Origin of the sequence: Cupriavidus sp. WS (assembly GCF_000395345.1) — a bacterium.
GTDB lineage: Bacteria > Pseudomonadota > Gammaproteobacteria > Burkholderiales > Burkholderiaceae > Cupriavidus > Cupriavidus basilensis_B.
The window spans coordinates 1-57,671 of record NZ_AQPL01000012.1 but is presented as its reverse complement, the minus strand read 5'-3'; the positions used below and the strand labels follow the sequence as shown (position 1 = coordinate 57,671).

The following is a 57,671-nucleotide window of genomic DNA, read 5'->3' as shown; positions in this document are numbered from 1 at the left end:
TTCGCCGCTGGCCCGGATGAGTCTGACCGTGGCACGCGACACGCTGGAACGTGCGCCGCTGCCGGGCGATGTGTTCCTGCTGAACTGGCCGCGTTTGGGCGTAGACCAGATGGTGGTGCGTGTTACCGGCATCGATACCGGCACCTTGGGCGCGGCCGAGTGGCGCATCGAAGCGATGGAAGATGTGTTCGGGATGAGCAACACCGTGTTGTCGCCCCCGCCGCCGCACGTCGAAGATCCGACCATCGAACCTTTGCCCCCCGCCTTGGTGCTGTCCGTCGAGGTGCCGTATTGGGAACTGGCCCGGCGCTTGTCGCGCGCAGATCTGGCCTACCTGACCGACACCGACACCTATCTCGGTGCGCTGGCCGCCGCCGGTGGCACCGGGCAGTTGAACTGGCAACTGGCCACCGGCGCATCCGGCGGCGACCTCGCAACCGTCGTGGGTGAGGACTACGCACCACTGCTGACGCTCGATGCAGCCTTGCCTGCCAGCGAGGTCGATGCCATCGGTATGCCAGTGACGGCTATCAGCCAGCCGGAAAGACTGGCCGTGGGCGACTACGCCTATCTCGTGGATGCCAGTGGGTCGATTGCAGAGGTAGTTGCCGTCCTGGCCTTCGATGCCGCAGACGCGACCATCGATCTCGCACGCGGCATGCTCGACACCACGCCCCAAGCACATGCGTCGGGGACTCGACTGATCGGTGTTGGTGAATGGCTGGCATCGGAAGGTGCCGAACGCGCCCCGGGCGAGTCGGTGTTCGTGGGTGCGATTCCTCGCACATCGACCGATCAGGGAGATCCTGTGCTGGCCGCCAATGGGCAGCCGATGGTGCTGACCGGTCGGCAGGCTTTGCCGTATCCACCCGGTCGTATCCGCCTCAATGGCCAGACCGAGCCTGTCGTGGTGGCCGGTGACCTCACCGTCGCGTGGGTCCATCGCGACCGCACGCAGCAGACCGCCTATCTCGTGCAGCAAGACGAGGGCGACATCGGGCCGGAATTGGGCGTGAGCTACACGCTGCGTATCCGCAATCGCAACAGCGTGCTGGCGCACACCGAAACGGGACTGCTCGGCACCACCTTTACCTGGACGGCAACCGTGGCCGCGCTGGATGCCGGTGCGCTGGGCGACCGCATCACGGTGGAGATCAGCGCCGAGCGCGATGGTTTGAGCAGCTGGCAGCCGCAGGTGCGGGTCATGGATCGCGCGGGCTACGGCCTGCGTTGGGGACAGTATTGGGGAGGTGTGTGATGAAGGCGCGCATTGATGTTCATCTGCTCACCCTGAACGAACCTGCCGAATGGCGGGAGGCCTGCATCGCCAGTCTTGAAGGTGCGCCGATCCAGTTGCACGTTCTGCCCGGCATTCCAGGCCGTATCGGTGAGGCACGCGCGGTAGGCTATGCACAAGGCACGTTGCCGCTGTTGTCCTTTGTCGATCCCGACGATCTGTACGAAGCCAGTGCCTTCACACAACTGGCCGACGCGCTGGATGCTTGCCCGCAGGCCGTGATGGCCTACACCGACGAAGCGCTGACCGACGAAAACGGCCATGACATCGCCGTGCGTCGTCTGGCCTACAGCCGCTGGCAGCACGCGAACAGCGCCAGCCATGTGCACGGCCTGATCGTGATGCGTCGATCTGCCGTAGAAGCCGTGCTCAAAGAAACCACCGACCTCAACAACTTCGCCGACTGGCTGCTGACCCTGCTCGTAGCCAAGCGGGGCGGCGTGCTGTACCTACCCATCGTTGGCAGGCACTGGCGACAGCACCCGCATCAAAGCCACCGCACCGGCGACCCGGACGCTGTCCGGCGAATACGTCAAACCATCGGCCAAGCATTGAATCTCTGGAGATAAACCATGTCATTAACCGACCCAAACCTGGGACTCAATTACGGCTGGACGCTCGGCGAAAGTGGCTGGGACACCGGCATGGACACCAACCTCAAGCGCCTCGGCGCGGTGGTCGGCCTGTCCGTGAAAGACCGCGACCTGACCACGCCACCTGCCAGCCCCGCCAACGGCGACCGCTACATCGTGCCTGCTGCTGCCACGGGTGTGTGGGCAGGCAAAACGAACCAGATCGCCGTGCGCATTGCCGATGCCTGGGAGTACCACGTTCCCAAGATTGGCTGGCTTTGCTACATCGAGGACGAGGCCAAGCTCTCAGCCTACAAGTCCACCGGCTGGAGCGCTGGCATCGCCATCTGAATTCCCTTCTTCGTACCCACCAGAAACCCGCCCATGTGTTCACGCACTGGGCGGGTTTCGCCTTTCTGGAGACTGCTATGACCGAACCCGAACAACAACAGCCTGCGCTCGTCGAGAACATGCTGCTCTTGCGACGCGAGGACTTCGACGAACTGCTCGACCGCGCCGCTGAACGCGGAGCCGAACGTGTCCTGACCCATCTCGGCCTGGAAAACGGCCACGCAGCGCGCGACATTCGTGAACTGCGCGATCTGCTGGAGGCTTGGCGTGACGCCCGCCGCACGGCTTGGCAGACCACCGTCAAGGTCATCACCACCGGCATCCTGGCCGCGCTGCTGGTCGGTGCCGCCATCAAGCTCAAACTGATGGGAGGCCCGCAATGATCGAGACCTTGCTCGGTGGTCTCCTCGGTGGGGCCTTCCGTCTCGCACCTGAAATCCTCAAGTGGCTCGACCGCAAGGGGGAGCGCGGCCATGAACTGGCGATGCAGGACAAGGCGCTGGAGTTCGAGAAGCTGCGTGGCGCGCAGCGAATGTCGGAAATCGGCGCGGGAGCCGATGCCGCGTGGAACGTCGGAGCCATCGAAACACTGCGAGAAGCCGTTCGCACGCAGGGCGAAAAAACCGGCGTGCGCTGGGCCGATGCCCTGTCTTGCAGCGTTCGCCCGGTCATCACCTACTGGTTTATGGCCTTGTACTGCGCCGCCAAGACGGCCGCATTCGCGGCTGCAGTGACTGCAGGTGCTGGCTGGGGCACGGCCATCCTGCATGCCTGGACGGAGGCCGATCAGGCGCTGTGGGCCGGGGTGCTGAACTTCTGGTTCCTCGGGCGCGTGTTTGACCGGGTGCGGCCGTGACCGAGGTACCGAAGGCGGCCATCGAACTGGCTAAGCGCTTCGAGGGGTTTGAGCGCAGGGTGAAGCGCGGAATCGAGATCACTGCCGTTCCATACATCTGCCCCGCAGGCTTTTGGACGATTGGGTACGGCCATCTCTGCGATTCCAAGCACCCACCGATTACGGAGACGGAAGCAGAGGTCTATCTGGCGCGCGATCTCCAATCGGCACTCGCTGCCACGCTGCGCTACTGCCCGGTGCTGGCCACCGAGCCCGAGGGGCGGCTCGCGGCAATTGTGGACTTCACGTTCAACCTTGGCGCCGGACGGTTGCAGACGTCGACACTGCGACGGCGCATCAACCAGCGGGACTGGGCTGCCGCCGCAACGGAGCTGCGACGCTGGGTCTATGGCGGCGGGAAAGTGTTGCCGGGACTCGTTACGCGGCGAGAGGCTGAGGCCGCTTGGCTGCTACGCAACGTGTGATTTCAAACCGCGCAGAAGATCTTGGCTTCGCTGCCGAACAGCGCGTTCATGTCATCCATGCCAACACGGAGTATCAACCATGAGTAACCGATTCAAGCACGCCGTCATTGACGACGTCACCTCACGCAACATTGACGCCAGCCTACAAGACAACCTGCTTGACCTGTTTGAGTCGGCCATGAAGTCGGTGGCCACGACACTGGTGCGTGAGGCCAAATTCGACACCACCGACTTCGCCACCGCCAAGGGGCGCGACTGCGAGGGGTTCACGCTGCTGGTGAGCCGCACGCGCGCCGACTCGCGCGACGGCTGGTTCGGGGCGTTTCAGCGTGGCGATGAACGCCTCGACGTGATCGGCCATCTGGAATAAACCGTCAGTCCTCCGTCGCGGGAACATCCCAGTCCGCCGGACGCGCCTCGCCGGTCTGGTAGAACTGTTTCACCAGCTTCACGTACTCCAAAAAGTCCCTGTTCTCCGTGGCCAGCCGATTGGCCATGTCCCAATCGATCTCGTCGCGCTCACGCGCCGGAATCAGCACCTGACTGTCGGCAGGGTTGTCGACGTCCAGCTTGATGAAGCCAATGCCGTGGGCCGCGAAGAGCATCCGCAGTTCCTTCAGTGTGTCGGTGCCGCCGATTTCCGCAGCAACCAGATAACCGAAGTTGGCCCAGGACGAGTTCGATACGGCCTGAAAAAAGCACTCGCGCACGTTCGAACGATTGATCAGCAGCTTGACCTCGAACGACCACAACTTGGTGCGCTTGTCGGAATACTGGTTGACGCAGTCGCGAACCTCCTGATGCCAGTCCGCGCCCAAATCCTCCATGCCGACCACGTCCGGGTACAGCCAGCGATTGCCATTGGGCCCGCGCTTGTTGGATGAACGCTTCTCGTCGATGCGTTTGGAGAAGACGCCGAACTCCTCCCACAGGTATTGCGACAACAATGGGTACAGCGCGTGTTCGTCAATCTTTAACGCATTGGCATCTGCAGCCGCCGACGTACCTTCGCTTTCCACCGCCGCCACTTCGGCGCTGTCCGAGCGCTCCGAGTAGTAGTACTTGCGCGGCCGTCCCTCTGTCGTTTTCAGCTCTGGGTGCTTCGTTTGCATGCGCGGGCGCTGCGAACTGATTTCTGCGACGAGCTGCTGCACCAGATCCGCATCAGACTTGATGTAGTCCCCACGGCTGTTGGCCCGCTTTTCCTGGCACTCATCCGGATAGGTGGCAAATACCCATTCGGCAATTTGCCGAGCAGTGAATTTTTCCTCGGGGCGTTCCTTCAGGTAGCCGATGACGGCCTTTGCGAGATTTAATGCCATTTCAATACCCCCTCAGAGCCTGAACAACTTCTTGACCTCATTCTCAGCCGTTACCGGCATCTGGTCTTTCTCGCATTGCCTGACCTTGGCCACAATAGTTTTTGCACGCGTGATTTCATTATTGACTCGTTGCGAGTAAGACGAGTCGGTGCTCAGATTGTCGATTACCGAAAACAGGTAGTCCTTTTGATTCGACTGGAACCAAAAGCCTTGACCACAAATCCACTTCTCCATCGCAAATGAATCGAATGGAAATCCGCTGGCCGCATTCCAATATTTCATCAGACGAATAGTTGGCTTGATCAAAGAGTTGTTGTCCTTGTTCTTTGCTTCAAGAGTGGCGTTGAAGTCGTTCGGATTCGTGGTCATCCAACCGCCTGACCCGTTGGGAATCTGAAGCTCGCCGAGCCACGTTTTTGTCGCGGGCACCAGATCGAACTTGATGTGGTTCAACTCGAGAACAATGGTCGGGCTGGACTGATAGATTTCCGATGAGCCGTACCGTTTTTCGACAAAAGTCTTCAACCTATTCAGGTAAGTCTGCGGCGTGGCGCTGCCATCGCTGAAGACCACCATGTAATCAATATCGGACTGTTCGTCCATTGAGCGCGGCAGGATCGTGCCTCGCGTTGAAGAGCCGAATCGGAAATGCTGCGCAATTACGCCGCTGTCAAAGTGCAGCGCCATCCGCGATTGAAGTGTTGTGATCGAAGTCGTGATCGACGACTGCTCAGTTGTGGAGAGCACGGCACTGCTGGCCGTGTCCGTCAGAAAACTCAATACCGACATCCTGTCATTTCTCCTTGTCCACTTTGTGGGTGGCTTCGCCTTCTTCTATGCCTTTGCGTGCAGCCACAAATGCGTGCCGTGGAATGCTCGGGCTCTTCTGGTTCAGCTCATTGCGTGCAGAGGAAAGAGCCTTCAATCGCTCAGGAAGCTCTCCCAGCCGATCACTCTCAAGCAATTCGATCTCGCGAAAAAAGCGGGCTTCATTCCGAAGAGCCAAAAACTGTCCGGCAGCTGCCCGGTGCATTGCAGCGCGCTCATTGGGCTTGAGAAAGGTCATCAACCCCGTCAGTAGCGACGCCAGCAAGGTAAAGGCACTGGCCCACTCAGGTTGGCTTTTGACCAACGCGGCACCTGCAATCGCACCAAGAGCGGTTGCTGGCACACCGAGCCAGTAGTTGCGCCGAACCCATGTGTCTTCGGCATTGAAATGCCCCTTGCTCGAATACAGGGCGTCTTCTTCCAGTCGCTCGGCCTCTCTGCAAAGCGCAGAAATTTTGGCTTGATCCTCTGGAGATATTCCGGTCATCGCGTCCTCCCGCACCCATTCGTCCTCATGCCGATGCCCCAGACTGCGGCGGCACCTTCGGCGGAACCGCGCCAGGCTGATAGGTCGCATCGAACACCGTATCCGTCAGCCAGCGCTTGAAGTTGGGGTTGTCGCTGAACTGCTTGAACAGCTCGGTGTGGTCGGACAGCAGCTCCAGCACCACGCGGTTGAGCGCCTTATCGTGCTCCAACTTGGCGTTCTGCTTGTCGGAGTTCGCCTGCGCATTCTGGTAAGCCTTGTCCTGCGCCACTCGCGCCGGGATCTCCTCGGCGATGACCTTGCGGATCTTGTCCTCGTCCTTCCACTCGATATTGCCGAATAGGTCGTTGAAGGTCTTGATGATTGCGGAGAGTTTGTCGATGTCTGCCTCGCCCTTGCCACCACCGCCGCCCGGCGGCACTGGATCGACCGTGGCGTCGGCGTCGGCCATTGCCATCTTCAACGCCGCCTTGGCCTCCACCCGGTAGCTATCCATGTCGATGGTCTCCAGGACACCCTTGGAGAGGTCTTCCTCCTTGGGCGCGGGCAGCTTCGGGATGAGGAAGTTCAGGAAAATCGACAGCTTCTCCCACGTCGGATGGCCATAGCTCAGGATCGCGGCAAGAAAGCCGTAACTGCGAACAAAAGCCTTGGCTTTGCCCTTGAACTTGACCTGATCGTCCTCGCCGAGCTTGTCGGTGTATTCGGCCACGCACGCATCGAGGATGGGGTCGAGTTTGTCCCGGTCTGCGCCGCTCAAGTACAGCGCCACCAAGTCTTCCACCTGCTGCCAGCTGTACACCTGCTGCCCGTCGAGTTCGGCCTTCAGGTCGTGCAGCTTGTTGGCATCGGTTTCGCCGGTCTGGATGGTGGCGCGGTAGTAATCCTGGAATGCCGCCTTCACCGCCTCGGCGTTGTCGGCAAAGTCGAGCACGAAAGTATCGTGCTTTTGCGGGTGCGCGCGGTTCAGGCGTGACAGGGTCTGCACCGCCAACACACCCGCCAGCGGCTTGTCTACGTACATCGTGTGCAGCAAGGGCTCATCGAAGCCGGTGACGAACTTGTTGGCAACGATCAGGAAGCGATATGGGTCTTGCTTGAGATTGGCCGGAATGTCCTTGCTCGGAAACCCGTTCAGATCGGCCTCGGTCTTCTTCTGGCCGCCAATCTCGAAATCACCCGAGTACGCCACGATGGCCTTGTACGGGCTCTTGATCTGCGTGAGGTAGTCCGACACCTCGCGCCAGTAGTCGATGGCGCGCGCGATGCCGTTGCACACGATCATCGCCCGCGCCTTGCCGCCGATCTTCTGCTTGCCCGCCACCTGTGCGATGAAGTGATCGACCATGATCTCGGCCTTGCGGCGGATGGCCTTGTCGTGCGATTCGACGTAGTGGCGGATCTTCTTCAGCGCCTTCACCTTGTCGAATTCCGGATCGTCCGCCACCGTCTTGGCCACTTGGTAGAAGCTGTCGTAGGTGGTGTAGTTCTCCACCACGTCGAGGATGAACTTCTCCTGGATGGCCTGCTTGGTGGTGTAGGTCAGCTCCTCCGGCGAGCGGAACTGCACCTTGTCGCCGACCAGGGTTTTCTCACCGAACAACTCCAGCGTCTTATTCTTGGGTGTCGCAGTAAACGCGAAGTAGCTGGCGTTGACCAGCAGCTTGCGCGAGGCGATGCGCTTCTCGATTTCCGCGTTGACCGCATCCTGTGTGCTGTCCTCCTCGAACTCCTCCTCGGCAACCTTGCCACCGAGGGCTTCGTGCATCCGCGCCGTGGTCTTGCCGCCTTGGCTGGAATGCGCTTCGTCGATCAACAGCGCGAAGCTCTTGCCGGATAGGTCGCCCAGCTCATCGAGGATGAACGGGAATTTCTGCACCGTGGTGACGATGATCTTCTTGCCACGGCGCAGGTACTCACGCAGCTCTTGCGCGTTGTCGGAGTGGCCGAAGATCGCCGCCACGTGGTCGTACCCCTTGATGGTGCGGGCAATCTGCGTGTCCAGCGCGCGCCGGTCGGTGATGACGATGATGGAATCGAACTGCGCCGTCATCGGGTCATCCTTGCGGCGCAGCTCCACCAATTGGTGCGCCAGCCAGGCAATTGTGTTGCTCTTGCCGCTGCCTGCCGAATGCTGGATCAGATAGCGCTTACCCACTCCGTCGGTATGGGCACGGCGCAGCAGCGCACGCACAGTGCGCAACTGGTGGAAGCGCGGAAAGATCTGCTTGCGCTTCTTGCGTTTCTTGCCGCTGGCGTCTGCTTCTTCCTCCTCCACCACCTGCGCGTAACTCTCGATGATGTTGGCCAGCGACTCGCGGGTCAGCACCTGCTTCCAGAGATAGTCGGTCTTCAGGCCATCCGGGTTGGGTGGATTGCCCGCGCCGCTGTTCCAGCCCTGGTTGAACGGAAGGAACCACGATGCCTTGCCTTTGAGTTCGGTGCAAAACGCGGCCTCCGCGTCATCGACCGCGATGTGCGCGACGCAACGGCCCAACTGGAACAGCAGTTCCTGCGGGCTGCGCGTGGTCTGGTACTGGACTATGGCGTCGGCCAAGGTCTGTTTGGTCAGCGAGTTTTTCAACTCGCAGGTCAGCACCGGCAGACCATTGATGAAGATCGCCAAGTCCAGTTCGTTGCCGGAATCGTTGCTGTAGCGCACCTGCCGGGTGACGCTGAAGATGTTCTTGCCGAAGGCATCCGCCGCGGCGGCATTGCCCGGCGTGGGCAGCAGCTTGTAGAGATCGACGTGTACTGGCCCGTGGCTTACGCCCTTGCGCAGTACATCCACCACGCCGCGCTTGGTGATCTCCCCTTGCAGGCGGTGCAGGAACTGGGTGCGTTTGATGCCGTCCACCCCCAGCTCCAGTGTCTCCACTGCCTTGGGCTGCGTGGTCTGCAAGAAGGCCAGCAACTGCGCCACATCCAGCGCCACGTCGCGGTTGTAGTCGGTGGGCTTACCCTGCACGTAGCCGTTGTGGGTGGCGGCAAAGTCCGTTGGAGCCAGCGCATGGCTGTACTCGGGCTGCGGCACTCCGGTCAGTCCGCGCACCACGCGCGCCTCGAACCAACGCTCGCTGGTGTCAGTCTTCGCCATCGCCTTCCTCCTCTTCGGTCACATCCTCTTGGTCATCGCCCAGCGCAGCAAGCGCCGCGTCGTCTACCACATCGTCCGGGCCGGGCTGCCAGCCGCGCACGTCCACTTGCCCCGTGACCACATCGGCAATCAGGCGGTCGCGGTATTCCCGGATTAGTTTGATTTCGTCTTCCGTGCGGGTGATGGCGTCGTCCAGCGGCGCACTCTCTGTCTTGATGTGCGCAACGATGGCCTGCTGTTCCTCCACGGTCGGTGGCAGCGCCACCGGGAAGCGCCCCAACACAGTTTCTGCGATGGCGGGATACGCGATGCCGATAGAGTTCGCCGCCACCCGGTTCACAAAGGCACTGCTCTGGATGACGTATCCGAGGTATTCGGGCTCCACACTCTTGCCGGGCGTGAGCACCGCAAACCCGGTGGATGCGATCAGGTCATCGGCGTCCTCACTGACATACCAGATGGCCTTCAGGTACGTCCGTACAGTCGAGATGATAGTGTCGCCTCGGCGTAGAACACGACGCGCTCGGGATGGGGCGGCCTCGAAACGGATGCGTTCAAGTTCCTTCGCCAGGCGCCCGGTTTGCACCGAGCCGATGTCCACGTAGCGGAACTCAAAATCTGGACTGGTCTTCTCGCCCAGCGTGCGGGCATTCAGCCTCACCCAACGTTTAAGCGGCTTCACTTCCCAATGTTCCGGCACATCGCCCAGCCATTCGATGCCGGAAGGCTTCAGCGCGACTGCAGTGTCGAGGCCGTGCGTGACGACGTGGTCGATGATGCGTAGCTTCTGTTCGGTCAGCAGCTTGATGAGTTCGCGCTTAGCCTTGATGAAGCGGGCGATGTGCGCATCCTGCGCGCGCAGGTAAGCGACGATCTGGCCTTGCTCCTCCGGTGGCGGCAATAGTGCCGTCACGTTGTAGAAATCATCTGTGTAGAGCCGCCAGAACCCCTCGACGATGCCCTTTGTTCGCCGCCGAAACTCTCCAACGTACATCGGCGTCTTGAAAAGCGATTCGCAATATCGGACAGATGCATCGCCTTTTGGCCTGAGCACGGTGTAGTCCGGGCTGACGACACCCGCTTGTTTCGCTCGCGCGAAAACACCGAGATGCGCCTTCAGGCGATTGAGCACCAAATCGTGTTCTGCCACGAGCTTCCCGCCCGCGTAATTCTCCGACTGGAGGCTCTTACGGCCTAGATCCTTGCTCGGTACAAGGCCGTGAACCTGACTCATGGAGAGGTGAGTTTCCTCACCATGCTTCGAACGCTGATCTACTTCTCTGAACAAGAAACGATTACGGCGAGTCTGCCAATGCGCGGGAATCTCCCCGACCCACGGCAAACCGGATTCTTTGTATTGCGCGTGCCGAGGAAGTTGCTGCATCACGCGCCCCCCACGATCCGGTTCAACAAGCCCTCGCTCTGTTGCTCCAGTGCGAGGATGTCGGCGCGGATTTCCTTTAGTGTGCGCAGCGGCGCTGGCTTGTAGAAATAGCGGGAGAACGAAATCTCATAGCCGATCTGGGTCTTATCCGTGGCGATCCAGGCGTCCGGCGCGTGCGGCAGTACTTCGCGGGCGAAGAAGGTGTCGATGCCGCCCAGTTCCTTCAACGGCACCTGCTCGGTGTCGCGCAGCTCGCTGTCGGGCTCGTACTCGACCATGAAGCGATCATTGCCCACGGTCTCCAGGTACGCGCCATCGAAGCCGGGCTCGAAATGCTCGCCCGCCTTGAGCTTGCTGCGCTTGGCGATGACCGGCGGCGCGGCTTCGTCGCGCCAGCTCACCGCCTTGTAGATGGCCTTCTTCTCCGGTGCGCCGAGCTTGTCGCCCTGCGCCTTCAGCGCAGCGTCGAAGCGGGAGCGGAACTCATTGTGGTCGTCGTAAACGGCGCTGCCGAGTGTCCTCTGCGCCCGTCGCGCCACCTCCATCAGCCCCTTGTCACGCTGCCACGTCGATGCGTCAAGCAACTTCTTGCGGCGCTTGGCGGGAACAGCTTTGCGGGCGACGGGGGCATCACTGTCATCGCCGCTGTCTTCACCGTCGTCGTCTTCGTTCTCGTCCTCGCCTTTCAGCCACGCCTCGATCGCCGGCTTGCGCTTGGCAAACTCGCTGTACAGCGCCTCGCCGTGGGTGGCGTAGATCTCGGCGCGCAGTGCCTCATCGCCGGAGGCAAAACGCAGGGGCTCGATGCGCTCGTCAGAGAGCTGGCTCTTTAGGCGCAGCGGGCGCTCGACAGTGATCTTCCAGTAACCGAAGTCCTGAGTGTCGAACCATTTGGACTGGGCGGTTTCCTGTGCCTCGCCGAGGTAGAGGTCGAGGATTCGCTGGATGTCTCCGTCCGAGAGTTCGCAGTTCTTCTTGCCGAGGTTGCGGCGTAGCGGCTGGAACCAACCACTGGCGTCGATCAACTGCACCTTGCCACGGCGCGCTTCGGCCTTCTTGTTTGCCAGCACCCAGATGTAGGTGGCGATGCCGGTGTTGTAGAAGATGTTGAGCGGCAGGGCGATGATGGCTTCGAGCCAGTCGTTTTCAATTACCCAGCGTCGGATGTTGCTCTCGCCCTGGCCCGCGTCGCCGGTGAATAGCGCCGAGCCGTTATGCACCAGCGCAATGCGGCTGCCCAGCGGCGTGTTGTGCTTCATCTTTTGCAGCTTGTTCACCTGGAACATGAGCTGCCCGTCGCTTGAGCGGGTAATGAGCTTGAACTCGTTGTTGCCCGCGTGGCTGACGATGAAGCGAGGGTCGTTGAATTCCTTCTTGCCGCCCATGCGCTCCAGATCGGTCTTCCAACTCTTGCCGTAGGGCGGGTTGGAGATCATGAAGTCGAATTCTCGGCTGCGGAATTGGTCGGCGGACAAGGTGGATTTGTCCGCGCCACCGACGATGTTCTCGGCTTCCGCTCCTTCGCCCTTCAAGAGCAGGTCGGCCTTGCAGATGGCGTAGGTTTCGTCGCTGATCTCCTGCCCGAACAGGTGGATCGACACTTCCTTGTCGTGCTGCTCGGCCAGTTCGTGTAGCGCTTCCTCGGCCACGGTGAGCATTCCGCCGGTGCCGCAGGAGCCGTCGTATAGCGAATAGGTGCTGGACTCGATCCGGTCGGCCACCGGCAGGAACAGCAGTTTGGCCATGAGCTGCACCACGTCGCGCGGCGTGAAGTGCTCGCCTGCCTCTTCGTTGTTGTCTTCGTTGAAGCGGCGGATCAGCTCCTCGAACACCGTGCCCATGCCGTGGTTGTCCAGCGCAGGCAGCTTGATGCGGCCGTCGGCATCCTTCACCGGCAGCGGCGCGAGATTGACCTCGGGGTCGAGGAAGTCGTCGATCAAGTAGCCAAGGACGTGCGAATCCACCAGCTTCTGGATCTGGTTACGGAAGTTGAACTTGGTGAGGATTTCCTGCACGTTGGGCGAGAAGCCGTCCAGGTACGCAATGAAGTCATCGCGCAGCCGCTGCCCCGCCGCGCTGGCCTTCAGCTTGGACAGAGTGAACTCCGAGACGTTGTAGAAGGCTTGGCCTGCTGCCATGCGCAGCGCGCCGTCTTGCTCGGCTACTTTGTGGGTGTCGAGGAACTTCTTGCGCTCCAGCACCGCGTCCTTGGTAGCTTCGAGCACTGCGTCGAGCCGTCGCAGCACCGTGAAGGGCAGTATCACGTCGCGGTACTTGCCTCGCACGTAGACATCGCGCAGGCGGTCGTCGGCGATGTTCCAGATGAAGTCGGAAATCCACTTGATCTGGCTTTGGTCTTGTTGTTGTTTCTTCTGCATCGATACGTTCCTCAACTCGCCGCCGTGCCTGTGGAGACGGCGAGATTCCAATGGTCTTTGAGGACGCCCACGAGGCGTTGCTGGCGCTCTGCCAGAAGCGTGGGTGTCCACTCGTTTTCTGATCTGACTTCCTGCGTCAGCACGAAGGGCGACGCCTTGCCCTTGCCCCTGAAGTAGGCGTCCTTCTTCTTGGCAAAGTCGTAGTTGCTGGCAGACGAGTTTTTGTTCCTATCCAGCGGAACCAGATTGGCCAAACGGTGCGTCCAGCCATCGCGCTCGTCTTCATCCGGGAACCACTTGATCCAGTCCGAACCGTCGGGCGGTGTTTGCGGCAGGACGTGCTCCAGCGACACGGCATCTTGAAGCTGCACGCCGGGGGCGCGCACCAAGGACTCAAGGCGCAAGACCAGCGCCATCCGTCCCTTGGGCAGATCGTCGTACACGTCTCCATCAAGTGCCGCGACGAACTTGCGCTTTTGCGCGTCTGTTAGGGTCAGGGTGGTGAGCGCGACCAGATCCCCCTTGAAGGACTCCGGCTCGATTTCCTTGGTGAGCGCAGCGTAGGTTTCGATGCGCTCGTTGATGCCCACCTTGGTGACCAGCAGGAAGTAGGTCAGGCGTTCCAGCGACTGGAAAAATTCGGCAAGTCGCTTGGGTTGCTGCCGGAAGCGCTTGAAATAGACCAGTGCCGGGGGCACCCAGTCCTTGAAGTCCACGCGGTTGAGCCAAGACAGGTGATCGTTGATCGTCTCGGCGTGCTCTGTGGCTTCAAAATCGGCGTCGCGCACGAAGTCCCACACTTCGGCGTAGGGTTTGATGACCTTGTCGACGAGGTCGATAGGGGTCTTGTACTCGGTGACGTGCTCCTGGAACTCCTTGACCAGGATGTACTTCTGCTTCTTCTTGGCGTAGATGCTGCGGATGTGGCCAAATAGGTCACCGAAGGCGTCGCGGCCTAGCGAGCTTTCGATCCGGCTCCACTCTTTTGCGTAAGCGCGGCTTTTGACTTCGCCTGCCGTGGTGCGGATCAGGCCCAGCACCTGCGCCTTGATGATGTCGATAGGCGCGAGGTCAAGCCCCCGGTTGTTGAGTACGGAGAAGATGCGGTACGCGGCTTCGAGGTCGGGCGTGGAGATGACAACCAGCGAGCAGTCGTTGGCGAGGAACTGCCACAGAGCAATCAGTTCGGCAGGAGGAAGCGCCTTGGCCTTTTCGAGCAACAGCATGGCGTTTTCGCGGTAACGCAGACGGCTGTCTTTCAGCTTGTCGGTACTGGCGACCAACTGTGCGATGCCACCCGGCTCCTGGATATTGGTGCGGAAGAAGTCGGCATCTTCCTCGCGGGCGGTCAGGCGGTACTCGTTTTTCTCACCAAGACTGACCTTGCCCTTTTTGTAGAGGAAGTCTGTGATGTCGTCTGCCGCATCCGGCATCACTGTACGCAGCACGGCAAAAAGCATCGTGAGCGTGGACAAGCGCTGCTGGCCATCGACAACCGACGACTTCGGCTCCCGGTCGTTTTTGATCAGAACGATGCTGCCGAGGAAGTATTGGCTGCTGGCTCCGGAGACACGTGCATCCTGCATCGCCGAATACAGGTCATCGAACAGCTCTGTGGCCTGCTCGGTTGTCCAGGCGTAGGGGCGCTGGTAGTCCGGAATCTCGAACTGGTAGCTGCCTTCGAAGATCTCCCGGATCAGTTTGTCGTGGGCTTCAAGTGTCTTGGCCATTCTTGCGCTTTCGCTCTCTTTTATTTCAACTGGCTATTCGAACAGCCGTTTCTGCTTGACGATGTAGCCCGCAGGTTTCTTCTGTTTTTCTAATACGCCTTCTTCAACCAGACGCTGCAACCATGCCTTGGCCTGCGCGTTGGAGACGTCCAGCGCTGCGGCCACTTCGGCGTCCTTCATCGGCGTGGTCAAGAGCTGCTGGATCAATGCCCGAACAGCTGAAAAGAGCAACTCGGCCGGGACTATTTCTGGCAGCGGCTTCTCAGAGGTTTCGCCTGCTGGCACTTCCGCGTTCGAGACGGCTAGTGGCGGATCTTCGGACACCAATGCGGACGACCTCGTATCTGAATCAACCTCGGCAGGTACAGAAGGTTCTTCCTCGACCTTGGACACAGGCACGGTATCGCGCACATCGGGTGCCACTGCCGTGGCGTCCACTGCAGGTGTTCCGTCAAACAGCGACAAGCCAACCTGTGAAGAGGTGGCTGTTGACGGAGTAGGCACGTTGAACACTTCTTCGAAAGAATCGGCATCTCGCGGATTTGGCCAGGGCAGCGCACCTTTGCTTCTCAGGGCGTCTAGTCCGGCGGACGATTCGCCTGTTGATCGAACAAAGACAGGAACGAACTTGAGTTTGTCGAGTTGTTCTACCGCACCAGCCCAAGTCCCCCCTTTATTAACATCAGAACTCACCACGAGTGAGGCGTCGGCCAATGCATAAATCAGCTTGTTCCGCTGCATGGCATTTCCGACGTTGAACCCAGCGCTCGGGTCGTAGGGGGATATCAGCACCAACTGACCTTCCAGCAGCAAGTTGCGGTGCTCGCGGTTCATGGTGGTCTTTTCCAGACTGTCTGCCAGAACCCCGCAGACCTTGCCGCCAGCTTCGAGCGCTCCACGCATGGCAGCCTGATCGATACCCTTAGCACCGCCAGAAACGAGTGTGCTACCTGCACGAGCAGCCAGTCGCCCGATTGACATGGTGTAGTCAATCAATGCGTCGTCCACGTGACGCGACCCAACCACGGCGAGGCCACCTGTCTCCAACAACGCCATGTCGCCACAGCCGTAGAGCACAGCTGGGGCATCTTCACGAAGACGAGCCTTCAGGCGACGCGGATACTCGGCATCGGCCCGGCTGACCACCCAGATGGCGCGTGCTTGCCAGCGTTCGATCACTTGGCTCAGCAGAAATCCGCGTCCCAACAATTTCAGTAGTCGGCTCTCGTCAATCACCGGTTGGCACGCACGCAGGATCTCAGTCGCGTCCGGCGAGACGAGATCAGCTGGTTGACGCTGGATTTCGCGCAAATGACGTGCGAGACGTTTGTATTCACCTGGCGACAGGAGATCGGATGATGTCGTGCTACGCCCAGCAATGAGGGGCGCAGTCAGCAGCAGGATTGCCTGGGTGTTGGGTGAAAGAACTGGCGTCATTCGTCGTGCCCCGTCTGTGAAAGGGCCATCGGCCAAACTGCGCCACTGCCGCTCTTGCGGAGGAGCCACGCCGACACTGTTAGCGTCCAGCGTGAGTCCACCATGTCATCAATCAAGAGGACTGGGCCGGGAGGAATAGGTTGGCCGTTAAGTGCAAGCGAGCCATCGATATTGCGCGCCTGCTGTGTACTGTTTGCCATTGTTTTCTGTTCAGGTCTTGCGTCGGTTTTCGCGATGACCATATGAAACGGTAGATCCAGCGCAGCAGCCAAGCGCTGTGCGAAATTCGGTACTAAGTCTGGATGCCGGAGCGAAGGAACACATGTCACCCAGGTGGGGGCTGGTTGCGGATTCCACTCAGTGATCATCTTTATGCAGGCAGCCACAAGATCATCGGAAAAACGGCTGTCGTGGTATTTGCCCTGCCGAACCAAGCCGCCCCAACCAGCATCGCCCCAGACGCAGAGTGCTTTGCCGGGCTCGGCTTGATGAGCAGGTGCTATGAAACCCTTCACCCCGTACTGAGGCATCCCACCATCAGGCCACTTCTTGCGCGGCTCGATAGGCAGGCTGGTTCGACGAAGAAATGCGATGGCAGCTTTGATCAGTTCGGTATCCACCGTTGTAGGCAGTGGAGGCAAGGCCGGGGCGGTGACAGCGCTTGGATCACCGTCGAGCGCACCAATCAAAAAGCCCATGTGTTCACCAAACGGCAGACTGACGTAGTCCTGCATTTGTTGGTGCTCGTCTCGCCGAAGTGCCGTGAGACGCTCTGCACGATCCCAAAATGCTTCGCTCAGGGTTGCTGCCGTGAGTTGCCACTTGCTGCCTTGCTTGGCGATGGGAGCCGGTGCTTCCAGAGAGAGCAATGCAATCGTCTTCTCGATGCGCCCCTTGCTCAGATTGACGCGGGTCAGTAGCTCGGGCACGGACAGACCGTGAGGTTCTTCTTCAAGTGCGCCTAAGACATCTGCGACTTCTTGGCGGGTTGGGAAGGCACTTCGGATAAACCAGTCGGTGATGTCAGACTCTTCCTCGCCACTGAGCAGCACGCCATAGGCGGAGTCCAGCCCTCGTCCAGCGCGACCAACCTGCTGGTAGTAGGCGACGACCGACCCCGGCATCTGATAGTGAATGACAAACGCCAGATCGGGTTTGTCGTAGCCCATGCCCAATGCTGTCGTCGCAACCAACGCTTTAACTTGATTGTTAAGTAATGCCTGTTCCAGTTGCTCACGACGATCACCGGTTTCTCCGGTATAGGCTTCCACATTGAAGCCTTGGGTCTTTAGCCAGGCAGCGACCTGATTAGCATCCCTTACAGTCAGCGTGTAAATGATGCCGTGGCCCTGCAGCGTGGCGAGTTGTTCAGCCAGCCATGCAAGGCGTTCGGCTTGGCTGGGCAGCCGGATGGTTTGCAAAGAAAGCGAGGTGCGATTGAGATCGCCCCGCGACACATCGAGCTTTGGCCCCAGCACCGCCGAGAGATCATCCATCACCCTATTGTTAGCCGTCGCCGTAGTAGCGAGGAGCCGAAGATTGGGTGGCAAGGTCTTGACGATGCGCTCCAGCAGCCGGTAGTGAGGGCGGAAGTCGTGCCCCCAATCGGAAATGCAATGCGCTTCGTCGATGACCAACATGGAAATCTGTGCGGCGATACCCGCCAACACCTGGGTACGGAAGCGCTCGTTAGCCAGCCGCTCAGGCGAGATCAACAGAATGTCAATTTCCCCGTTGGCGAGCTTGCCTTCGACTGCAGTCCAATCGTCCATGTTGTCCGAATTGATCGTGGCGGCGCGAACGCCCATCCGCTCTGCCGCAGCGATCTGATTTCGCATCAGCGCCAGTAACGGCGAGATCAATAGTGCTGGGCCCGCTCCTGCTTCCCGCAGCAACTTGGTTGCAATGAAATAGACAAAGCTCTTACCCCATCCGGTTTTCTGAACAACCAGCAAACGGCCTTTGCCTTCGACAATGTGGCGAATGGCATCCTCCTGGCCATCGCGGAAGGTTGCGTCTGTACGTCCGGAACCGATGCGAAGCAGTTCCAGTGCGCGTTTTGGATCGTAGGCCACGTTATTTTTCTCCCTTGCTTTGGTCGGGTGGTCGGTAGCCCGGAGCCAACACGGCATTCTTGACGCCGTAAAGCGCCAAATGATCTTTCAGCCAAAGTCTGTACTCGTGACCTTGCAAGCGGTGGTCTGGCGAAGCATCGACGCTCCAACGCTGGAGCATGTAGCCAGCGACCGCAGCACGGACTCGCATCCGAATCGAGCCATCCTTCATCCCGTAGTCCATTCGAATGATCTCGGGACGGCTTAAGCGCGGGTGAGGCACCAAGTCCAATTCGACGATCCGAGTCCACTGGATATCGTTGTCTGGGCGTTCGTTGGCCTTGGGTTCCTCATCGACCAATGTTGGCGCTTCGATGCGGGTGACGACAAAGTCTCGGAACTCACCACTCTTGCGATCAAAGGCCCGGACGTGCCAGCGCAGGCCGGTGTCGACCAAGGCGAAGGGAACGATCACCCGTTCGGACTCCCCGCTGCTCATCGAGTGGTAGCGGATGGCCACCGGACGCTTGGCGTGGATCGCGCGACAGATGGGTGCCAGTACATCCATACGAGGACTACTCAGCACAGCGGGTGACTCGCAGGGAAACATGGGCAGCGACTCGCCATTCACCCCTTCGCCGAACCCAAGCGAAAGTGCTGACAGAACCCGCTGCGGGGCATGGTCGAACAAAGGCGCGAACGCTTTGCCAATCCTGTAGATCTTGCTGCTGCCGTCGAACTCGATGTTTTTCGGCGCAACCTCGCGGTACAGAGCCAGATCGCGAGTGGCTGCTGCGGGTGCCACTCCAAAGCGGCTGGCCAAATCAGGACGGCCAACTTCCCCCATGAAGTACAGGCGGAAGTCGATGTAGGCCAAACGCTCGCGCTGGGTATGACTCAAACTTTCGACACGCTGAGGGTGCATCGTCAAAGACTCCTCATCCATGTGAGACGACGGGAAGACCGTGAAAATCGGATTGACTGCTCATCATGGCGCCGTTTATATCATCAATATGATTACATTATGCGCCATTCCTTATGCATGAACAAGGGCGCTTAGGTGCCGCTGTTCGCCCATGAGCACGCCCCAATGCAAATGAGCAGGCCAGCGGCAAGCCTGTCGGCCACCGCCCTTGATCACGGAGGGAAGCAGGAACTCCGTTTTGGGGGCGATGACCCTGATGCTTCCAGATTGTTAAAGAACCGTGGTCGCCTGCGTGGACGCCGTCACGACCTTCCTATGGGAAGGATTTCGCTCACTACGCATGATTGCGTACCGTTTATTTGTCGAGCGCCACCATGCGGACGATGCTGTCGAACTCGTTCAGCACGTCGGGATGATTCTTGGTCAGGTGACGCAAGATGGCTTCGTTCGCCATCAACTTGGCGAGATAGCCCTTGGCCAGCACCAGGTTGAGGATGTCCTGACCATAGGTCTGCTCGGCGAGCTTGAACTGCTCGTGGAGGTTGCCCATCTCCCTCTCCATCTTGGCCATCTGGTCGGCGCTGACGCCGGTCATCTTCTTGGGCTTGGTTTCACCGACGAGCAAATTGCTGGGCGTGGCCGCAACAAGCGCTTGGGCATAAGCGACCGTGATGTTGTTGGCGCTGACCATCAGTTCGACGCACTCAACCTGACGCGTCGGCTTGAGCTTGCGCAGGACTGCGCCAAGGTTTGCCGAAAACGTCTGGTCGCGCAGCAACTCGGCGGCCTCCGGGCAGATCCCTTCCAGCAGGTTTAGCTTCTTGATGATGTGGCTGATGTCCACGTCCAAGGCCTTCGCCAGCTTTTCCGGGGTGACGCCCCGTTCGACAGCGCGACGGATCATGAGGTGCTCCTGAATACTGGAGAGGCGATTGATCCGGTTGTTGTAGGTGTAGCTTTCGTCATCGGTGGCTACCAGGCAGGGAGCCTTGTCGAAGCCCAGCTGTTTCAGCGCGACCAGTCGTGTGTGCCCGTCCAGCAAGATGTGCTGCCCCTCGCGGTTGGGCTTTCCCACCGACAGGGGTTCGATCAGCCCGACCGCCTCGATAGATGCGGTGATCTGCTTGAATTTCCGTGAGGCAAGCAAGCCTTCTGGCGTCTTGCGCGAAGGTAAAACGGACGATAGGGGCAGGATCAATGGCTCCGGAACGAAGCCCAGGGGCGGTTTGTTCATGCGCCGCTCCCTCGAGCCCAGACCCGCTCCGCCAGATACTGGGGCAGCGTGTCCAGCCCCTCCGCGCGCAGCAGGGTTGTGAAATTCTCGTCGGCCAGCAGTTGGCGCAGGGCCCCGACGATGAACAGCAAGTTGCGCTGAGCGGTCTCCGCCTTCCTGACCAGTAGCTTTTGCCGTTCGACCTCCCGCTGGTAGTTCCGCACCAGGCTGGACGTGGTGACATCCTCATTGGTCTTTCGGGATGTCATCCTGCCGCCAATGGACTTGCCTTGGGTGCGCCGACGTTCGATCACACGACGGGCTTGGATCAACTGGCTGCCACGCAGCTTTCCGGTTTCGTAGGCGTCTTGCAGTGCGGCTTGAATTGCTTTCTCATCACTGCCCGCGCCTGCGATGGTGATCGCCGCATTGAGCGGGATGCGCCCGCTGCCGACGGCCATCAGCAGTCGCTGTTCACCGTTCTGCAGCAACTGCAGGATGCCCTGCACGTACTCTGGACTCAGGCCCGTTTTCTGGGCAATGGATTTCTTGTCGTAGCCCTGATCTCGCAACTGCTCGATGCCGGACAGCAATTCCAACGGGCTGAACTTTCGCCGGGCGATGTTCTCGGTGAGGCTCATGATGAAGGCCGATTCGTCATCGACGTTCATCACCATTGCAGGGATTTCTTGATGCCCGAGCGTCTTGAAGGCCTTGAAGCGCCCCTCGCCGCAGATGAGGAGATAGTGCTCGCCGTTGCTCCCAGGACGCGGCGTCACGATGATGGGCTTTTTCAGGCCGATGTTCTGGATGTTGCCAACGATCTGCTCGAAGACCCGGCTGTTGCGCTCGCGGGGGTTGAGAACCTCAATCTGGCTCAGCGGGATCATCCGCAAATCCGCGTGGCGATGCTCTTTGTCCTGATTCATGCGGCTCTCCTTATGCGGATGCGCCGGGCCATGCCATACAGGTAGTCCAGGCTGTCGAAGCGATAGCACTCAAATTCGATGCCGTTGTGGTCGGCCAGGTGGATACGCGCCTGGCCGAAGTCCAGTCGGGGCAGCAGGTAGTAATCCAAGGCGGCCTGATTGCTGTCGTCCAGCCGCACGGCCACCGTGATGTCGGGCGCGAGGCTGGTATCGAAGCGCACTTTCCAGCGCCGTCGCCCGTTATCGAGCAATTGGCAGCGCGCCAGCACCAGTGAAACGGTGAACTCGCGATTCACGGTGAGGAGGTCGGTAGCCGGATCGCGTTCCACCATGCCGCCCACCTCGGCGATCATCCGTTCAGTCTGGCCGACGATCTCCGGGTGTAGTCGGCGCAGGAGCTGATTCGCTTCCAGATACTGGTAGTCCCGATCCGGAGTGAAGCCCACCGTCTGGTACGCGCGAATCAGACTGCCGAAACGATGCGCGTAGGCCGCCGACGAGGGCATGCCTTCAGCTTCATCGATGATCAGGCCAGACAGGTAGCCGTGGCGCTGGTAAAGATTGCGCAGCTTCTCGATCAACTCCTCGTCGCTGTAGCGATGTGCCCTTGCGCGCAAGATGCCCTGCGCCGTGTAGAAGAGCTCCGGTGGCACGATGCCCTCGAACGCGCCTTCCTTCTTGATCCACATCTCGGGGCTGTTGACCACCCGGTGCTTCTTGAGTTTGAAGGATCGCCGGTTGTAGATGTTGTTGCCGATGTATTTCTCGTTGGACAACACTTCGCGGATGGTCGCTCGTGTCCAATCCCGCCCAAGGTCAGTACGTGTGCCTTGTGCGTTCAGCCGTTCGGCGATGTCCAGCTCCGTCAGGTTGTCGGTGACAAACCAGCGGTAGATCTGGTTGACCACGGCAACCTCATCATCCGGACCCGGCTGCAGGATGACGCGGTCGGTTTGCAGGCTTTTGTGCTCGCCACGCGCCAACTCACCTTTGAGCGTGCCGGACTGATCGACCAGCACGCGTCGCAGGCCATAGCCAGCGGGGCCACCTTGCCGAAAGCCCAACTCGATAAGGCGGCACTGACCAGCGAACACCTTGGCCGACAACTCCCGGCTGTATTCGCCCGCCATCGCACGCTTGACGCCCTTGACGATGGTCGACACGGGCGAGCCGTCGTTTTCGAACTGTTCGGCGCAGTACGCGACCTGGATTCCGGCGCGGCGGCAAATGTATTCGTAATAGGCGCTCTCATCGGCGTCCTGGAACCGGCCCCAGCGGCTGACGTCGTAGACCAGGATGATCTGGAAGTCCGCGATGCCTGCCTCGACGTCCTTGATCAGCTGCTGCAGCGCCCGACGCCCATCGATGCGCAAGCCGCTCTTACCCTCGTCGGCATAAGTGCGAACGATCTCGATGTTGCGCCGGGCCGCGTACTCGCGGATCTTGTCCGCTTGGTTTTCCGTCGAATACTGCTGGTGCTCGGTCGACATCCGAACGTACTCGGCGGCCCGAAATGTCGGTGGCTGATCCGCCCCCGGAATGGAGAACTCTTCTGCCTGCATAGACCCGATCACTTTATGTTGTGTGAACTTGCTCTCGGGCCTGCCTTTCACCTCAATGGCATACACGTGGCCTGCAATGCGCGGCCGGAATGCACAGGGTTGAAATTGTTGCCATCCAGGATGATCGAGAGCCCATTTGGGCTTGAAGTTAAGGCTGGATTCCCTGGGTGTCGATCAAGTCATCTCTTGACGCATCCATCTTGCATTCACAGGTTTCGTACAGCAGCGTGATTTCAACTACCCAAGAGCCCGGTGTTCCATTCGGGAAGTCTGGCCGTCTTGTGATCCGGTAGATGCCGGAAGGCAGAGCTGACACGTCCATCTTTACCGGATCGATGACTGGCTGCCGATGGGCGGCGGTAGGTTGATTCCCTTGATCGCCGCTGGCCTGTTGTGCTTCTCGGTGATTGCGCCAATAGTCATGATTGCGCTGTGACCACGCGCGCTGGGCCGCCTGCTGGTTGATGCGGTAGTCAGGATCGGATTGGAGTTTTGCCCGCTGCCATTCGCGCTTGCGAGCCCGCTGGCATTCAGGGGCGGAGCAGAACGCTTGGTCGGGAACCTGTGGGCGGGGTTCGAAGGGGTGGCCGCAGTGCGCGCAAAGTCGAGTAGTCATCGTGGTCTCCATGCAAAGTCCGTATGGAGACCGCCACTGACCGTGGCGAAGGGCGCGAAGCGGCTGCCCTATGAAGGGATATTCAACGAGCGACGGTGTTCAACGCGGGGGCCAATGCCACGCTCAAGCGGCCAACGATGGCGTGCAAGGGTTCTGGCGGAAGTTCGTTCTTCTTGAGAAATGCCAGCCACAGCGCCTGGCGCGAAGCGTCGTGTGCAAACTCGTCCGTCAGGCCGACTGGCAGCGCTTCAGGAACTGCCATGCCCCGTCTTTCAAACGTGGCCTTGATCGCCTGGGCCAGCAGATCGGTGTCCAGAGTTTCTCTTTCCAACAGCACCGATAGATCGAAGTAGTCCTTCAAGCGGCTGTTGGTCATGCCCAGCAAAGCGATGGCGTGGAGCTTTTCTGCGATGACGGTGTACGTTGGGTAGGCCCGCAGTCGTGGTGCGGGCATTTCCTCCAGCAGTACTGGGTAGACCGAATCAACAGGTTCCGGGGTGACTGCGTCGCCGAAGCCGACATCGATCTGGGTCTTGCAGCGTGCTCTGGCAAGATCGCCTGCAATCATCACGCGAACGCCACCGTAGCCTGCTTCCTTGCGGATCTCCTCGACCGTGACAGAGGCTGGGTCGAACACGATGCCGTCGTCGACCGGTACGGCTGCGATGTCCCGGAATACTTGGGCCACTGACTCCAGATCGCTGGCACCGAAGCCCAAGAGGTCGGCATCGCGTGTGGCCCGGTGTGGCATGTCGTACCAGAGCGTGAACAGCAGCGCACCTTTGAGCAGAAAGCGATCCGCGTGCGGCGACTGGGTCAACCGATAGAGGATGCGCTCCAAGGCAAAGCGCACCAGCACCTGATTGAAATCGACGCCTTGTGCCTTGGCGACATTGAGCAGGCGCGCACGGACGGATGCCGCGACATTTGGGGTGGCCGCACTCATCCGACACTCTCCAGGTAGGGGCGCATCACGTTGGCCACGCGGCATATCTTGGCGAAGCGCCAGATGTCGTCGACGGATGCCTTGCTGCGCGCCCGGGCGTCTTTCAGCGCCTCCAGCGCCACATCTAGCCCGATCTTGTTACGGTGCTTGAAGCAGTCCGCCACGGTCTTGGCCACGCTGTACACCCGGAGCCTTACACCATCGCGTTCGACATCTTCAATCCCTGCCGAGTAAGCATCACCCGTGAACTGCACCATCTTGACGGGCGGGTAGTCGACACGAGGCGGGTGGCTGCCTCGTGGCATGGCGATCCAGATCTGACGCGGCAGCTGCGTGGTCAGCTCATGAAACTGCAGCGCCGTAAGCAGGCAGAACACCGCTTGAGGTACCTTGGTGGCGATGGTGCCAAGGCTCTCGAATTCCGAAACCTGTGCATCCGGCAGACGGTACAGGCCACGCCCCACCTTCTCTAGTAGACCCGCAGCGGTCAGGCGCGTCAGAACGACCCGAGGCGCACTGATGGCGTCCAGATCGCTGGCGCGCAGTAGCCCCTTCTGGCTGGCCAGATCGAGGACGCGCTGATTGTGGGTACTGGAGAGCATGGATAGAGTATGTTCCGTTATTTCGTCGAATGCAACTTGTGGAAGACAAAACGAAACATTTAGCCCACGTTCTCCCGGTATCGTTGCTGGTAGACGATCCGCTGAGCGCGCTACAAATCGGGGGTGTTACGGCCTCAATCGCAGCATCACCTACACGAAAACCTTTTAAGCGAAATTATTTGATGATAGAATCCGCTTGAACGAAATCCGATGACGGAGTTGCCAATGGCCCAGCCGAACCAAGAAACGATCCATGACCTGCTCGTGAGGAATATCCCGCGTGAGCTTGTCATGGGCCTCGAAGAAGCCAAGCTGGTCGGTGCTCAACGTGCCTATGCCGCAGCGCGCGGGATGGATGACGGGCACTTGCCCAGCGTGGTGGGGCAGTTGCGCCACTTCCATATGAATGAGTCGTTCCATCGCGCACTCGCCGTTGCAGACGCATCTCCTTCACCGCTGCGCGGCAATCAGATCGTCACGGGCCGGTCAGGGATCTTCACCTTGGCACGGTTCAACACCAAGTATGGGGTCTGGAACAGCGGGCGGCGTAGCGAAACCCGAAAACAGATGTCCCTGGCGAACGCAGCCATCGAGCCACTGGTTCAACCCGGACTCTTTTCAGGCTACGTGGAGCCATCCCAAGCGGTTGTGTTCGTCGTGGCCTGCTTTGCAGGATCGCTGCACAGCCAGCCGGACACACCCGTCGCCATCGAAATCGCGGTCCCAGATCGCCACATGCAAGGCTGGCTTTTCCGGGAACCCATTGACGCATTCATCAAGCGCTACGACCAGCAGCCGACAGCAGGCCAGGACGATTTGGCTGTGCCGAAGCTGAAGAAGAACATTGGCAAACAACAAGACAAAGATGGAACAGGATCATGAGCAGGGGCGGTGTACAGGGATTTCAGAAAGATCGACTTAGCCAAATTCTTGCGGCCCGTCGTCTGACTCAAGTCCAGCTGGCCTCGATGGTCGATGTGTCTCCGGCGACCATCAGTAAGTGGCGCGCAGGAACGCAAGCGCCTGAGCGTGACGCGCTTGAACGCCTTGCTGGCGTGGTCAACGTCACGCCGGAATGGTTTACGCGTGCGCCCGGGGCGAAGTTGTCGTTGCCGCTTTTTCGCAGCAACGCGTCAGCGCACGTCGCTGCACGCGCCATGCTGGAGGCCCGCCTTGAGTGGGCCCAGGACGTGGCCGCCGCACTGATGGAATACGTCGACTACCCTGATGTCAATTTGCCATCTCGCGATTACACCGAGCCGGAACAGATCACCAACGAGGACATCGAGAAGGCCGCCTGCGAATGCCGGGATCTGTGGCGTCTGGGCCGCTCGGCGATTCAAGACTTGGCACTGGCCGTGGAAGGTGCTGGGGTCATCCTCGTTCGGGAAGAAACCGGCGTTGCCCAGATTGAAGGGCTGTCGGCTTGGAGCGAGGTGCTGGGCCGACCGTTGATCCTCTTGTCCGCCGACAAGGACAATGGTTATCGCAGTCGCTTCGACCTTGCCCACGAAATCGGGCATCTTGTTCTGCATCGTCACATTCAACGCACGACTGACAGCGCACGCCACAAGTTGATGGAGCAACAGGCACACCGCTTCGCAGGCGCTTTTTTGCTGCCCGCCGAAACGTTCGCCAGCGAAGTTCGCGTGCCACCGACTCTGGATGACTTGTTGCTGCTGAAGCGCCGTTGGGGCGTGTCGGCGGCGGCGATCATCATGCGGCTGAAGGCGCTTGAGATGCTGGATGAAGATGGCGCTCTGATGCTTTTCAAGCGTCGCTCTGCTCGGTGGGGTGCGAAATCGGAACCCGGAGACGAGGATCGTCGACCAGAGCAGCCACGTTTGCTTCGTCGCACCATCGATCTGTTGGTCGAAGAGAAGGTCATGCCTTTGGAAGCCATCCCGAGGCACATCGGACTGGCTGCGGGTGACGTGGAAGCACTCGCCGGATTGCCCGAAGGCTACTTCCAGGGCAAAACCAATGTCGTGGAGTTTGCGCGACTGAAAGCAACCCAGAAGCCGGTTGATGACCAACCAGCCCAAGGCAATAAGGTGGTGCCATTCCGGCCCGTCTCCAAGTCCTGATGTGAAAGGAACAGCGATGTCCAAGAACACAAAGCAGACGTCCTCACGAATCGGTCGGCTGGCGTCGGAAACGCTGCAAAGCAGCAGTTCGTCGCAAGTGGCCAAGAGTCTGGCCGCCTCGGCTCTGTCTCAGCGCAGCGGCGACAAACAGACCGGAGCCCAGATGGAAGACAAGGCCGCACGCGTTTTGGCCAGCGACCGATACGCCAAAGAGACGAAAGAACTGGCGGCCTCGGTCCTGTCCCAAGCCAACAAGCAGCGCTGAGTCAGGGAGTCGAGTCCCTCATGTCACAGGATCTGAGCGACTCGCAACTGAAGGATCTCTGGCGTCAGGGAAAAATCCCGGTCATCTTCAAGCGCAATAAGCCACTCCCGGTCCTGGCGCGCATTCCGTTCGCCGAGGGGAACATGGAGTGGCTGCGGGATGGCCGACGCTCGAAGCCGGACTGGTGTGCGCAGTTCAAGGCCTGGGAAATTCCGACTGCGTGGTTCGACAGCGTGATCAAACTTGCGCTGAGGCGACACCAAGAGGTCTACGTGATCCAGTTGTACCGGGAGCACCAGAAATGCGCTCCGGCATGCTGGAACGCTGAGGGCTTTCACTGCGAATGCTCTTGCATGGGGGAGAACCACGGCGGTGGCCATCCAGGCGGCAACTGGTACGAGGTTTCCGAAACCTTTGCCGTGTCCTGGGGGCAGCAGCGCTATTCATGCCGCCATCTGAAGGTCAAGAACCCCGGGCGCTGACCGTGGCAGCGCAAGCTATCGAAGGTCGGAAATGCGCGGAGACAGCCAAAGTCCACCCGGACCTCCGCATCGTATATAATCTCGCCTACGGTGTCCTCGCCGGTGAGGCAGGAAGGTTCTTTCTAGTAGGGGACTACACCACCAGGTTTGACAAGGCAACGGAGGCTTCGGCCTCCGTTTTCTTTTGTGGCACTGTGCCGTGAATGTACCGTAGCGTGCCGAGGTTGTCCGCGTAGGCCGCAATGTGGTCCCGGCCGAGGTGAGCGTAGCGCAGCACCATCTGGTAGCTGGCCCAGCCGCCGAGCTGCTGCGGCAGCGGCGTGCCCGCCTGGACATGCCAGCTCGCCCAAGTGTGGCGCAGATCATGGAAGCGCAATCCATCCAGGCCCGCCCGCCGGCAAGCCTTCTGCCAGGCGTGGTTGTAAATCCAGCTATCGGCCCTGCATCTGTCTCGTCGACAAAGTGCGGAACCCCGCCGCATATTTAGCCGGGCGCTTTCTTACCGAAAGAGCGAGCGGGTGCCAGTTCACGCTGGCCGTGGGCGAAGTAGGCCAGCGGCTTGGTGTCCAGAGGCCGTCCTGCTCGAATGCTCGAAACGACCTCGTATATCGTGCCGGCCAAGGAGAGTGCCGCACCGGCTGCTGCCCCGGAATTTGCCAGATCGGTGCCATAGCTCAGCGCCAAGCCAGCTCCCAATAGAGGGGAAATCTTGCCAAGAATGATGCGGGTGAAAGACAGCTCCATTGCAGCGGTGATTTCGTCAATTTGCTCTTGGCTGTCGGCAATGAATGCTTCGGTTTCTAGTAGGCGCTGTTCAGGAGATGCAAAGGCCGCGATGCGAGCGGAATGCAGCTCGATCTTGGTCCGTAGCTGCGGTAGCAGATGGCCGTGCCGCTGCTTGAATTCAACCAGCTTGTGGATGTTCAGTGGTCCGGCAGGCACCGGAAGCAAGGCTTTTAGAATCACCTGCCGGGCTTTGGTGGCATGCAGCCCGCGGTCGATACGCGCGCCGGCTGGAGTCAGGCCAAGCGGCTTGGCGAGAGCCAGCCTGTCCGTAATCGGGGTGGCGCCGACTTCGGGCAACGCGCACAACACGGTAGCAAGGTAAGTCATGAAGTAACCCGCAAAGGGTTCTTCGATTTCGTACCAAGGCCACTCCGACCGTCGGGCCAGGCCGGCATCCACCAGGAAATCCGGAATTTCGCCCAACTTCTCTGCATGAATCCGAGCTGGCGGGTTGCCCCCGGGGAAACGCCTGGGGGACTTACACCAACGATCCATCGTGCTTTCGATGTACCGGATAAAGCGTTTGTCGAACTCGGGAATTCGGTACAGGTACCTGCTCGGCATCACGGGCTCGACAAGTCCTTCCGTCATCAAGTCCCTGGTGTTCGAACTCAGGCGCTCCGGGTTGTCGAGATGATCGAGCGGGACGATGGAGACAAGTTTGTCCCAATACAGAATGGCCTGTGCCGTCCAAACCGTGCTGGGCACGCTGATGTTGGGAAAGTAGAGCGCGTTGTTCGACATGGCGGGAGTAAATTCCGTGGGAAGGCGCATTACGTCATGGTCACATTGGACGGCTGAGTTGTCTCCTCCCACGGCGGTATCGCTACATGATAAAGCTGCCTTGATCCGAGTAGCCGGCGGGCTCGATGACTAGTTCAACGAGACGGGGTTGCAAGACCCGCTTGCAACGGAACCGATCGCTGGCATCCTGAATCCAGGCACCCAGGCGCCTTTCCAGCCAGCCCTGCGCCACCGCGTCCCCGGAGGTCAGGTCGCAATACCACTCGGGTTCCCTGTTTGTGTTCTTGGGCCTGAGGATGACGCTAATGGACAGCTCATCACCGCTAATAGCATTCACGCTGACGACGGCCGGCATATCCGTATCAAATACGAAGCGATAGATGCCTCGCGCGCATTTGTCGCTGTCCGGCGAAGCGCCAGGCCACCAGTTCTCTCCTGGTGACAGTCCGAACAGGCGCTGTTCGAGCCCCGCATTGATCGCCGCCACCATGAGATTGCGCCACGCCCACCAACGCACCCCCCGTTTTGTTCTCAGAGGCTCGCGCCTGAATGGGGTATAGGAGTGCCGCAATTCGGGCAACGGTTTCAAATTGTCGGGGACGGCATGACCCAATTGTCGCAGGCGCTGCACGAGCCGGGCATTGCTGGGTTTCTCCGCCTCGGCGGTCGCTTGATCCGCCAAGGCCGCGCGCAACGCCGCGTGAGTCTTGAAACCCAGCGCAGCCGCAATGCCTTCGCTGAGATGAGAAGATGAAACGCCGGACAGGCTGCCCTGCACATGCTGTTTGAGATGACGCAGGGAGGCTTTAGAGACAAAAAACGTAGAGGTTGACATGCCAAACTTCCTTCCAAAAGGTAGGTCGATGTCTGCCGATTACGCATCGACCATAGAAGAAAGAAAGGCATGGTCAATGAAATCAAGAGGTGGAACGTCGTTTAACCCGACAGCAGGTTGAGCGTGACGCGGCTGTTCGGAAATCATACCGCACGCCTGATGGACAAGTGCAATTTTTCGCCGTCGGCAGGAACAGTGCGGCTAGGCTAGTCTGGGAGACACCCGGAGAGATTCGGCGATAATCTTGTCGCCTGCCGTCATTGTCCCAGGAGCCCTTTCCATGTCGATCGACCGTACCGATTTCGAGGCCGTCGCGGAATCCGACCTCGCGGAGTTGGTCGAGGGACAAGTCCCCGAAGGGCTGCGGCTCGAATACAAGGCCATCTCCTACGACAACGACGACAAGGGCCGCAGCGAAGCGATCAAGGACATTTCCGCCTTCGCCAACGCACACGGCGGCCATCTCATACTCGGCATCTCGGAAAAGCCCAAGGGTCAGCCTTCCCGCCTGAACGGCTTGGGCAAGGACGTGGACATCGACACGGAAATCCGCCGGCTGGAAAGCCTGGCGCAGACCGGCATCGAGCCTCGCATCGAGGGACTGCGCATCCGAGCCGTCCGCCTGCAAAGCGGCCAACATTGCATCGTCCTGCGCATCCCGCGCAGTTGGCGCCCGCCGCACCGCGTCAGCCGGGGTAATCTCAATCAATTCTGGATACGCAATTCCGCCGGGGCGCACGAGGCAAGCGTGGACGAACTACGAACCCTTTTCACGCTGGGCGCGAACGCCCACCAGTTGGCCGTCCAGTTCCGCGATGCTCGACTCCGCGAGTTCGAGCCTCGCGTCTCCGACTACCCGCCGAAGACCGATCACGGCGTCGCCGTTCTGAATCTGGTACCGCTTGCCTCGGTGACTTCGCCGTGGAGCGTGGACCTGGGCAAAGCGGCCACCGAGCTGCGCGACGAGTTCCGCGCCTTGGCCCACGACGGTCGCGCGCCGCAATTCACGCTCGATGGCATGGTCGTCAACGGCTGCGATGGGGGTGCGAGCGGCAGCACCACGCTGTATCGGGACGGCAAGCTGGAAGCCACCTTGAACAACCTCGTCCTGCACGAGTCCGACAACGCCATCGACGCCAAGACGTTCGAGGAAACTATATTCACAGCCCTGCCCCGCTATCTCGCGGGCCTGCAAAGCTTGGGCGTACCGCCGCCAATCGCGGTGTTTCTGACGCTGGTGGACGTTCGGCGCGCGGCCTACGCCGTCGGCAAATCCCTGCCGAAGAACGCCCCCAAAATTGGCCGGGCCATCGCCACCTTGCCGCCCTGCCCGATCGACGCCTACGGATCGCCCGAGGATTACTCGCGGGCACTGCGCCCGGCATTCGATGCGCTGTGGAACACGACAAACCGCGCCCGCGCCGGGTCGTTCTCGGAAGATGGCGTGTGGTCGACCGACAACTTCAAAGCATTCCGAGGCTGATCTTGGCTGAACGCGCCCGGGACACAGGTACGATGGACTAGTATCTAACTTGGTGGAACGCCCCCTGGTTTGCTGTCAACCTCACCAGCATTGGGATCGAACACCGGCCACTTTCGTCGTTTTTCTGCACTCGTACCCTGGCCCGTATCCCGACTTTTTTGTAACTCCGGAGAGTGGCGTAAACATTGGCTCTCTGGGCAATCTTCGATTCCGTCCCACCCCACCAGGTTTGAAAGAAAACGGAGACTTCGGTCTCCGTTTTTCGTTTGGGCCTCGTTTGGGGCACCATCTTCCGGCGCTCCGGCGCGCCAGTCCTCCGCTTTCCCCCTCCCAAATACCGCCATGCGCACCCCGCAGCCGTGGCATTCTCCGTCAGACACGCGCCATCGCCAGCGAACTGCACTACCATCCGGGAATCCGGCACATTGCGGGGCGTTGCGGGCGTCAGGGACGTGACAACGGCGCGGCATTTCCAGCGGGGGACAAGATGGCTGACTCGTGCAACACGATCCAGGAATTCGTCGACGGCATCGCCGCCAGCGTGGCGGTCATCGGCCACGACGAGTCGGGGCGGCTGATGGTGCCGGCCTGCAACGACGGCTTCATCCAGATGACGGGCGGCAAGCGCGTGGGCATGCGGGCGTTCCCGGTCCCGTTCGATACCCTGATCCCGAACTACGCCCGGCACGAGTTTCGCCAGAAGCTGCAGGAGTGCTTCACTTCGGGCATCGCGCAGGAGCTGGAGCAGGCCTATGACCTGCGCGACGGAACCCACTGGTGGCGGCTGTCGCTCAAGCCGTTCCGCCATGCCAACGGCGGCGCCACCGTGCTGGAGATCCTCGTCACCGGGCTGGACATCACCTCGCGCATGCAGCTCACGCGCGACCTGGAGGCGACGACGTCGCGCTTCCGCTCGGTCGTCGACGCGGCCTACGACGCGATCATCACGATCGACCAGCAGCACAACATCACGCTGTTCAACCGGGCCGCCGAGAACCTGTTCGGCTATTCGTCGGCCGAGATGGTCGGCCAGCCCATCGAGTGCCTGCTGCCGGACAAATACCGGACGCACCATGCGCAATACGTGCAGCAGTTCGCGCGCTCCCCGGTGCGCTCGCGGCAGATGGACGAGCGCAACCGCGTCTACGGGCTGCACCGCGACGGCTCGATGCTGCCGGTGGAAATCGCGATCTCGAAGATCAACGTCGAAGGGCTGATCGAATTCACCGCGGTGATCCGCGACATCACCGACCGCGTCCGCCTGATCGACCTGCTGCAGAAGCAGGCCGTGACGGACGAGCTCACGGGCCTGCCCAATCGCCGTGAATTCCTCGATGTCGTCACCAATATCCTGGACACGGAGGAAGACCTCGCGGTGTTCATGCTCGACGTGGATTTCTTCAAGAAGATCAACGACGCCTACGGACACGACGTCGGCGACGAGGTCCTGCGCATCGTGGCCAAGGTGGGCATGGGGTCCAGCCGGAAGGTCGACGTGTTCGCCAGATGGGGCGGCGAGGAGTTCGTGGCCGCGTTGCCGGGGCTGGACGCCGAACAGGCGAGGGCGGCCGCGGAAGCGCTGAAATCGACGTTCGAGCAGCAGGACTTCACGCACAACTGGCGCATCGGCATCCCGATCCCGTTTACCGTCAGCATCGGCGTGGCGTCGCGCAAACCCGGCGAGCGCGATGCCCAGGCCATCCTCAAGCGCGCCGACCTGGCGCTGTACAAGGCCAAGGAAACGGGCAGGAACAGGGTCGAGGTCGGATAGCGGCGTGCGCGGGCCCGCGCGCCCGGCCGCCGGCGCGGCGACGGGCACGGCCGCTTCGCCTGCCTTGCGCCGGCCGCGTTCACCGCCTACTCTTCAGCAGATCCGCCCTCGTCTTTCATGCCGTCGCGCCCGCGATTATCGGCATTGCCTGAAATTCCCCCGAAATCCGCATGCCGAATCTGCCCGGGATGCGCCTGCGCACATCGCTGCAAACCACCTCGGCGCCTACCAGCGCCGATTCAGCTGCACGCCGAAGATCGAGCCCGAATTCTGCGACGCCCAGGTATCGGCCGGCGCGGTGAAGGCGATGCCGTCCACGTCGGTGGCGCGGCTGTAGGTGTAGAAGGCGCGCAGGTTGGCGTTGCCCGCGGCCTTGCCGAGCGTGAAGGTCGGCGCCACCGTCACCGCGGTGCGCTGGCCGCTGGTGCCGAAGCCGGAGGTGATCTGGTCGCGCGCGACTTCGAAGGTGAGCTTGAACTGGTCGCTGGCGATATAGGCCGGGCGCACGCGCGTGGTGGTCCATTGCAGCGTGCCGACCGGCGAGCGGTCGAACTGCATGCTCGATTCGACCGAGCCGGCCAGGCCCAGGCCGGAGGCCCGCTTCCATTCCATCGATTCGGCCACGCGCACGCGCGACAGCGACGGCCCCATGCCGGTGTAGCCGGTCAGCGCATTGCGGCTGCCTTCGCCGAACTGCATGCCCAGGCGGTTGGTGCCGGCCAGCACGCCTTTCTGCTCGTGCATCGCGGAGACCCACCACGCGCTGCCGGTCTGCTGGATCAGCGGCTCGGCCTCCACGCGCGTGTAGCCCAGTTGCACCGAGCCTTTGTCGTTGGTCGAGATGGGCGCGGTGCGCAGCGAGTGGTAGCTCGGCAGGTTGGCGCCGTTGAGATCGTTGCGCGCGGTGTACTGGTAGTTGAGCGCGATGTCGCCGAAGCGCGCATTGTCCACGCCGACGCGCATGGCCGGCGAGTTCGGCGGCAGCAGGCCGGACGACATCAGGAAGGACGAATCCTCGCGCCGGCCGGCCCACATGGTGGCGCCGTCGAGCACCGGCAGGCCGCTCACGGCGGTGTAGAACTGCGGCAGCAGCGCGTATTGGTCGACGGCGGCGGGGCGGCCGTTGACCGAGGTGGCGTCCGTGCCCTTGGCCTGCGCCACCAGTTGCACCTGCGTGCCGCCGTCGAGCGAGAACAGCGATTCCTTGACCTTGACCTCGCCGCTGCTGCGGCAGGCCACGCCGGAGAGGCCGGCGGACAGCGTGCCGCCGCCGGGGCAGGCCTGCGCGGCGAGGGTGCGGTCGTCGTAGGCGGCACGCCCGCTGTAGCCGAGGCGCAGGATCTGGTCCCCGGCGGGATCATCGGGCGGCAGTTGCGAGGCGAGCGAGAAACCTTCGGCGGCGGGCGCCTCGGGGGCGTCGCTGGCCGGCAGCGGCGGCGCGTTCGCCACGAACTGGCCCAGGCGCGCGGGAAACAGCACCACCGGCGGCGGCGGGGCGACGTAAGGCTCGAGCGGGTATTCGGGATCGGGCGGGCCGGCCAGCTCGCTGCCGTCGTCGGCCAGCCCGGCGTTGACCCAGGTGGCGGGCGCGGGCGGTGGCGGCATGACGTAGGCTTCGGGCGCGGGCGCGTCGGGCGCCGCCTGGGCCTGTGCCGCCTCGGGCACGGCCTGGGGTGCGGCCTCGGGCGCCGCTTGGGGTGGCGCCTCGGGTGCCGTGGACGCGGCGGCGCGGCCTGCGTCCTGCGTGCCCGAGATCAGCGCGCCGAGCGGATCGTCGCCAGCCTGCTGCGCAGGCTGCGCCACCGCGTGCGGCGCGGCCTGCACTGCCGGCGGGACCAGCTCCGGGCCGGCGGGCGCCTGCGCGCACGCGTCGAGACCCCAGGCGGCCAGGATGGCCAGGACGAGGCAGTGCGGGCGGCGGGCCGGCGGACGGCCGGAAACGGGCGGGACAGCGGACAACATAGGCTAGGCAGGCAAGGCGTGATTTTTTAACAGTCGAGCGATTGGACAGCAAGCGGGGTTACAAAATCCGCGGCAAAGCGGCCTTTCCACCATACGGAAAACGCGGCGGCGGCAAGCCGAAAAGCGCCGTGCGCGCCGCCTGCGGCAGGCCCGCGACGGCCTCGCCGCGGCGTCGCGCCAGGCCTTGCCGCGCGGCCTCTCCTAGCGAAAACCCGGACCTTGCCGGCCCCCCGTGGCGAAAGGGCCACCGCTATAATCATCTGGCCAGCCCGACGGGTACGGGCCGGCCTTTCGAGCCTGTTGCGAAGGCATGCCAGCATACGTCATCGCCGTGGCATGCCTTCGCAACAGGCTCATTGCTGCGCCCACGGCCGCATCGCCCGTATCCGGCTCCACGCGCGTCTCGGCACAAGAGCGGCGTTCCGCGCAAGACGCGGCCGCCGCGCCTGCTGCCGCATTACAAGAACCGATAAAAGAGGAGAACAAGTCATGGAACGTCGTTCCTTTCTGTTGAAGGCATCGGCCGTGGCGGCCACCGGCGCGCTGGCCGCTTGCGGCAAGGACGAAAAACCCGCGGCGCCTGCCGCGGCCGCCGCCAGCGCGCCCGCGGTGGTGGGCAGCAACCCGGCGGTGGAATGGCGCCTGGCTTCGAGCTTCCCGAAATCGCTCGACACCATCTACGGCGGCGGCGAGCTGCTGGCCACGCGCGTCAGGGAACTGACCGACGGCAAGTTCAACATCAAGGTCTTCGCCGCCGGCGAAATCGTGCCGGGCCTGCAGGTGCTGGACGCGGTGCAGAACAACACCGTGCAGATCGGCCACACCGCGGGCTACTACTACTTCGGCAAGAACCCGACGCTGTGCTTCGACACCACCGTGCCGTTCGGCCTGACCTCGCGCCAGCAGAACGCCTGGATGATGCAGGGCAACGGCATGAAGCTGATGCGCGAATTCTTCAAGGAATACAACGTCGTCAATTTCCTCGGCGGCAACACCAACGCCCAGATGGGCGGCTGGTTCCGCCGGGAGATCAAGACCGTGGCGGACCTGCAGGGCCTGAAGTACCGCATCGCCGGTTTTGCCGGCGTGGTGCTGTCGCGCCTGGGCGTGGTGCCGCAGCAGATCGCCGGCGGCGACATCTACCCGGCGCTGGAAAAGGGCACCATCGACGCGGCCGAATGGGTCGGCCCCTATGACGACGAGAAGCTCGGCTTCTACAAGGTGGCGCCGTACTACTACTACCCGGGCTGGTGGGAAGGCAGCGCGCAGTTGTCGTTCTACGCCTCGGCCACCGAATACGAGAAGCTGCCGTCGCAGTACAAGCGCGCGCTGGAGACCGCCACCATCGAGGCCCACACCAACATGATGGCCAAGTACGACGCGCTCAACCCGCAGGCGCTGGCCCGCCTGCTCGAGAACGGCGTCAAGCTGCGCCCGTTCTCCAAGGAAATCATGGAAGCCTGCTTCAAGGCCACCCAGGAAGCCTACGCCGACGAAACCGCCAAGAACCCGTCGTTCAAGAAGATCTACGACGACTGGCGCGTGTTCCGCAACAACGAGGCGGCCTGGTTCAACGTGGCCGAGCAGGCCTTCTCGCAATTCAGCTTCGCGCGCAAGCTGTAAGCGCCCCCCAGACCGAGCGCCCCCGCCGGAGCCCGTGCCCTGCACGGGCTTTTTTGCGCCGGTAGAATGCCCGATTCCTCCTGGACTTCTCATGCAAATCGGCATTCTCTACGCGCTGCTGGCCTACGTCATCTGGGGCCTGCTGCCGCTCTACATCAAATCCCTGCACGGCATCGCGCCGACCGAGATCCTGCTGCACCGGATGGTGTGGTCGCTGGTATTCCTCGGCCTGGTGCTGGCATGGCGCCGCCACTGGGGCTGGCTGCGCGCGGTGTGGTCGAACCCGCGCCTGCTGGCCGGCTTCGTGGCCAGCGCGCTGCTGCTGAGCGGCAACTGGTTCCTGTACATCTGGTCGGTCTCCAACGGGCGGGTGGTGGACGCCAGCCTGGGCTACTTCATCAACCCGCTGTTCAACGTGCTGCTGGGCGTGGTGTTCCTGCACGAGCGGCTGCGGCCCGGGCAATGGCTGTCGATCGCCATCGCCGCGGCCGGCGTGCTGTGGCTGACGGTGGCCGCGGGCCAGTTGCCGTGGATCGCGCTGGCGCTGGCCAGCAGCTTCGGCGGCTACGGCCTGCTGCGCAAGACCGCCACGCTGGGCGCGCTGGAGGGACTGTCGCTGGAAACGCTGCTGCTGTTCCCGCTGGCGGCCGCCTCGCTGGCCTACCTGTTCGCCAGCGGCCAGGCCGGCTTCAGCCAGGCCGAAGGCGGCGTGCAGTTGCTGGCGCTGCTGGCCGGACCGGTGACGGCGGTGCCGCTGCTGCTGTTCGCCGCCGGCGCGCGGCGCATCCCGCTGTCGCTGCTCGGGCTGCTGCAATACACCGGGCCGACGCTGCAACTGCTGCTGGGCGTGTGGCTGTGGCACGAGCCGTTCCCGGCCAGCAAGCAGGCCGGTTATGCGCTGATCTGGATCTCGCTGGCGATCTATGCCGCGGAAGGGCTGCTGGCGGGGCGCCGGCGCGCGGGAGCGTCGGCTGGAAGCTGATGGCACAGGCTCGGGATGGGCGCCGTTGAATTCATGCCACTTATGAATCAAGCCACAACGATGACGATAGCATCCATCCCATCGATCAAAATCACCAACATGTGGCGGAGCAGGCTGGATGAGCGGGACTGCCCAGCCTGCTTTTCGGGTCAAAAAATTCACCGCATCTATTGATACCGACTCGCGAACCCAACGAAACATTCGTCGCCAGAATTATTCCACCGATATTCTGACCGAAGGCACCGCGGCATCCCGCGTACCCAGTGCTGCGGCACGGCCCGCCGGCCTACGGCAGGGTGTTGCGCATGATCAGCAGCCACGGCATATGCGAATTGGTCACGCCGTCGATCATGCCGGAGTCGCCCAGCTCGATCTCCTCCATCGACACCGACTGCTGCACGTTGCCGCCGATGGCCTTGACCAGGCGCGTGGCCGGGTCCACCTCGACCACGATGTCGCAATGCATGGGCGTGGTGCCGAAGCCGATCTCCGCCGCGCTGGCCAGGTATTTGTCGCGCCCGCGGCCGGCGCAGATCATGTCACCCGGGCGCGGCAGGGCGGGCAGCGGCTCGACGCGGAAGGCCGGCGCCGGCAGGATGCCGTCGCGCGCGTCCACCACGTACATCGAATGCGAGTCGCCGGTGAGGAACTGCCGCTCGTCCAGTCCAGCCTTGCGCATCACCCACGAGATGAAGACCGCCGACCAGGCCCAGTTGCCCTGCGTGATCTGGCGGCAGGTCACGGCCTTGCCGACGATGGCCCAGTAGCGCTGGGCCAGCTTGCAGCCTTCGGCGGTGGCTTCCATGCCGGTGCCGTCGGGGAAATGCAGGCAGTCCGCCGCCGCGCCCTCGTCATCCTCGCGGTCGGCGGTGCGGTCGGTGGCATCGGTCGGCTCGGCGTCGGCGGTGTCGGATGGCGGCGCGCCCGGCAGCAGCGGCGCCGGCAGCGGGCTGTCCGTCACGCAGGCGGTGTCGTCGCGGCCCAGGCGCACGGTCTGGCCGCCCCAGCGCTGCCACTCCTGCCAGGCGATCTCGACGATGCGCTGGCGCGGGCTGGCGCCGGGCGTGGTGACGGGCCTTTCGGTGTCGGGCAGCGGCGCGGCTTCCGGGCGTGCCGGCTGCGACGGCGTGGTGCAGCCGCACAGCAGCGCGAGCGCCGTCAGCAGGCTCAGCCCGACCAGGCGCGCCTGTGGAAAATTTTGTGGGAAACGCTGTGAATAAGACTGTGGAAATCTGCGACGCGGAGATCTGAGGTCCATGCTGGTCCGACTCGGCAGGACGCCGTAGACCCTTGTATTTATTGAGGGAAGGCGCCGACAAGGCTCAATCTTACCCGGCTGGCGGAGGGTGCCGCGTATACCGCGTGGCGTCAGGATAACCACCGCGCCGGCATTGTGGATAACGCTCCCCGCCTGGCGCTCGCCCGCGCCAGGCGGCTGGCGGCGACACGGCGGGGTTGTTCCTGCAAGGCTGGCGCGAAGGCCGCCCGCGGGACGTTGCTGCTTACTGGTTCACTGCGTCCTTGAACTTCTGGCCGGCCTTGAACTTGACGGTCTTGGCCGCTTCCACCTTGATTTCCTCGCCGGTGCGCGGATTGCGCGCCATGCGTTCGCCGCGCTCGCCCTGGCTGAACGTGCCAAAGCCGATCAGGCTCAGCGTGTCGCCCTTGGCGACGGCGTCCATGATGGCGCCCAGCGTCACGTTCAACGCTTGTTCAGCCTTGGCCTTGGTCAGGCCGTCCACGCCGGCCGCGATGGCGTCGATCAGTTCGGTTTTCGTCATGCTTCACTCCGTCTCGAGTTGATAAAACAGGGACGCCTGCCCTGGCCGCCGCGCTGGGCACCGGCCTCGGCAAAGGCGCCGCGGGCCACATCATACCGTGTCGGGCAAGACCGACCGGGAACAGATTGTTACAGCGTATGGCGCGCCAGGCCGCGCCGGCTGGGGCTTTGAGGGAAAAAAGCGGGCCGGCTCGGGATCGCGAAGCGGCCTCGGACGACCCGCGCGGTCCAGGAAAGCGCTCCAGGCGAAACGGGACCGCAGGTGTCCTCCCGGGCACGAAGCGGCAAAAAAACGCGCCTGGGCCCTCCTGGACGCTTCTGGACGCCTTGCGAGGCGCCAGGCGCCTTCCGGAACCGCGTATACGCGCCGAAGCGCCGGGCGAGCCTTCCCGCGGGGTGTCAACCGGCCTCGGGACCGGCTGCCTGCGCAACGCCACAAACCTGCCGGCAGAGGATGCAACCCGCAGCGTACCCATTGCAGCGTTGCCGGGAAGGGCGGACCGGCCTGAAAAGCAGTGCGGCTGCACTATCGTGCAGGGGCGTGCCGGCGCTATTCGCGGCGCGAATGCACGTCCAGGCAAGGCATTGCGCGGTGTTGCGTGGCGTATACGGCAGGAAGTCGATGCGCGTATACCGCCCGCCGCCGCGTATACGCCAGCGCCGTATACGCACGATTTCCCCTGCCTAAAAAAGTAGCCGCGCCAAAAGGCCGTTCCACCGCTCTGTTTTTCCTGCCTGCCGCGCTTTTCGACCGATGGCGGGCGTAGTCCTTTCGGTTTACTTCTTTCTTTCATGTATACAGATAGTAGTAGTAGGTAAACGCCGCTCCTTTCTGTGGATAACTGCATTTACTCCATATGAATCAATGGCTTGTGCGACATGAAAGTCCCGGGACCCGGTGTTGGCCGGCGTGGATGACTCGGTCGTTTGGCCGAGGGAGGTAAACCGGAGCCTCCGACTTATGCCTGAGGCATCCCCATGCCAACCCCAGGCGGCCCACATGATTCGCGCGTCCTTATCCACAGATTTTTGCGGGTTTATCCACATGCGCGGCAGTTGGGCCCTGTGCGCCGTATACGCGCCGTATATGTTTACGCAGGGGCCTCCTGCTGCGCTTTTGCGTATACGGCTACCTGCGGCCGTGCGTATACCGGACAAGGGGGATGCCGCCGCGATGGCGCGCGGGTATCATCGCCAGCGCGCAGCCACACTGGGTGGCAGGCCGGCGGATCACGACGGGATGGCAAATGGCGGAACAGGCAGGGCGCAGCGGCGCGGAACAGGAAACCAGCGACATGAAGAACGGCACGGGCGCCGCGGCTGACGCGGCGGCAGGCGAGAAGCAGGGCAAGCAGGAAGGCAGGCAGAAGGCGAAGGACGGCAAGCGCAAGACCGCGTCCGACCGCATCGAGGTGCGCCGCTCGGGCGTGCACGGCAAGGGCGTCTACGCGATCGCGCCGATCGCCGAAGGCGAGCGCATCATCGAGTACAAGGGCGAGCATATTTCCTGGAAGGAAGCGCTCAAGCGCCACCCGCACGATCCCGCCGATCCCAACCACACCTTCTATTTCAGCCTGGAAGACGGCGACGTGATCGACGCCAAGTTCGGCGGCAACCGCGCGCGCTGGATCAACCATGCCTGCGAGCCCAACTGCGAGGCGCGCGAGAAGAAGGGCCGCGTGTTCATCCACGCGCTGCGCGACATCGCCGGCGGCGAGGAACTGTTCTACGACTACGGCCTCGTGATCGACGCGCGCTACACCAAGAAGCTCAAGAAGGAATTCGAGTGCCGCTGCGGCAACCCGCAGTGCCGCGGCACCATGCTGGCGCCGAAGGAAAAGAAGCAGCGCTGAACGCGCCTGAATGCGCGCCCGGCAGGCTCAGGCAGTGCCGGGCGCCTCGCACGGGATGCGGATCACGAAGCGCATGCCGCGCGCCTCGGTGCCGGGCGCGGGTGGCGGCACGTCCTCGATGCGGATGGAGCCCTGGTGCAGGCCGATGATCTCGTGCACGATGGCCAGCCCCAGGCCGGCGCCGCCGGGCGGCTGGGCCGGCGCGTTGCCGCCGGGCCCGCTCGGCGTGTGGTCGCCGCGGAAGAAGCGCTTGAAGACTTCCTCGCGGCGCGCCGGCGCGATGCCGGGGCCGTTGTCTTCCACCATCACCACCGCCATGCCGCGATGGCCGAGCGTCTCGCCGCCGGCGCGCACCGTGATGCGCCCGCCCGAGGGCACGTACTTCACCGCGTTGTCGATCAGGTTGCTGAGCGCCTCGCGCATCAGCAGCCGGTTGCCGCGCACCGTGGAAGGCGCCGCGCCGGTGAAGGTGGGGCCGGGCAGGGTCTCGAAGCCCAGGTCGATGTGGCGCGCCAGCGCCTGCGGCACCCACTCGGCGCCGGTCTCGAAGGCCAGCGTGGCCAGGTCGAAATGCTCGATCGGCCCGAGCCGCTCCAGCGACAGCCCCGGTTCGGCGCGCGCCAGCGACAGCAGCTGGTTGGACAGCCGCACCGCGCGGTCGGCGGCCGACTGCAGCTCGCGCAGCGCGTGCCCGGTCACTTGCGGGTCGTCCGACTGCACCGCGCGGTCGGCGTGCAGCTTGACCGCGGTCAGCGGCGTGCGCAGCTGGTGCGCGGCGTCGGCGATGAACTTGCGCTGCGCGTCGAGCGCGTCGCGCAGCCGCGCCAGCAGCGCGTTGAGCGCGCGGATCAGCGGCTCCACCTCGGCCGGCACCTGGGTCTCGTCGAGCGGCGCCAGCGAGCGCGCGGTCTGGCGGTTGAGCTTGTCGGTCAGGATCTGCAGCGGCACCAGCTCTTCCTTGAGCACGTGCGAGAGGATCAGGCTGCCCACCACCAGCAGCAGGATCAGCGGCACCGACACCGACAGCAGGATCTCGTTGGCGGCGGTCTCGCGCCGGTCCAGCAGCTCCGCCACTTCCACCACCACCGGCCCGCGCGGCGCGCGCCCGGCCTCGCTGGTGGCCAGTTCGTCCGATGCCGGGCTGGGCAGGTTGACCGGCAGGCGCACCGCGCGCACCTGGCGCCCGCTGAACCACGCATAGAACAGCCGCGCGTCATGCAGCGAGGTCTGCCCGGTGCCGTAGCCCAGCCACGTGTCCATGCCGCCGATCAGCCCGTCGGGGCCGTGGATGCGCCAGTAGATGCGGTCGGTGCCCTCGGCCTCGACCAGCGTCTGCGCGATCATCGGGATGTCCTGCTCCAGGCGCGGGCCGGCGATGCGGATCTGCTGCGCGATGTTGTTGGCTACGCCGTACAGCGCGCGGTCGAACACCTGGGTGGTGTAGTGGGCCGCGAGCCAGTAGGACAGCGAGCCGCTGGTCAGCACCAGCGCGAACAGCGGCGTGGCCAGCGCGCGCAGCAGGTGCACGCGCAGGCTCTGCGTGGAAGCGGGGCGCACGGCCTGGGCGGCGGGGCGGTCGGGGGCCGCGGCGGGGCTGGCGATGGCCTGCGAAACCTTCGGGGGGCGGGGGCGCGGCCACATGGCGGGCTGGGCTGGACTGGGGCGGGCGGCTGGCTGGCCGGGCGCGCGGCGTCAGGCGCCGGCGCGGATCTGCAGCAGGTAGCCGAAGCCGCGCACGGTGACGATCTCCACGTCGCTTTCCTCGAGCTTCTTGCGCACGCGGTGCACGTAGACCTCGATGGCGGTGTCGCCCACGGTGTCGCCGCCTTCGCCGGCCGGATGCGCGAAGGTGGCGAGGTGGTCCTGCAGCTGCGCCTTGCTGACCACGCGGCCCTGGCGCTGCAGCAGCAGCTCCAGCACGGCGAACTCGCGCGGCGACAGCTCCAGCGGCTTGCCGTCGATGAACATGCGGCGGTCGTTGCCCGACAGCCGCAGCCGGCCCAGGCGCACGTCGCGCTCGGGCGCGGCCTCGCCGTGCTGGCTGCGGCGCAGCAGCACGCGCACGCGCGCTTCCAGCTCGGGCAGCGCGAAGGGCTTGACCAGGTAGTCGTCGGCGCCGGCGTTCAGGCCGGAGAGCTTGTCTTCGAGCTCGTCGCGCGCGGTGAGGATGATGACCGGCGTGGTGCGGTTGCGGGCGCGGTAGCGCGCCAGCAGCGTCATGCCATCGATGCCGGGCAGGCCCAAGTCGAGTATCACCAGGTCGTGCTGTTCGCGCAGCAGGTGCTCGGTGGCGTAGACGCCATCGTGCACCACGCGCACCTGGTGGCCGGCCTGCGACAGGCCGGCTTCGACGCCACTGGCGATCTGGCGATCGTCCTCGATCAGAAGGATACGCATGGCAGCAGGGGGAATCCGGGAAAGAAACGGGTCAAGGGCGGATCAGGGCAGGAACGCGGAACGCGGCCGCCGCAATGGCGGCGGCGGGCGCTCAGGCGCCAATTGTACAGGCCGGCGCCTTTGCGGACCTTTCGGTTTCCCTACAGCGGGCGCCGGGCCTTACGGCCTGGCCAGCGTTGCGGCCGCGCGCTCGATGAACCCGGCCAGGTCGATGTCGCGCCGGGTCAGGCCGTTGGCGTCGTGCGTGGACAGGGTGATGTCGACGCGGTTGTAGACGTTGAACCACTCGGGATGGTGGTCGGCTTTCTCGGCGGCCAGCGCCACGCGCGTCATGAAGGCGAACGCGGCGTTGAAGTCGGCGAAGGTGAAGCGCTTGCGGATCGCGTCGCGGTCCTCGACGGGTTGCCAGCCGGGCAGGCCGGCCAGCAGCGGCGCGCGTTCTTCCGGCGAAAGTGGCACGAGGGGCGCAGGGGACATGATGGGCTCGATGGTGTGGATGGGAACGGGACGGGCGCAATGCCGGCCGCTGCCGCCACGGCGCCCGGTGGCGAGCGCTGCTGCGGGGCATGCGGGCATTGTTTCACAAAGCGCCCGGGGCGGGCGCGGGCGTGAGTGGCGGCGCGCTCAGATGTCGTCGCTGTCGGCCCAGCCTTCGCGGCTGCCGCGGTTGAGCACGAGGTCGCCGGGCGCCACGTCGCCGGCGCCGAGCGTGGGCAGCCCGCGCAGCGCCGCGTAGAGCGGCGCGAAATCCGGGCGCGTGCCGTCGAACAGCTGCGCGAAGTCGTCGATCACGAAGTAGGTCTTCTGGAAGGTGTCGATGCGGTAGCGCGTGCGCATGATGCGGCGCACGTCGAAGCCGATGCGGTTGGGGCTGGCCGAGTCCAGGCTGTAGACCGACTCGCCCTGGCTCGACAGGATGCCCGCGCCGTAGATGCGCAGCCCGGCCGGCGTGCGGATCAGGCCGAATTCCACCGTGTACCAGTACAGCCGCGCGAGCATGTCCAGCGCGCCCAGCGAGGCGGCCTTGAGCCCGCCCTTGCCGTAGGCTTCCATGTAGTTGGCGAAGACCGGGTTGATCAGCAGCGGCACGTGGCCGAACACGTCGTGGAAGCAGTCGGGCTCCTGCAGGTAGTCGAGCTGCTCGGGCTTGCGCATCCACCAGCTCGCGGGGAAGCGCCGGTTGGCCAGGTGCTCGAAGAAGACTTCGTCGGGCACCAGCCCGGGCACGGCCACCACCTGCCAGCCGGTGGCGCGCATCAGCGTTTCGTTGAGGCGGGCGAAGCTGGGCACGCGGTCGTGCGCCATGCCGAGCGCGGACAGGCCTGCGAGGAATTCGTCGCAGACGCGCCCGCGCAGCATCGAGGACTGGCGTTCGTAGAGCTGGCGCCACACCGCGTGGTCGGTCTCGGTATAGCGCTCCAGCGGCTGCTCGATGGTGAAGTCGTCGCGCAGCGCCTGGCCCGACAGCAGGCCGGCATCGAACTGTTCCCTGAGCTTGTCGGTCAGCGTGCCGGCAAAGGCGGGCGGCGCGGCGGCATCTTCGGGCTGGCGGATCGCGGTGGCTTCCATGTGCGGTATCTCCTGCAGATTTACCGCACAGTTTAGCGAGCAGACGCTGCAAGCGGCCCGCGAAAACGGCCTGTTTTGGTTTTGTAATGCACATAAACCGCAGGAATTTGTTATTGTCTGCGGAAAACATGCGCGCGTGGCCGGACCTCCCCCCATGCCCCCCGATACGCTGCCCGAGACGCGATTCCCAAGGCGAACCCACCATGCTCAATCTCGATCCATTCGATCTCGCGCTGCTGGCGGCGCTGCAGACCGACGGCCGCTCCACCCACCAGCAACTGGCCGAGCGCATCCACCTGTCGCCCAGCCAGATCGGCCGGCGGCTGGCGCGGCTGGAGGCCGACGGCGTCATCACCGGCTACCGCGTGGTGCTGTCGCCGCCGCTGCTCGGCCTCGGCGTGCTGGTCTTCACCAGCGTCAAGCTGGCCCACCACGGCGACACCATCGTCGAGCGCTTCCGCGAGGACATCCTGCTGCTCGAGGAAGTGCAGGAGTGCTACTCGGTGGCCGGCGAGGCCGACTACCTGCTGCGCATCATGGTGCCGGACCTGCCTACGCTGGCCGAGTTCACCATGAAGAAGCTGATGCGCGTGCCCGGCGTGGAGAGCGTGCGCTCCAACATCGTGCTGACTGCGCTCAAGCGCGACGGGCCGCTGCCGCTGTCGCACCTGCGCTAGCGCGCGCGGGCTGCCGCTGTCGCCTCAATGTCGCGCCAATGCCGCGCCAATGCCGCGCCGACGTGCGCCTACTTGCACTTGCCATCGGCGCATGTCACCCTCGCCCGGTGCCGCAAACGGAAGGGGACAGGATGACGCAGATCGTCGCTCGGATTGGCAGGCGCGCGCAGCGCGGGCCCTGGCAGGCTGCCGCGCTGGCATTGGCGGGTGCCCTGGCGGCGCTGTTGCCGGGCGTGGCGCAGGCCGCGCAGGTGGTCCGCTTCTCGCCCGAGGGCGAGGCCGCGCGCGTGCGGCAGGTGGCGATCCGCTTCGACGAGGCGATGGTGCCGCTCGGCGACGCGCAGGCCGCCGCGCCCGCCGCCGTGTCGTGCAGCGGCGCGGCCGTCGAGGGCCACGCGCGCTGGGTCGATGCGCGCAACTGGGTGTTCGATTTCGTCCGCGACCTGCCGCCCGGCGTCAAATGCGCGGTGCGCATCGCGGCCGGCCTCCGGAGCGAGGCCGGCAAGGCCTACGCCGGCAAGCCGGAATACCGTTTCGAGACCGGCGGACCGGCGGTGGTGTCGGCGCGCCCGGCCGGCGGCGAGATCGAGGAAGAGCAGGTCTTCGCGCTGCGCTTCAACGGCGCGGCCACGCCCACGTCCGTGCGCGCGTCCGCGTGGTGCCAGGCGCAGGGCTTGGGCGAGCGCATCCCGGTGCGGCTGCTCGGCGGCCAGGAGCGCGAGGCCGTGCTGGCCGCGTTGCGCTGGAAGCTCAAGGCGGAGCAGGCCGACACCGTGCACCTGCTGGCGTGCCAGCAGCGCCTGCCCGCCGGCGCGCGCATGCAGCTGGTGCTGGGCGGCGGCATCGCCACGCCGTCCGGCGTGGCCGCGCGCGACGAGCGCCGCTTCGACTACACCGTGCGCGAGCCCTTCACCGCCAGCTTCTCGTGCGAGCGCGAGCGCGCGCAATCGCCGTGCACGCCGCTGCGGCCGGTGTCGCTGTCGTTCTCGGCGCCGATCTCGCGCAAGGACGCCGAGCACATCGTGCTGAACACCCCCAAGGGCCCGCGCGCGCCGCAGTTCGAGCCCGGCGCCGCGCGCGACGCGCCGGTCGGCAGCGTCACCTTCGCGCCGCCGTTTGCCGAGAAGACCGAATTCACGCTGTCGGTGCCCGCGGGCCTGAAGGACGACAGCGGCCGCACGCTGGCCAACGCGGACCTGTTCCCGCTCAAGTTCGCCACCGCCGCCATGCCGCCGCTGGCGAAGTTTTCGGCCGCGCCGTTCGGCGTGCTGGAGCGCTTCGGCGAACTGCCCAAGGGCCGCGCGCCGGCCGACTATCCAGCGCTGCTGCCGGTCACGCTGCGCAACGTCGAGGCCGACCTGCCCGCGCTCGGCGTGCGCGCCCAGGCCGGCACCGTGCGCCGGCTCAAGGTGGACGACGACGGCGCGGTGCTGCGCTGGTACGCGCTGGTGCGCCGCCTGCACGAAAGCACCTGGACCCGCGGCGAGCTCGACGCCATCCTGGCCGGCCGCGCGCCTGGCGACGTCGTCAACCCGCGCAACGCGCCCGCCATCGAAACGCGCTCGGTGTCGCTGCTCGAGGGCGTGCCCGGCGCGCGCAAGCTCGCCATCCCGCAGTTGTCCGACCCGGGCGGCAAGGCGCCGCGCCCGTTCGAGGTGGTCGGCATTCCGCTGCCCGAGGCCGGCTTCCACGTGGTGGAGATCGCCTCGCCGATGCTGGGCGAGGCGCTGCTCGGCCGGCAGGCGCCGATGTACGTGCGCACCGCCGCGCTGGTGACCAACCTCGGCGTGCATTTCAAGCTCGCGCGCGGCCCCGGCAAGATGACCGCGCTGGCCTGGGTCACGACGCTCGACGACGGCAAGCCGGTGGCCAACGCCGCGGTGGCGCTGCGCGACTGCGGCGGCCGCCTGCTGGCCTCGGCGCGCACCGACGCCGCCGGGCTGGCCAGCTTCGGCGCGGTCGAGGACGCGCGCGAGCGCGACTGCGGCGATACCGGCCTGTCCGGCTATTTCGTCTCCGCGCGCATCGGCGCCGACCACCCGCAGGCGCGCGGCCAGGCCGACATGGCCTTCGTCATGTCCGGCTGGAACCAGGGCATCGAAAGCTGGCGCTTCAACGTGCCCACCGACACCAGCGCCACGCCCGACGTGCGCATCGCCACCGTGTTCGACCGCACGCTGCTGCGCGCCGGCGAGACCGTGTCGATGAAGCACCTGATCCGCACCGAGACCGCGAACGGTTTCGCGCTGCCGTCGGGCGACGAGGCCATGCCCGGCAGGATGGTGATCCGCCACGAGGGCAGCGGGCAGACCTACGAGCAGCCGGTGCGGTGGCGGACCACCGCCACCGGCGGGCGCAGCGCCGAGAGCGCCTTCGCGGTGCCGGCGGCGGCCAAGCTGGGCGTCTACACGGTGTCGTTCAGCGATGCGCGCGAGCGCACGTTCGACAGCGGCAGCTTCCGCGTCGAGGCGTTCCGCCTGCCGGTGCTGGCCGGCACGCTCAAGGCCGGCGGCGGCGGCGCGCTGGTGGCGCCGGCCGAGGTGCCGCTCGACCTGGAAGTGCACTACGTGTCGGGCGGCGGCGCGGCGGGCCTGCCGGTGCAGGTGTCGGCGCTGCTGCGCGGCAAGTCCGTGAGCTTTGCCGACTACGGCGACTACGCCTTCGCGCCGCCGCGCCCGCAGCGCAAGGGCGGCGAGCCGTCCTCCGGCGACGAGGACGAGAGCGAGGACGGCGCCGCGCGCGACGACGGCCAGAAGCTGGTCGCCGACAAGCTGCCGCTCAGGCTCGACAAGAACGGCGGCGGCGCGCTCACGCTCAAGAACCTGCCGCGTGTGGACGCGCCCAGGGACCTCGTGGTGGAAACCGGCTTCGCCGACCCCAACGGCGAGATCCAGACGCTGCGCCAGACCGTGCCGCTGTGGCCGGCGGCGGTGGTGGCGGGCATCCGTACCGAGAACTGGGTGTCGGTCAGGCAGAAGCTCAAGGTCAACGGCCTCGTGCTCGACACCCAGGGCCGCCCGCAGGCCGACGCGCCGGTCGCGGTGCGCGCGCTGCTGCGCACCACCACCTCGGTGCGCAAGCGCGTGGTGGGCGGCTTCTACCGCTACGACAACAGCAGCCAGACGCGCGACCTCGGCAGCGTCTGCGAAGGCCGCACCGACGCGCGGGGCCGCATGCAGTGCGAGGTGACGCTGCCCGAGGCCGGCGAGGTCGAGCTGGTGGCGCAGGCGCGCGACAACGCCGGGCGCATGTCGCAGGCCGCCACCAGCGTGTGGGTCACGCGCCAGGGCGAGCTGTGGTTCGGCGGCGAGAACAACGACCGCATCGACCTGCTGCCCGAGAAGAAGGCCTACGCGCCGGGCGAGACCGCCGTGTTCCAGGTGCGCATGCCGTTCCGCCATGCCACCGCGCTGGTGTCGGTGGAGCGCGAAGGCGTGCTGGAAGCCAGCGTGGTCGAGCTCGACGGGCGCGACCCGACCGTGCGCGTCAAGGTCAGGCCGGAGTGGGGGCCGAACGTGTACGTCTCGGTGCTGGCGCTGCGCGGGCGGCTGCGCGAGGTGCCGTGGTATTCGTTCTTCACCTGGGGCTGGCGCCAGCCGCTCGCATGGTGGCAGGCCTTCCGCAGCGAGGGCCGCGAATACGCCGCGCCGAGCGCGCTGGTCGACCTGTCCAAGCCGGCCTTCCGCCTTGGCCTGGCGGAGATCCGCGTCGGCGACGAAGGCTATCGCCTGGACGTCAAGGTGACGCCCGACAAGGCCAGCTATCCGGTGCGCGGCAAGGCCCAGGTGGCGGTGCAGGTCACGCTGCCCGACGGCAAGCCTGCGGCCAACGGCGAAGTCGCGCTGGCCGCGGTGGACGAGGCCCTGCTCGAGCTGATGCCCAACACCAGCTGGGACCTGCTCGGCGCCATGCTGCGGCGGCGCGCCTACGGCGTGGAGACCGCCACCGCGCAGATGGAGATCGTCGGCCGCCGGCACTATGGCCGCAAGGCGGTGCCGGCTGGCGGGGGCGGCGGCAAGAGCCCCACGCGCGAGCTGTTCGACACGCTGCTGCTGTGGAACCCGCGCGTGCCGCTCGACGGCGCCGGGCGCGCCACGCTGACGGTGCCGCTCAACGATTCGCTCACGCGCTTTCGCATCGTCGCCGTGGCCGACCTCGGCGTGAGCCGCTTCGGCAGCGGCAGCGCCACCGTGGCCGCCACGCAGGACCTGCAGCTGATCTCCGGCCTGCCGCCGCTGGTGCGCGAGGAAGACCGCTACCGCGCCATGTTCACGCTGCGCAATGCCACGCAGCGGGCGATGACGGTGCAGGCGGTGGCGCGCATGGGCGGGCCTTCGCAATCCGCGCAACAGACGGCGCCGGCATTGCCGGCGCAGACGGTGGAGATCCCGGCCGGCGCGTCGCGCGAGATCGGCTGGGACGTGAGCGCGCCGCTGCTGCCCGCGGGCGCGTTCGCGCAGGAAGGCACCGTGCAGTGGGAAGTGGAGGCCGGCGAGCAGGGCAAGGGCGGCGCGGCCGACCGCGTCAGGCTCGCGCAGCAACTGGTGCCGGCGGTGCCGCTCGCGGTGCAGCAGGCCACGCTGGCGCAGCTCGCGCCCGCGCTGGCGGTGCCGGTGCGCGCGCCGCAGGGCGCGCTGGCCGACGCCGCGGGCCGGCCGCGCGGCGGCCTGCAGGTCGACCTGCAGGCGTCGCTCGCGGGCGGCATGCCCGGCGTGCGCGCGTGGTTCCGCGACTATCCGTTCTCGTGCCTGGAGCAGCGCGCCTCGCGCGCGGTGGGCCTCGGCGACGCCGCGCAGTGGAGCGCGCTCACGGCGCAGCTGCCGGGCTATCTCGACGATGACGGGCTGGCGGCGTATTTCCCGCTGCAGAACGACGCCGCCGGCAGCGAGGTGCTCACCGCCTACCTGCTGGCGCTGTCGGACGAGGCGGTGCGCGCGGGCCTGCCGCTGCGCCTGCCCGACGAGACCCGCGCGCGCATGGAGAGCGGCCTCGCGGCCTTCGTCGAGGGCCGCATCAAGCGCGAGCGCTGGGCGCCCACGCAGGACCTGGAAGTGCGCAAGCTGGCCGCGCTCGAGGCGCTCTCGCGCAGCGGCCACGCGCAGGCGCGCATGCTCGGCGCGATCCAGATCCTGCCGCAGCAGTGGCCCACCTCCGCCTTGCTCGACTGGATCGCGCTGCTGAGCCGCGTGCACGACATCCCGCAGCGCGAGGCGCGCCTCGCGCAGGCGCAGCAGATCCTGCGCGCGCGCCTGACCGTGCAGGGCACGCGCCTGGCGTTCTCCACCGAGCGCGAGGACAACTGGTGGTGGCTGATGAGCGGCGCCGATCTCAACGCCGCGCGGCTGCTGGCGCTGTCGCTCGACCTGCCCGGCTGGAAGGACGAGGCCGCGCAGCTCGCCGCCGGCCTGCTGGGCCGGCAGGTGCGCGGCGCGTGGGGCACCACCACCGCCAACGCGTGGGGCGCGCTGGCGGTGGCGCGCTTCGCGCAGGCCTTCGAGAAGACGCCGGTGGCCGGCGCCACGCGCGTGGCGCTGGAAGGCGTGGCGGGCGTGCCGGACGCCACGCGCGCGTTCGAGTGGGCGCGCGCGGCCAGCCGCGACGGCGTGGCCGCGGGCAGCGTGAGCCTGCCGTGGCCGCAGGACGGCACCGCCACCTTGCGCGCCGACCAGCAGGGCGCCGGGCGGCCGTGGGCCACGGTGCGCGCGCTGGCGGCGGTGCCGCTGGCCGCGCCGCTCGCGGCCGGCTACCGCATCACGCGCAGCGTGACGCCGGTGGAGCAGGCGGTGGCGGGCAAGTGGTCGCGCGGCGATACCTACCGCGTGACGCTGCAGGTCGACGCGCAGGCCGACATGACCTGGGTGGTGGTGAGCGACCCCGTTCCCGCCGGCGCCACCATTCTCGGCAGCGGCCTCGGGCGCGACTCGGACATCGCCACGCGCGGCCAGCGGCGCACGGGCGCGTGGCCGGCCTTCACCGAGCGCACGCAGCAGGCCTACCGCGAGTACTACGCCTACCTGCCGCGCGGCAGCGCCACCGTCGAATACACGGTGCGCCTGAACAACGCCGGCGAGTTCGCGCTGCCGCCCACGCGCGTGGAAGCGATGTACGCGCCGGACGTGTTCGGCGCCCAACCCAATGCAAGGCTGACCGTAGGAGCGCGCCCTTGAGCTGGCTTGCGATGATGATGCCCGCGCGCGTGCGCGAATGGTGGCTGGCCGGCACGCTGGCCGGCCTGGTCTACGGCGGCATGCTGGTCACGGTGGCGATGGACGCGCAGCCCGGCGCGCAGCTGAGCGGCCAGATCGCCTTCCAGCCGGTGTGGAAGACGGCGATGGCGCTGATGCTGGCGCGCGCGGCGCGCTACCACCCGGTGCCGCGCGAGCGGCGCTGGCTGATGGCGGCGCTGCTGTGCTCGGCGGTGGGCGACTTCCTGCTGGCGATGCCGTGGCTGTCGGTGTCGTTCATCGGCGGCCTGGGCGCGTTCCTGCTCGCGCACCTGGCCTACCTCGGCCTGTTCGTGCCGATGGCCGGCGACTGGCGGCCGCACCGCCTGGTCGGCTGCGGCGTGGTGATGGGCGCGGCGGGCGCCATGCTCGGGCGCTTCTGGCCCAACCTCGGGGCGCTGGCCGCGCCCGTCACCGTCTACGTGATCGCGCTCGCGGCAATGGCGTGCGCGGCGCTGGCGGCGAGGCTGCCCACGCCGCTGGCGGCCATCGGCGCGCTGTGCTTCGCGGTGTCCGACGCGCTGATCGGCAGCGCGCGCTTCCTGGTGCCGTTCGAGACCTTCGCGCTGGGCATCTGGTGGACCTACGCCGCGGCGCAGGTGCTGCTGGTGGCCGGCGTGGTGGCGGGGCGCGGGGAATGAGCCGCGCGGCGCGCGCCGCGTTGGCCGCCGCCTGCATGGCGGCAAGCGCGGCAGCACATGCGCTGCCGTCGTACGACAGCGTGCGCGCCGGCTGGCGCAGCGCCGACGTGATCGTGCTCGACCGCCACGGCGCGCCGCTGTCGCGCGTGCGCGAGGATTTCGGCGCGCGCCGCGGGGACTGGGTCACGCTGGCGGAAATCTCGCCGGCGGTGCGCACCGCCATCGTGCTGTCGGAGGACCGGCGCTTCTATGCGCACAGCGGCGTGGACTGGCAGGGCGTGGCGGCGGCGGCGTGGGCCAACCTGTGGAACACGCGCACGCGCGGCGCCTCCACGCTGACCATGCAGCTTGCCGGCCTGCTCGACGACGACCTGCGCCGCGCGGGCGGGCGCAGCGTGGGGCAGAAGATGGCGCAGGCGCTGCGCGCCGCCGCGCTCGAGCGCGACTGGAGCAAGGACCAGATCCTCGAGGCCTATCTCAACCTGGTGCCGTTCCGGGGCGAGCTGGTGGGCCTGTCGGCGCTGTCGCGGGCGCTGTTCGGCAAGTATCCGAGCGGGCTCGACGCGCGCGAGGCGGCGCTGGCGGTGGCGCTGGTGCGCGCGCCCAACGCGCGCGCGGCGCAGGTCGCGCAGCGCGCCTGCGGCATCCTGCGCGAGCAGGGCCTGCCGAAGGCCTGCGAAGGGCTGGACGGCTTCGCGCAACTGACGCTGCCGCGCGGCGGCGCCGCGGCGGGCGCGCCGGTTGCGGCGGCCGCGGTGTCCGGCCCCGACCTCGCGCCGCACCTGGCGCGCCTGCTGGTGGCGCAGGCGCGCGCGGCCGGCGCGGTGCCGGCATCGATTACCTCCACGCTCGACGCCGGCCTGCAGCGCCTCGCCGCCGACAGCCTCGGGCGGCACCTGCGCGAGCTGGCCGGGCGCAACGTCGAGGACGGCGCGGTGGTGGTGCTCGACAACGCCAGCGGCGAGGTGCTGGCCTACGTGGGCTCGTCCGGCGCGCTGTCCGGCGCGGCGCAGGTGGACCACGCCGCGGCGCCGCGCCAGGCCGGCTCCACGCTCAAGCCCTTCCTCTACGCGCAGGCGCTGGAGGCGCGGCGCCTGACGCCGGCCTCGCTGCTCGACGACCGTCCCGTCAACCTGCCTGCCGGCGGCGCGGGCGGGCTCTACGTGCCGCAGAACTACGACCATCGCTATGCCGGCTGGGTCAGCATGCGCGCGGCGCTGGCGTCGTCGCTCAACGTGCCGGCGGTGCGCACGCTGGTGATGGTCACGCCGCACCGCTTCCACCAGCGCCTGGTCGCGCTCGGGCTGCCGCTGCCGCAGGCCGGCGACTACTACGGCTACAGCCTCGCGCTGGGCAGCGCCGACGTGCCGCTGCTGGCGCTGGCCAATGCGTACCGCGCGTTCGCCAACGGCGGCGCCTATGCGCCGGTGCGCATGCGCGCGGGGGCCGCCGCGCCGGCGGCGCGCGCGGTGATGTCGCCGGCGGCCAGCTACCTGATCGCCGACGTGCTGTCGGACCGCCACGCGCGGACGCGCACCTTCGGCCTGGACAGCCCGCTCACCACGCGCTTCTGGACCGCGGTGAAGACCGGCACCTCGAAGGACATGCGCGACAACTGGTGCATCGGCTGGTCGCAGCGCTACACCGTGGGCGTGTGGGTCGGCAACGCCAGCGGCGCGAGCATGCACGAGGTGTCCGGCGTGGCGGGCGCCGCGCCGGTGTGGCACGACGTCATGGAAGCGCTGCACCGCGCGGTGCCGAGCGCGGCGCCGGCCATGCCGGCCGGCGTGGAACGCGTGGCGCTGCGCTTTGCCGGCGACCTGGAGCCGGCGCGCGAGGAAGTGTTCCTCGCGGGCACGGCCATGCGCGTGGTCGATGGGGTCGATGGGGTCGACGTGGCTGGCGTGGCGCCAGCGCGGGATGGCGTGCCCGCCATCGGCAGTCCCGCCGATGGCACCGTGTTCGCGCTCGACCCGGACATCCCGCCGGCGGCGCAGCGGGTCTGGTTCCGCGCCGAGGGCGCGGGCGGGCGGGCGGCGCAGGGCGTGCGCTGGCGCGTCGACGGCAAGCCGCTCGGGCGCGGCGCGCAGATGGCGTGGTTTCCGTGGCCGGGGCGGCACCGGGTGGAGCTGCTCGACGCCGGCGGCAAGGTGGTGGACCGCATCGGCATCGAGGTGCGCGGCGCGGTGGCGAAGGGCGCGCCGCGCGGCTGAGGCGCTTGAGCGGCACGGGGGCGGCAGGCCGGCACGCGGCGCCGATCCGGCCTATGCTGCCAGGGTTGCGCGCCCCCGCTGCCGTGCGGGCGCGCCATGCGCGGGCGGGCCGCTGCCCGCCGGTGTTCCGCCAACGTCTTTCCAGGAGTGGGCATGACCGCATTACGCAAGCTGGGCCGCCACGGCCCCGAAGTCTTTCCGCTCGGCCTCGGCTGCATGGGCATGAGCGAGTTCTACGGCGCGCACGACGACGCCGAATCGATCCGCACCATCCACCATGCGCTGGCGCGCGGGGTCAACCTGATCGACACCGCCGACATCTACGGCCCGCACACCAACGAGCGCCTGGTCGGCCGCGCCATCGCCGACCGCCGCGACGGCGTGGTGCTGGCCACCAAGTTCGGCATCGTGCGCGATCCGGCCAACCCGGTGGCGCGCGGCGTCGACGGGCGCCCCGAGTACGTGCGCGCCGCCTGCGACGCCAGCCTGAAGCGGCTCGGCCTGGACCACATCGACCTGTACTACCAGCACCGCGTGGACCCGCAGGTGCCGATCGAGGAAACCGTGGGCGCGATGGCGGAGCTGGTGCGCGCGGGCAAGGTGCGCTGGCTGGGCCTGTCGGAGGCCGGCGCCGGCACGCTCGAGCGCGCGCACGCGGTGCACCCGATCGCCGCGCTGCAGAGCGAGTATTCGCTGTGGACGCGCGACGTGGAGGCGGGCGGCGCGCAGGGCATCCTGGTCACCTGCCGGCGGCTCGGCGTGGCCTTCGTGCCGTACAGTCCGCTCGGGCGCGGCTTTCTCACCGGCGCGATCCGCAGCCCGGACGATTTCGCCACCGACGACTACCGCCGCGCCAGCCCGCGCTTCGTCGGCGAGAACTTCGCGCGCAACCTGGCGCTGGCCGACAAGGTCAGGGACATCGCGCGCGGCAAGGGCTGTACGCCGGCGCAACTGGCGCTGGCCTGGGTGCTGGCGCGCGGCGAGGACGTGGTGCCGATTCCCGGCACGCGGCGCGTGGCCAACCTCGACGACAACCTCGGCGCGCTGGACGTGACGCTGGACGCGGCCGACCTGGCGGCGATCGACGCCGTGTTCCCGCCCGACGCAGCGGCGGGTACGCGCTATCCGGAACAGGTCATGCCGCTGCTGGCGCGCTGAACGGGCGAGCGGGGAAGGGCGGCAATCGCGGATAATCCCGCATCGCAAACCGCTTCCGGAGCCACCCGCCGTGTCCCTCGCCCCGCTCGACGCCGACCAGACCGCCGCCCGCCTGCCATACCCGGAACTGGCGCGCGCCATCGCCGACATGCTGGCCGAGCTGCGCGCCGGCACCGCCACGGCGCCGCCGCGCATCGCCCTGCCGGTGGGCGACGCCGGAGGCGGCGCGGGCACGCTGCTGGTGATGCCGGCCTGCAACCGCGAGCTGGTGATGACCAAGAACATCACCGTGCATCCGGACAACCCGCGCCGCGGCCTGCCCAGCATCCTCGGCGAAGTGGTGGTGGCCGACGCCCATACCGGCCGGCGGCTGGCGCTGCTGGACGGGCCCACCGTGACCGGGCGGCGCACCGCGGCGGTCTCGCTGCTGGCCGCGCAGCGGTTCGCGCCGCGCCCGGACGGCGAGCTGCTGATCGTCGGCGCCGGGGTGCAGGCGCTGACCCATCTCGAAGCCTTCATCGCCGGGCTGGCGCCGCGCCGCGTGTGGCTGCACTCGCGCACCGCCGCCAAGGCCGGGGCGCTGGCCGCGCACGCGCGCGCGCTCGGCACCGAGGCGCAGGCGGTGGACGACGTGCGCGCGGTGCTGCCGCGGGTGTCGATGGTGGTCACGGTGACTTCCAGCCTGGCGCCGGTGCTGCCCGACCTCGACAGCGGCCTGTGGCGCGACGACCACTTCATCGCCGCGGTGGGCGCCTTCCGCCCCGAGATGTGCGAGCTGCCGCCGGCGCTGTGCCGGGCCGCGTCGGCCAGCGGCCGGCTGCTGGCCGACACCTTGTTCGGCATCGAGGACGAGGCCGGCGACCTGCTGCAGGCCGGCATCGACTGGGCCACCGTGCAGCCGTTCGAGCAGGCCATCCTCGCGGCCGACGCGCTGCGCGCGCGCGGCGGCAGCCCGCTGGTGTTCAAGAGCGTGGGCTACGCCTTGTGGGACCTGGCGGCCTGCGTGCTGGCCAGCGCCGCACTTGCGCCGGGCGCGGCGGGTGCCGCCTGAGGCATCCCGAAGCGGCGGTCGGCGGGCGCCCGCCGCCG

General features: G+C 65.2%; 47 protein-coding genes and 1 pseudogene (1 of these 48 running past the window's edge). 22 read left to right on the top strand and 26 right to left on the bottom strand.

Translation table 11 applies throughout. The annotated features are described in order from the left end of the window. The 7 genes from K206_RS0100910 to K206_RS0100880 all read left to right on the top strand — a co-directional run. A protein-coding gene (locus tag K206_RS0100910) for a phage tail protein (protein WP_029043077.1) crosses the window boundary here: on the top strand, positions 1-1,258 show its 3' portion. The gene continues 1,013 nt to the left of window position 1, outside the view; 1,258 of the gene's 2,271 nt are visible here — the last part of the coding sequence; the start codon falls outside the window, past its left edge; the stop codon is at positions 1,256-1,258. Beyond that, the gene (locus tag K206_RS0100905; RefSeq protein ID WP_020200525.1) at positions 1,258-1,866 is read left to right on the top strand and encodes a hypothetical protein; all 609 of its coding nucleotides are present in this window, start codon (positions 1,258-1,260) and stop codon (positions 1,864-1,866) included. Before K206_RS0100910 ends, K206_RS0100905 begins: the two co-directional genes overlap by 1 nt. A gap of 3 nt (positions 1,867-1,869) precedes the next feature. Beyond that, on the top strand, positions 1,870-2,220 hold the full coding sequence (locus K206_RS0100900; protein WP_029043076.1) for a DUF2793 domain-containing protein: 351 nt from the start codon (positions 1,870-1,872) through the stop codon (positions 2,218-2,220). 77 nt (positions 2,221-2,297) lie between these two features. Further along, entirely contained in the window at positions 2,298-2,603 is a 306-nt protein-coding gene (locus tag K206_RS37260; protein WP_020200523.1) for a DUF6127 family protein, read from the top strand. Next, the gene (locus K206_RS0100890) at positions 2,600-3,076 is read left to right on the top strand and encodes a hypothetical protein (RefSeq protein ID WP_020200522.1); all 477 of its coding nucleotides are present in this window, start codon (positions 2,600-2,602) and stop codon (positions 3,074-3,076) included. Before K206_RS37260 ends, K206_RS0100890 begins: the two co-directional genes overlap by 4 nt. Further along, positions 3,073-3,540, top strand: a complete 468-nt coding sequence (locus tag K206_RS0100885; protein WP_020200521.1) for a lysozyme — start codon at positions 3,073-3,075, stop codon at positions 3,538-3,540. Before K206_RS0100890 ends, K206_RS0100885 begins: the two co-directional genes overlap by 4 nt. Before the next feature lie 79 nt (positions 3,541-3,619). Further along, positions 3,620-3,910, top strand: a complete 291-nt coding sequence (locus K206_RS0100880; RefSeq protein ID WP_020200520.1) for a hypothetical protein — start codon at positions 3,620-3,622, stop codon at positions 3,908-3,910. A 4-nt stretch (positions 3,911-3,914) separates the two neighbouring features. Here the strand turns inward: K206_RS0100880 and K206_RS0100875 are convergent, their stop codons facing one another. The 16 genes from K206_RS0100875 to K206_RS0100815 form a co-directional block, all read right to left on the bottom strand. Next, positions 3,915-4,862: a COG2958 family protein gene (locus K206_RS0100875; protein ID WP_029043074.1), complete on the bottom strand. Its 948-nt coding sequence runs from the start codon at positions 4,860-4,862 to the stop codon at positions 3,915-3,917. 12 nt (positions 4,863-4,874) lie between these two features. Beyond that, positions 4,875-5,651: a nucleotidyltransferase gene (locus K206_RS0100870; RefSeq protein WP_020200518.1), complete on the bottom strand. Its 777-nt coding sequence runs from the start codon at positions 5,649-5,651 to the stop codon at positions 4,875-4,877. Positions 5,652-5,655: 4 nt separating this feature from the next. After that, positions 5,656-6,177, bottom strand: coding sequence for an SLATT domain-containing protein (locus K206_RS41235; protein WP_081651277.1), 522 nt, complete (start codon positions 6,175-6,177; stop codon positions 5,656-5,658). Between the two features lie 25 nt (positions 6,178-6,202). Beyond that, positions 6,203-9,274 (bottom strand): type I restriction endonuclease subunit R, encoded by a 3,072-nt coding sequence (locus tag K206_RS0100865; RefSeq protein ID WP_020200517.1) that lies wholly within the window; start codon positions 9,272-9,274, stop codon positions 6,203-6,205. Then, the gene (locus tag K206_RS0100860) at positions 9,261-10,508 is read right to left on the bottom strand and encodes a restriction endonuclease subunit S (protein WP_020200516.1); all 1,248 of its coding nucleotides are present in this window, start codon (positions 10,506-10,508) and stop codon (positions 9,261-9,263) included. The genes K206_RS0100865 and K206_RS0100860 overlap by 14 nt, the downstream gene beginning before the upstream one ends. 149 nt (positions 10,509-10,657) lie before the next feature. After that, on the bottom strand, positions 10,658-13,036 hold the full coding sequence (locus K206_RS0100855) for a class I SAM-dependent DNA methyltransferase (RefSeq protein ID WP_020200515.1): 2,379 nt from the start codon (positions 13,034-13,036) through the stop codon (positions 10,658-10,660). 11 nt (positions 13,037-13,047) lie between these two features. After that, on the bottom strand, positions 13,048-14,766 hold the full coding sequence (locus K206_RS0100850) for a DUF262 domain-containing protein (protein WP_020200514.1): 1,719 nt from the start codon (positions 14,764-14,766) through the stop codon (positions 13,048-13,050). 33 nt (positions 14,767-14,799) lie between these two features. Further along, complete coding sequence (locus K206_RS37255; protein WP_043364973.1) at positions 14,800-16,203, bottom strand: DNA-processing protein DprA; 1,404 nt, start codon at positions 16,201-16,203, stop codon at positions 14,800-14,802. Then, positions 16,200-18,278, bottom strand: coding sequence for a RecQ family ATP-dependent DNA helicase (locus tag K206_RS41230; protein WP_081651272.1), 2,079 nt, complete (start codon positions 18,276-18,278; stop codon positions 16,200-16,202). Before K206_RS41230 ends, K206_RS37255 begins: the two co-directional genes overlap by 4 nt. A 1-nt stretch (position 18,279) precedes the next feature. Then, positions 18,280-19,182 carry a YafY family protein gene (locus tag K206_RS0100840; protein ID WP_029043072.1) on the bottom strand — a complete coding sequence of 301 codons (903 nt, stop codon included), beginning with the start codon at positions 19,180-19,182 and terminating at the stop codon, positions 18,280-18,282. Between the two features lie 355 nt (positions 19,183-19,537). Further along, positions 19,538-20,416, bottom strand: coding sequence for a plasmid partitioning protein RepB C-terminal domain-containing protein (locus K206_RS0100835; protein ID WP_029043071.1), 879 nt, complete (start codon positions 20,414-20,416; stop codon positions 19,538-19,540). Next, a complete protein-coding gene (locus tag K206_RS0100830) occupies positions 20,413-21,324 on the bottom strand; it encodes a ParB/RepB/Spo0J family partition protein (protein ID WP_020200510.1) in 912 nt (303 codons plus the stop codon). Before K206_RS0100830 ends, K206_RS0100835 begins: the two co-directional genes overlap by 4 nt. Continuing rightward, complete coding sequence (locus tag K206_RS0100825) at positions 21,321-22,886, bottom strand: recombinase family protein (RefSeq protein ID WP_020423609.1); 1,566 nt, start codon at positions 22,884-22,886, stop codon at positions 21,321-21,323. Before K206_RS0100825 ends, K206_RS0100830 begins: the two co-directional genes overlap by 4 nt. Positions 22,887-23,034: 148 nt before the next feature. Beyond that, positions 23,035-23,502, bottom strand: coding sequence for a hypothetical protein (locus tag K206_RS41225; RefSeq protein ID WP_081651276.1), 468 nt, complete (start codon positions 23,500-23,502; stop codon positions 23,035-23,037). Positions 23,503-23,584: 82 nt separating this feature from the next. After that, a complete protein-coding gene (locus K206_RS0100820; RefSeq protein WP_020200508.1) occupies positions 23,585-24,448 on the bottom strand; it encodes a nucleotidyl transferase AbiEii/AbiGii toxin family protein in 864 nt (287 codons plus the stop codon). Beyond that, positions 24,445-25,050: a type IV toxin-antitoxin system AbiEi family antitoxin domain-containing protein gene (locus K206_RS0100815; protein ID WP_020200507.1), complete on the bottom strand. Its 606-nt coding sequence runs from the start codon at positions 25,048-25,050 to the stop codon at positions 24,445-24,447. Before K206_RS0100815 ends, K206_RS0100820 begins: the two co-directional genes overlap by 4 nt. 225 nt (positions 25,051-25,275) lie before the next feature. Between K206_RS0100815 and K206_RS0100810 the strand changes: the two genes are divergently transcribed. From K206_RS0100810 to K206_RS0100795, 4 genes are read left to right on the top strand one after another with little or no spacing between them, the layout of a single operon-like run. Further along, positions 25,276-25,932, top strand: a complete 657-nt coding sequence (locus tag K206_RS0100810; RefSeq protein WP_029043069.1) for a hypothetical protein — start codon at positions 25,276-25,278, stop codon at positions 25,930-25,932. After that, positions 25,929-27,137: an XRE family transcriptional regulator gene (locus K206_RS0100805; RefSeq protein ID WP_029043068.1), complete on the top strand. Its 1,209-nt coding sequence runs from the start codon at positions 25,929-25,931 to the stop codon at positions 27,135-27,137. The genes K206_RS0100810 and K206_RS0100805 overlap by 4 nt, the downstream gene beginning before the upstream one ends. Positions 27,138-27,153: 16 nt before the next feature. Further along, positions 27,154-27,402 (top strand): hypothetical protein, encoded by a 249-nt coding sequence (locus K206_RS0100800; RefSeq protein ID WP_020200504.1) that lies wholly within the window; start codon positions 27,154-27,156, stop codon positions 27,400-27,402. A 20-nt stretch (positions 27,403-27,422) separates the two neighbouring features. Continuing rightward, complete coding sequence (locus K206_RS0100795) at positions 27,423-27,884, top strand: hypothetical protein (protein WP_020200503.1); 462 nt, start codon at positions 27,423-27,425, stop codon at positions 27,882-27,884. 133 nt (positions 27,885-28,017) lie between these two features. On the opposite strand, the pseudogene K206_RS0100790 reads toward K206_RS0100795, so the two are convergent. The 3 genes and pseudogenes from K206_RS0100790 to K206_RS42510 form a co-directional block, all read right to left on the bottom strand. Beyond that, a pseudogene (locus K206_RS0100790) lies at positions 28,018-28,320 on the bottom strand (tyrosine-type recombinase/integrase); the annotation flags it as partial. 47 nt (positions 28,321-28,367) lie between these two features. After that, the gene (locus K206_RS0100785) at positions 28,368-29,414 is read right to left on the bottom strand and encodes a hypothetical protein (RefSeq protein ID WP_020200501.1); all 1,047 of its coding nucleotides are present in this window, start codon (positions 29,412-29,414) and stop codon (positions 28,368-28,370) included. 82 nt (positions 29,415-29,496) lie between these two features. Then, entirely contained in the window at positions 29,497-30,249 is a 753-nt protein-coding gene (locus K206_RS42510) for a hypothetical protein (protein ID WP_155887897.1), read from the bottom strand. 280 nt (positions 30,250-30,529) lie between these two features. Here K206_RS42510 and K206_RS0100775 point away from each other — a divergent pair, with 280 nt between their 5' ends. Beyond that, a complete protein-coding gene (locus K206_RS0100775) occupies positions 30,530-31,732 on the top strand; it encodes a helix-turn-helix domain-containing protein (RefSeq protein WP_020200499.1) in 1,203 nt (400 codons plus the stop codon). Positions 31,733-32,219: 487 nt separating this feature from the next. Further along, on the top strand, positions 32,220-33,503 hold the full coding sequence (locus K206_RS0100770) for a sensor domain-containing diguanylate cyclase (protein WP_020200498.1): 1,284 nt from the start codon (positions 32,220-32,222) through the stop codon (positions 33,501-33,503). A gap of 225 nt (positions 33,504-33,728) precedes the next feature. Here K206_RS0100770 and K206_RS0100765 read toward each other — a convergent pair whose 3' ends face one another. After that, positions 33,729-35,465, bottom strand: a complete 1,737-nt coding sequence (locus K206_RS0100765) for a carbohydrate porin (RefSeq protein ID WP_029043067.1) — start codon at positions 35,463-35,465, stop codon at positions 33,729-33,731. 489 nt (positions 35,466-35,954) lie between these two features. Between K206_RS0100765 and K206_RS0100760 the strand changes: the two genes are divergently transcribed. After that, entirely contained in the window at positions 35,955-37,088 is a 1,134-nt protein-coding gene (locus tag K206_RS0100760) for a TRAP transporter substrate-binding protein (RefSeq protein WP_029043066.1), read from the top strand. Positions 37,089-37,179: 91 nt separating this feature from the next. Next, complete coding sequence (gene rarD / locus K206_RS0100755; RefSeq protein ID WP_020200495.1) at positions 37,180-38,070, top strand: EamA family transporter RarD; 891 nt, start codon at positions 37,180-37,182, stop codon at positions 38,068-38,070. 286 nt (positions 38,071-38,356) lie between these two features. Here the strand turns inward: rarD and K206_RS0100750 are convergent, their stop codons facing one another. Then, entirely contained in the window at positions 38,357-39,328 is a 972-nt protein-coding gene (locus K206_RS0100750) for a DUF2272 domain-containing protein (RefSeq protein ID WP_020200494.1), read from the bottom strand. Positions 39,329-39,572: 244 nt separating this feature from the next. Further along, positions 39,573-39,851, bottom strand: a complete 279-nt coding sequence (locus tag K206_RS0100745; RefSeq protein WP_017227089.1) for an HU family DNA-binding protein — start codon at positions 39,849-39,851, stop codon at positions 39,573-39,575. A gap of 1,294 nt (positions 39,852-41,145) precedes the next feature. Between K206_RS0100745 and K206_RS0100740 the strand changes: the two genes are divergently transcribed. Beyond that, complete coding sequence (locus K206_RS0100740; RefSeq protein ID WP_081651275.1) at positions 41,146-41,703, top strand: SET domain-containing protein; 558 nt, start codon at positions 41,146-41,148, stop codon at positions 41,701-41,703. 27 nt (positions 41,704-41,730) lie between these two features. On the opposite strand, the gene K206_RS0100735 is transcribed toward K206_RS0100740, so the two are convergent. From K206_RS0100735 to phhA, 4 genes are all read right to left on the bottom strand, one after another. Continuing rightward, the gene (locus tag K206_RS0100735; protein WP_020200492.1) at positions 41,731-43,344 is read right to left on the bottom strand and encodes a sensor histidine kinase; all 1,614 of its coding nucleotides are present in this window, start codon (positions 43,342-43,344) and stop codon (positions 41,731-41,733) included. A gap of 51 nt (positions 43,345-43,395) precedes the next feature. Continuing rightward, a complete protein-coding gene (locus K206_RS0100730; protein WP_020200491.1) occupies positions 43,396-44,100 on the bottom strand; it encodes a response regulator transcription factor in 705 nt (234 codons plus the stop codon). Between the two features lie 159 nt (positions 44,101-44,259). Then, on the bottom strand, positions 44,260-44,577 hold the full coding sequence (locus tag K206_RS0100725) for a 4a-hydroxytetrahydrobiopterin dehydratase (protein WP_043364969.1): 318 nt from the start codon (positions 44,575-44,577) through the stop codon (positions 44,260-44,262). A gap of 147 nt (positions 44,578-44,724) precedes the next feature. Then, positions 44,725-45,669: a phenylalanine 4-monooxygenase gene (gene phhA, locus K206_RS0100720; RefSeq protein ID WP_020200489.1), complete on the bottom strand. Its 945-nt coding sequence runs from the start codon at positions 45,667-45,669 to the stop codon at positions 44,725-44,727. Positions 45,670-45,872: 203 nt separating this feature from the next. Between phhA and K206_RS0100715 the strand changes: the two genes are divergently transcribed. The 6 genes from K206_RS0100715 to K206_RS0100690 all read left to right on the top strand — a co-directional run bounded on the left by K206_RS0100715 (position 45,873) and on the right by K206_RS0100690 (position 57,633). Beyond that, complete coding sequence (locus K206_RS0100715) at positions 45,873-46,346, top strand: Lrp/AsnC family transcriptional regulator (RefSeq protein WP_020200488.1); 474 nt, start codon at positions 45,873-45,875, stop codon at positions 46,344-46,346. A gap of 131 nt (positions 46,347-46,477) precedes the next feature. Further along, complete coding sequence (locus tag K206_RS0100710) at positions 46,478-52,513, top strand: alpha-2-macroglobulin (protein WP_020200487.1); 6,036 nt, start codon at positions 46,478-46,480, stop codon at positions 52,511-52,513. Further along, positions 52,510-53,211: a lysoplasmalogenase gene (locus K206_RS0100705; protein WP_020423607.1), complete on the top strand. Its 702-nt coding sequence runs from the start codon at positions 52,510-52,512 to the stop codon at positions 53,209-53,211. The genes K206_RS0100710 and K206_RS0100705 overlap by 4 nt, the downstream gene beginning before the upstream one ends. Next, positions 53,208-55,424: a penicillin-binding protein 1C gene (pbpC, locus tag K206_RS0100700; protein WP_020200485.1), complete on the top strand. Its 2,217-nt coding sequence runs from the start codon at positions 53,208-53,210 to the stop codon at positions 55,422-55,424. Before K206_RS0100705 ends, pbpC begins: the two co-directional genes overlap by 4 nt. Positions 55,425-55,577: 153 nt before the next feature. Then, a complete protein-coding gene (locus K206_RS0100695; RefSeq protein ID WP_020200484.1) occupies positions 55,578-56,582 on the top strand; it encodes an aldo/keto reductase in 1,005 nt (334 codons plus the stop codon). A gap of 70 nt (positions 56,583-56,652) precedes the next feature. Further along, a complete protein-coding gene (locus K206_RS0100690) occupies positions 56,653-57,633 on the top strand; it encodes a delta(1)-pyrroline-2-carboxylate reductase family protein (RefSeq protein WP_020200483.1) in 981 nt (326 codons plus the stop codon). The last annotated feature ends 38 nt before the right edge of the window (positions 57,634-57,671 follow it).

Coding starts and splice junctions, on each gene's coding strand:
- K206_RS0100905 (WP_020200525.1), top strand. CDS start 1,258: ATGAAGGCGCGCATTGATGTTCATCTGCTCACCCTGAACGAACCTGCC.
- K206_RS0100900 (WP_029043076.1), top strand. CDS start 1,870: ATGTCATTAACCGACCCAAACCTGGGACTCAATTACGGCTGGACGCTC.
- K206_RS37260 (WP_020200523.1), top strand. CDS start 2,298: ATGACCGAACCCGAACAACAACAGCCTGCGCTCGTCGAGAACATGCTG.
- K206_RS0100890 (WP_020200522.1), top strand. CDS start 2,600: ATGATCGAGACCTTGCTCGGTGGTCTCCTCGGTGGGGCCTTCCGTCTC.
- K206_RS0100880 (WP_020200520.1), top strand. CDS start 3,620: ATGAGTAACCGATTCAAGCACGCCGTCATTGACGACGTCACCTCACGC.
- K206_RS0100875 (WP_029043074.1), bottom strand. CDS start 4,862: ATGGCATTAAATCTCGCAAAGGCCGTCATCGGCTACCTGAAGGAACGC.
- K206_RS0100870 (WP_020200518.1), bottom strand. CDS start 5,651: ATGTCGGTATTGAGTTTTCTGACGGACACGGCCAGCAGTGCCGTGCTC.
- K206_RS41235 (WP_081651277.1), bottom strand. CDS start 6,177: ATGACCGGAATATCTCCAGAGGATCAAGCCAAAATTTCTGCGCTTTGC.
- K206_RS0100865 (WP_020200517.1), bottom strand. CDS start 9,274: ATGGCGAAGACTGACACCAGCGAGCGTTGGTTCGAGGCGCGCGTGGTG.
- K206_RS0100860 (WP_020200516.1), bottom strand. CDS start 10,508: ATGAGTCAGGTTCACGGCCTTGTACCGAGCAAGGATCTAGGCCGTAAG.
- K206_RS0100855 (WP_020200515.1), bottom strand. CDS start 13,036: ATGCAGAAGAAACAACAACAAGACCAAAGCCAGATCAAGTGGATTTCC.
- K206_RS0100850 (WP_020200514.1), bottom strand. CDS start 14,766: ATGGCCAAGACACTTGAAGCCCACGACAAACTGATCCGGGAGATCTTC.
- K206_RS37255 (WP_043364973.1), bottom strand. CDS start 16,203: ATGACGCCAGTTCTTTCACCCAACACCCAGGCAATCCTGCTGCTGACT.
- K206_RS0100840 (WP_029043072.1), bottom strand. CDS start 19,182: ATGCACCCTCAGCGTGTCGAAAGTTTGAGTCATACCCAGCGCGAGCGT.
- K206_RS0100835 (WP_029043071.1), bottom strand. CDS start 20,416: ATGAACAAACCGCCCCTGGGCTTCGTTCCGGAGCCATTGATCCTGCCC.
- K206_RS0100830 (WP_020200510.1), bottom strand. CDS start 21,324: ATGAATCAGGACAAAGAGCATCGCCACGCGGATTTGCGGATGATCCCG.
- K206_RS0100825 (WP_020423609.1), bottom strand. CDS start 22,886: ATGCAGGCAGAAGAGTTCTCCATTCCGGGGGCGGATCAGCCACCGACA.
- K206_RS41225 (WP_081651276.1), bottom strand. CDS start 23,502: ATGACTACTCGACTTTGCGCGCACTGCGGCCACCCCTTCGAACCCCGC.
- K206_RS0100820 (WP_020200508.1), bottom strand. CDS start 24,448: ATGAGTGCGGCCACCCCAAATGTCGCGGCATCCGTCCGTGCGCGCCTG.
- K206_RS0100815 (WP_020200507.1), bottom strand. CDS start 25,050: ATGCTCTCCAGTACCCACAATCAGCGCGTCCTCGATCTGGCCAGCCAG.
- K206_RS0100810 (WP_029043069.1), top strand. CDS start 25,276: ATGGCCCAGCCGAACCAAGAAACGATCCATGACCTGCTCGTGAGGAAT.
- K206_RS0100805 (WP_029043068.1), top strand. CDS start 25,929: ATGAGCAGGGGCGGTGTACAGGGATTTCAGAAAGATCGACTTAGCCAA.
- K206_RS0100800 (WP_020200504.1), top strand. CDS start 27,154: ATGTCCAAGAACACAAAGCAGACGTCCTCACGAATCGGTCGGCTGGCG.
- K206_RS0100795 (WP_020200503.1), top strand. CDS start 27,423: ATGTCACAGGATCTGAGCGACTCGCAACTGAAGGATCTCTGGCGTCAG.
- K206_RS0100785 (WP_020200501.1), bottom strand. CDS start 29,414: ATGTCGAACAACGCGCTCTACTTTCCCAACATCAGCGTGCCCAGCACG.
- K206_RS42510 (WP_155887897.1), bottom strand. CDS start 30,249: ATGTCAACCTCTACGTTTTTTGTCTCTAAAGCCTCCCTGCGTCATCTC.
- K206_RS0100775 (WP_020200499.1), top strand. CDS start 30,530: ATGTCGATCGACCGTACCGATTTCGAGGCCGTCGCGGAATCCGACCTC.
- K206_RS0100770 (WP_020200498.1), top strand. CDS start 32,220: ATGGCTGACTCGTGCAACACGATCCAGGAATTCGTCGACGGCATCGCC.
- K206_RS0100765 (WP_029043067.1), bottom strand. CDS start 35,465: ATGTTGTCCGCTGTCCCGCCCGTTTCCGGCCGTCCGCCGGCCCGCCGC.
- K206_RS0100760 (WP_029043066.1), top strand. CDS start 35,955: ATGGAACGTCGTTCCTTTCTGTTGAAGGCATCGGCCGTGGCGGCCACC.
- rarD (WP_020200495.1), top strand. CDS start 37,180: ATGCAAATCGGCATTCTCTACGCGCTGCTGGCCTACGTCATCTGGGGC.
- K206_RS0100750 (WP_020200494.1), bottom strand. CDS start 39,328: ATGGACCTCAGATCTCCGCGTCGCAGATTTCCACAGTCTTATTCACAG.
- K206_RS0100745 (WP_017227089.1), bottom strand. CDS start 39,851: ATGACGAAAACCGAACTGATCGACGCCATCGCGGCCGGCGTGGACGGC.
- K206_RS0100740 (WP_081651275.1), top strand. CDS start 41,146: ATGAAGAACGGCACGGGCGCCGCGGCTGACGCGGCGGCAGGCGAGAAG.
- K206_RS0100735 (WP_020200492.1), bottom strand. CDS start 43,344: ATGTGGCCGCGCCCCCGCCCCCCGAAGGTTTCGCAGGCCATCGCCAGC.
- K206_RS0100730 (WP_020200491.1), bottom strand. CDS start 44,100: ATGCGTATCCTTCTGATCGAGGACGATCGCCAGATCGCCAGTGGCGTC.
- K206_RS0100725 (WP_043364969.1), bottom strand. CDS start 44,577: ATGTCCCCTGCGCCCCTCGTGCCACTTTCGCCGGAAGAACGCGCGCCG.
- phhA (WP_020200489.1), bottom strand. CDS start 45,669: ATGGAAGCCACCGCGATCCGCCAGCCCGAAGATGCCGCCGCGCCGCCC.
- K206_RS0100715 (WP_020200488.1), top strand. CDS start 45,873: ATGCTCAATCTCGATCCATTCGATCTCGCGCTGCTGGCGGCGCTGCAG.
- K206_RS0100710 (WP_020200487.1), top strand. CDS start 46,478: ATGACGCAGATCGTCGCTCGGATTGGCAGGCGCGCGCAGCGCGGGCCC.
- pbpC (WP_020200485.1), top strand. CDS start 53,208: ATGAGCCGCGCGGCGCGCGCCGCGTTGGCCGCCGCCTGCATGGCGGCA.
- K206_RS0100695 (WP_020200484.1), top strand. CDS start 55,578: ATGACCGCATTACGCAAGCTGGGCCGCCACGGCCCCGAAGTCTTTCCG.